50 protein-coding genes are annotated in these 57,671 nt (G+C 53.1%); 29 read left to right on the top strand and 21 right to left on the bottom strand.

All coding sequences use genetic code 11. The features are described 5' to 3' along the window. The first annotated feature begins 164 nt into the window (after positions 1–164). Both J1778_RS21985 and nfo read left to right on the top strand, forming a co-directional pair. Positions 165–1,277, top strand: a complete 1,113-nt coding sequence (locus J1778_RS21985) for a YeiH family protein (RefSeq protein WP_238484853.1) — start codon at positions 165–167, stop codon at positions 1,275–1,277. Positions 1,278–1,367: 90 nt separating this feature from the next. Beyond that, positions 1,368–2,234, top strand: a complete 867-nt coding sequence (nfo, locus tag J1778_RS21980; RefSeq protein WP_217174971.1) for a deoxyribonuclease IV — start codon at positions 1,368–1,370, stop codon at positions 2,232–2,234. A gap of 105 nt (positions 2,235–2,339) precedes the next feature. Here the strand turns inward: nfo and fruA are convergent, their stop codons facing one another. From fruA to fruB, 3 genes are read right to left on the bottom strand one after another with little or no spacing between them, the layout of a single operon-like run. After that, a complete protein-coding gene (gene fruA, locus J1778_RS21975; RefSeq protein ID WP_217174970.1) occupies positions 2,340–4,040 on the bottom strand; it encodes a PTS fructose transporter subunit IIBC in 1,701 nt (566 codons plus the stop codon). Between the two features lie 15 nt (positions 4,041–4,055). Then, positions 4,056–4,991, bottom strand: coding sequence for a 1-phosphofructokinase (gene fruK / locus J1778_RS21970; protein WP_056778537.1), 936 nt, complete (start codon positions 4,989–4,991; stop codon positions 4,056–4,058). Beyond that, complete coding sequence (gene fruB / locus J1778_RS21965; protein WP_217174969.1) at positions 4,988–6,118, bottom strand: fused PTS fructose transporter subunit IIA/HPr protein; 1,131 nt, start codon at positions 6,116–6,118, stop codon at positions 4,988–4,990. Before fruB ends, fruK begins: the two co-directional genes overlap by 4 nt. Positions 6,119–6,580: 462 nt before the next feature. Here fruB and J1778_RS21960 point away from each other — a divergent pair, with 462 nt between their 5' ends. Continuing rightward, a complete protein-coding gene (locus J1778_RS21960; protein WP_217174968.1) occupies positions 6,581–7,795 on the top strand; it encodes a sugar efflux transporter in 1,215 nt (404 codons plus the stop codon). Here J1778_RS21960 and J1778_RS21955 read toward each other — a convergent pair. Further along, on the bottom strand, positions 7,792–8,046 hold the full coding sequence (locus J1778_RS21955) for a YkgJ family cysteine cluster protein (protein ID WP_112287851.1): 255 nt from the start codon (positions 8,044–8,046) through the stop codon (positions 7,792–7,794). The genes J1778_RS21960 and J1778_RS21955 overlap by 4 nt on opposite strands. A 245-nt stretch (positions 8,047–8,291) precedes the next feature. Between J1778_RS21955 and yeiP the strand changes: the two genes are divergently transcribed. Then, the gene (gene yeiP / locus J1778_RS21950; protein ID WP_217174967.1) at positions 8,292–8,864 is read left to right on the top strand and encodes an elongation factor P-like protein YeiP; all 573 of its coding nucleotides are present in this window, start codon (positions 8,292–8,294) and stop codon (positions 8,862–8,864) included. A gap of 267 nt (positions 8,865–9,131) precedes the next feature. Continuing rightward, positions 9,132–10,601: a mannitol dehydrogenase family protein gene (locus J1778_RS21945; protein ID WP_217174966.1), complete on the top strand. Its 1,470-nt coding sequence runs from the start codon at positions 9,132–9,134 to the stop codon at positions 10,599–10,601. Between the two features lie 76 nt (positions 10,602–10,677). On the opposite strand, the gene J1778_RS21940 is transcribed toward J1778_RS21945, so the two are convergent. Together J1778_RS21940 and J1778_RS21935 are read right to left on the bottom strand one after the other, a co-directional pair. Next, positions 10,678–11,409 carry an FCD domain-containing protein gene (locus J1778_RS21940; protein ID WP_217174965.1) on the bottom strand — a complete coding sequence of 244 codons (732 nt, stop codon included), beginning with the start codon at positions 11,407–11,409 and terminating at the stop codon, positions 10,678–10,680. 249 nt (positions 11,410–11,658) lie between these two features. After that, on the bottom strand, positions 11,659–11,970 hold the full coding sequence (locus tag J1778_RS21935; protein WP_217174964.1) for a hypothetical protein: 312 nt from the start codon (positions 11,968–11,970) through the stop codon (positions 11,659–11,661). Positions 11,971–12,182: 212 nt separating this feature from the next. Here J1778_RS21935 and J1778_RS21930 point away from each other — a divergent pair, with 212 nt between their 5' ends. The 8 genes from J1778_RS21930 (at position 12,183) to yejF (ending at position 22,443) form a co-directional block, all read left to right on the top strand. Beyond that, positions 12,183–13,166 (top strand): CobW family GTP-binding protein, encoded by a 984-nt coding sequence (locus tag J1778_RS21930; RefSeq protein ID WP_217174963.1) that lies wholly within the window; start codon positions 12,183–12,185, stop codon positions 13,164–13,166. Between the two features lie 51 nt (positions 13,167–13,217). After that, positions 13,218–13,931 (top strand): phosphatase PAP2 family protein, encoded by a 714-nt coding sequence (locus J1778_RS21925; protein WP_217174962.1) that lies wholly within the window; start codon positions 13,218–13,220, stop codon positions 13,929–13,931. Positions 13,932–14,358: 427 nt separating this feature from the next. After that, a complete protein-coding gene (gene mepS / locus J1778_RS21920) occupies positions 14,359–14,934 on the top strand; it encodes a bifunctional murein DD-endopeptidase/murein LD-carboxypeptidase (protein WP_113877468.1) in 576 nt (191 codons plus the stop codon). Positions 14,935–15,178: 244 nt separating this feature from the next. Continuing rightward, complete coding sequence (locus J1778_RS21915) at positions 15,179–16,684, top strand: cyclic di-GMP phosphodiesterase (protein WP_238484852.1); 1,506 nt, start codon at positions 15,179–15,181, stop codon at positions 16,682–16,684. A 196-nt stretch (positions 16,685–16,880) separates the two neighbouring features. Continuing rightward, the gene (locus tag J1778_RS21910) at positions 16,881–18,686 is read left to right on the top strand and encodes an extracellular solute-binding protein (RefSeq protein WP_217174961.1); all 1,806 of its coding nucleotides are present in this window, start codon (positions 16,881–16,883) and stop codon (positions 18,684–18,686) included. A 10-nt stretch (positions 18,687–18,696) separates the two neighbouring features. Further along, entirely contained in the window at positions 18,697–19,791 is a 1,095-nt protein-coding gene (locus tag J1778_RS21905) for a microcin C ABC transporter permease YejB (protein ID WP_217174960.1), read from the top strand. After that, positions 19,791–20,834, top strand: a complete 1,044-nt coding sequence (locus tag J1778_RS21900; RefSeq protein WP_217174959.1) for an ABC transporter permease — start codon at positions 19,791–19,793, stop codon at positions 20,832–20,834. Before J1778_RS21905 ends, J1778_RS21900 begins: the two co-directional genes overlap by 1 nt. Before the next feature lies 1 nt (position 20,835). Continuing rightward, on the top strand, positions 20,836–22,443 hold the full coding sequence (gene yejF, locus J1778_RS21895) for a microcin C ABC transporter ATP-binding protein YejF (RefSeq protein ID WP_217174958.1): 1,608 nt from the start codon (positions 20,836–20,838) through the stop codon (positions 22,441–22,443). 57 nt (positions 22,444–22,500) lie between these two features. On the opposite strand, the gene J1778_RS21890 is transcribed toward yejF, so the two are convergent. After that, positions 22,501–22,845 (bottom strand): YejG family protein, encoded by a 345-nt coding sequence (locus J1778_RS21890; protein ID WP_217174957.1) that lies wholly within the window; start codon positions 22,843–22,845, stop codon positions 22,501–22,503. Positions 22,846–23,524: 679 nt separating this feature from the next. On the opposite strand from J1778_RS21890, the gene J1778_RS21885 reads away from it, so the two are divergent. Genes J1778_RS21885 through J1778_RS21875 form a run of 3 tightly spaced genes read left to right on the top strand, consistent with a single transcriptional unit; the run spans position 23,525 to position 27,206 of the window. Further along, entirely contained in the window at positions 23,525–24,142 is a 618-nt protein-coding gene (locus tag J1778_RS21885) for a sorbitol dehydrogenase family protein (RefSeq protein WP_217175354.1), read from the top strand. After that, positions 24,142–25,797, top strand: coding sequence for a GMC family oxidoreductase (locus tag J1778_RS21880; RefSeq protein WP_217174956.1), 1,656 nt, complete (start codon positions 24,142–24,144; stop codon positions 25,795–25,797). Before J1778_RS21885 ends, J1778_RS21880 begins: the two co-directional genes overlap by 1 nt. Next, positions 25,794–27,206, top strand: coding sequence for a cytochrome c (locus J1778_RS21875; RefSeq protein ID WP_217174955.1), 1,413 nt, complete (start codon positions 25,794–25,796; stop codon positions 27,204–27,206). Before J1778_RS21880 ends, J1778_RS21875 begins: the two co-directional genes overlap by 4 nt. Positions 27,207–27,267: 61 nt before the next feature. On the opposite strand, the gene J1778_RS21870 is transcribed toward J1778_RS21875, so the two are convergent. Together J1778_RS21870 and idnO are read right to left on the bottom strand one after the other, a co-directional pair. Further along, on the bottom strand, positions 27,268–28,011 hold the full coding sequence (locus tag J1778_RS21870) for an SDR family oxidoreductase (protein WP_217174954.1): 744 nt from the start codon (positions 28,009–28,011) through the stop codon (positions 27,268–27,270). An 8-nt stretch (positions 28,012–28,019) separates the two neighbouring features. After that, positions 28,020–28,784: a gluconate 5-dehydrogenase gene (gene idnO / locus J1778_RS21865; protein WP_113877461.1), complete on the bottom strand. Its 765-nt coding sequence runs from the start codon at positions 28,782–28,784 to the stop codon at positions 28,020–28,022. A gap of 205 nt (positions 28,785–28,989) precedes the next feature. Here idnO and J1778_RS21860 point away from each other — a divergent pair, with 205 nt between their 5' ends. After that, a complete protein-coding gene (locus J1778_RS21860; protein ID WP_217174953.1) occupies positions 28,990–29,973 on the top strand; it encodes a LacI family DNA-binding transcriptional regulator in 984 nt (327 codons plus the stop codon). Between the two features lie 326 nt (positions 29,974–30,299). Beyond that, complete coding sequence (locus J1778_RS21855; protein WP_153374955.1) at positions 30,300–31,652, top strand: MFS transporter; 1,353 nt, start codon at positions 30,300–30,302, stop codon at positions 31,650–31,652. A gap of 166 nt (positions 31,653–31,818) precedes the next feature. Here the strand turns inward: J1778_RS21855 and J1778_RS21850 are convergent, their stop codons facing one another. Continuing rightward, on the bottom strand, positions 31,819–33,018 hold the full coding sequence (locus J1778_RS21850) for a Bcr/CflA family multidrug efflux MFS transporter (RefSeq protein WP_217174952.1): 1,200 nt from the start codon (positions 33,016–33,018) through the stop codon (positions 31,819–31,821). 27 nt (positions 33,019–33,045) lie between these two features. After that, positions 33,046–33,753: a 16S rRNA pseudouridine(516) synthase RsuA gene (rsuA, locus tag J1778_RS21845; protein ID WP_112290097.1), complete on the bottom strand. Its 708-nt coding sequence runs from the start codon at positions 33,751–33,753 to the stop codon at positions 33,046–33,048. Between the two features lie 319 nt (positions 33,754–34,072). Between rsuA and radD the strand changes: the two genes are divergently transcribed. Both radD and rplY read left to right on the top strand, forming a co-directional pair. Next, a complete protein-coding gene (gene radD / locus J1778_RS21840) occupies positions 34,073–35,836 on the top strand; it encodes a DNA repair helicase RadD (RefSeq protein ID WP_217174951.1) in 1,764 nt (587 codons plus the stop codon). A 150-nt stretch (positions 35,837–35,986) separates the two neighbouring features. After that, positions 35,987–36,277, top strand: coding sequence for a 50S ribosomal protein L25 (rplY, locus tag J1778_RS21835; protein ID WP_013574635.1), 291 nt, complete (start codon positions 35,987–35,989; stop codon positions 36,275–36,277). A 216-nt stretch (positions 36,278–36,493) separates the two neighbouring features. Here the strand turns inward: rplY and yejK are convergent, their stop codons facing one another. Next, positions 36,494–37,498 (bottom strand): nucleoid-associated protein YejK, encoded by a 1,005-nt coding sequence (gene yejK / locus J1778_RS21830; RefSeq protein ID WP_119822553.1) that lies wholly within the window; start codon positions 37,496–37,498, stop codon positions 36,494–36,496. Positions 37,499–37,820: 322 nt separating this feature from the next. On the opposite strand from yejK, the gene J1778_RS21825 reads away from it, so the two are divergent. Together J1778_RS21825 and yejM are read left to right on the top strand one after the other, a co-directional pair. Next, positions 37,821–38,048, top strand: coding sequence for a YejL family protein (locus J1778_RS21825; protein ID WP_104921319.1), 228 nt, complete (start codon positions 37,821–37,823; stop codon positions 38,046–38,048). A 24-nt stretch (positions 38,049–38,072) separates the two neighbouring features. Continuing rightward, positions 38,073–39,854, top strand: a complete 1,782-nt coding sequence (yejM, locus tag J1778_RS21820) for an LPS biosynthesis-modulating metalloenzyme YejM (protein WP_217174950.1) — start codon at positions 38,073–38,075, stop codon at positions 39,852–39,854. A 75-nt stretch (positions 39,855–39,929) separates the two neighbouring features. Here yejM and J1778_RS21815 read toward each other — a convergent pair whose 3' ends face one another. The 4 genes from J1778_RS21815 to J1778_RS21800 form a co-directional block, all read right to left on the bottom strand. Next, a complete protein-coding gene (locus J1778_RS21815; RefSeq protein WP_217174949.1) occupies positions 39,930–40,436 on the bottom strand; it encodes a protein disulfide oxidoreductase in 507 nt (168 codons plus the stop codon). After that, complete coding sequence (locus tag J1778_RS21810) at positions 40,423–41,007, bottom strand: DsbA family protein (protein WP_217174948.1); 585 nt, start codon at positions 41,005–41,007, stop codon at positions 40,423–40,425. Before J1778_RS21810 ends, J1778_RS21815 begins: the two co-directional genes overlap by 14 nt. Beyond that, positions 41,007–43,052, bottom strand: coding sequence for a protein-disulfide reductase DsbD family protein (locus J1778_RS21805; protein WP_217174947.1), 2,046 nt, complete (start codon positions 43,050–43,052; stop codon positions 41,007–41,009). Before J1778_RS21805 ends, J1778_RS21810 begins: the two co-directional genes overlap by 1 nt. 68 nt (positions 43,053–43,120) lie before the next feature. Further along, a complete protein-coding gene (locus J1778_RS21800) occupies positions 43,121–43,486 on the bottom strand; it encodes a copper resistance protein (RefSeq protein WP_217174946.1) in 366 nt (121 codons plus the stop codon). A 194-nt stretch (positions 43,487–43,680) separates the two neighbouring features. On the opposite strand from J1778_RS21800, the gene J1778_RS21795 reads away from it, so the two are divergent. The 4 genes from J1778_RS21795 to J1778_RS21785 all read left to right on the top strand — a co-directional run bounded on the left by J1778_RS21795 (position 43,681) and on the right by J1778_RS21785 (position 46,823). After that, positions 43,681–43,923, top strand: coding sequence for a DinI family protein (locus J1778_RS21795; protein ID WP_112289970.1), 243 nt, complete (start codon positions 43,681–43,683; stop codon positions 43,921–43,923). Positions 43,924–44,145: 222 nt separating this feature from the next. After that, positions 44,146–45,918, top strand: a complete 1,773-nt coding sequence (locus J1778_RS21790) for a penicillin-binding transpeptidase domain-containing protein (RefSeq protein ID WP_217174945.1) — start codon at positions 44,146–44,148, stop codon at positions 45,916–45,918. 245 nt (positions 45,919–46,163) lie between these two features. After that, positions 46,164–46,289, top strand: coding sequence for a hypothetical protein (locus J1778_RS24760; RefSeq protein ID WP_255563977.1), 126 nt, complete (start codon positions 46,164–46,166; stop codon positions 46,287–46,289). Between the two features lie 147 nt (positions 46,290–46,436). Beyond that, on the top strand, positions 46,437–46,823 hold the full coding sequence (locus tag J1778_RS21785; RefSeq protein ID WP_112289967.1) for a helix-turn-helix domain-containing protein: 387 nt from the start codon (positions 46,437–46,439) through the stop codon (positions 46,821–46,823). Positions 46,824–46,828: 5 nt separating this feature from the next. Here J1778_RS21785 and J1778_RS21780 read toward each other — a convergent pair whose 3' ends face one another. Next, the gene (locus J1778_RS21780) at positions 46,829–47,296 is read right to left on the bottom strand and encodes a nuclear transport factor 2 family protein (protein WP_217174944.1); all 468 of its coding nucleotides are present in this window, start codon (positions 47,294–47,296) and stop codon (positions 46,829–46,831) included. A 170-nt stretch (positions 47,297–47,466) separates the two neighbouring features. After that, positions 47,467–48,594 carry a porin OmpC gene (gene ompC, locus J1778_RS21775; RefSeq protein WP_217174943.1) on the bottom strand — a complete coding sequence of 376 codons (1,128 nt, stop codon included), beginning with the start codon at positions 48,592–48,594 and terminating at the stop codon, positions 47,467–47,469. 776 nt (positions 48,595–49,370) lie between these two features. Here ompC and J1778_RS21770 point away from each other — a divergent pair. The 3 genes from J1778_RS21770 to J1778_RS21760 all read left to right on the top strand — a co-directional run bounded on the left by J1778_RS21770 (position 49,371) and on the right by J1778_RS21760 (position 52,219). Continuing rightward, positions 49,371–51,401, top strand: a complete 2,031-nt coding sequence (locus J1778_RS21770) for a DUF4034 domain-containing protein (RefSeq protein ID WP_217174942.1) — start codon at positions 49,371–49,373, stop codon at positions 51,399–51,401. Positions 51,402–51,498: 97 nt separating this feature from the next. Further along, positions 51,499–51,816 carry a type II toxin-antitoxin system HigB family toxin gene (locus J1778_RS21765; protein ID WP_217174941.1) on the top strand — a complete coding sequence of 106 codons (318 nt, stop codon included), beginning with the start codon at positions 51,499–51,501 and terminating at the stop codon, positions 51,814–51,816. Further along, complete coding sequence (locus J1778_RS21760; RefSeq protein ID WP_217174940.1) at positions 51,806–52,219, top strand: helix-turn-helix domain-containing protein; 414 nt, start codon at positions 51,806–51,808, stop codon at positions 52,217–52,219. Before J1778_RS21765 ends, J1778_RS21760 begins: the two co-directional genes overlap by 11 nt. A gap of 584 nt (positions 52,220–52,803) precedes the next feature. On the opposite strand, the gene J1778_RS21755 is transcribed toward J1778_RS21760, so the two are convergent. From J1778_RS21755 to J1778_RS21745, 3 genes are read right to left on the bottom strand one after another with little or no spacing between them, the layout of a single operon-like run. Next, positions 52,804–53,973 (bottom strand): beta-barrel domain-containing protein, encoded by a 1,170-nt coding sequence (locus tag J1778_RS21755; RefSeq protein WP_217174939.1) that lies wholly within the window; start codon positions 53,971–53,973, stop codon positions 52,804–52,806. Positions 53,974–53,990: 17 nt separating this feature from the next. Then, a complete protein-coding gene (locus J1778_RS21750; protein WP_217174938.1) occupies positions 53,991–56,168 on the bottom strand; it encodes a type I secretion system permease/ATPase in 2,178 nt (725 codons plus the stop codon). Between the two features lie 50 nt (positions 56,169–56,218). Then, complete coding sequence (locus J1778_RS21745) at positions 56,219–57,595, bottom strand: TolC family outer membrane protein (protein WP_217174937.1); 1,377 nt, start codon at positions 57,593–57,595, stop codon at positions 56,219–56,221. Positions 57,596–57,671: the final 76 nt, after the last annotated feature.

Genomic DNA, 57,671 nt, shown 5'->3' with positions numbered 1-57,671 from the left:
CCTTCCGGCACGTCGTACTTTAAGTATAGACCCTGACGTTACCGGCCTCTTTTGATGGGAATTGTATACCAGTTTTTCAGATAGGTTATAAAGTTATAATCAATTTCATTTTTATATAAGCGCGGCGTAGCCTTATGTCATCACTCCTGAACGAGGAACGGACGATGACCCAATTTTCACTCAATAAAAGCGATGCGCTTAAACATGATGTTGACCAGCCCGCGTTGCAAAAACGTGGCGGATATAGCCGCCTGCTTCCGGGCCTGGCCCTGACCGGCGCCATCACCGGGCTGGCGATCTGGCTGGGCAATTTTCCCTCCCTGAGCCATCTCGGCCTCAGCGCACTGACGCTGGCGATCGTCATCGGGATGGTCGTCGGCAACACGGTTTATCCGGCCGCCAGACTCTGGTGCGACAGCGGTGTCACACTGGCAAAACAGCGCCTGCTGCGTCTGGGGATTATTCTCTATGGCCTGCGTCTGACGTTCGCGCAAATCACCGATGTCGGCGCAACCGGGATCCTCATCGATGCCCTGGTGTTGTGCTCCACTTTCGCCCTTGCCTGCTGGCTGGGACAACGGGTATTTAAATTAGACCGTGATACGTCGATGCTGATCGGCGCGGGCAGCAGTATTTGTGGTGCCGCCGCCGTGATGGCAACCGAACCGGTGCTGGATGCCAAAGCAGAAAAAGTGACCGTCGCCGTCGCTACTGTCGTTATCTTCGGGACGGCAGCCATTTTCCTTTATCCGTGGTTGTGGCACCTGAATGAGCAATATCACTGGCTGAGTTTTACCGCGTCACAGTTTGGGATTTACACCGGTTCGACGGTGCATGAAGTCGCGCAGGTGGTGGCCGCCGGTCAGGGTGTCAGCCCGGACGCTGAAAATGCGGCAGTGATCGCCAAGATGATCCGCGTGATGATGCTGGCGCCGTTCCTGTTGCTGCTCTCTGGCTGGAAATCACGTAAAGAGGTTCAGCAATGCGGTCAGAACGGCGGTATGCGTAACATCACCATCCCGTGGTTCGCCCTGTTGTTTATTCTGGTCGCGGCCTTCAATTCGCTGGATATCCTGCCGCACAGCTGGATCCCGCCGCTGATTACGCTGGATACCGTGTTACTGGCGATGGCGATGGCGGCGCTGGGCCTGACAACGCACATGAGCGCCCTGCGTCAGGCGGGTCTGAAACCGATGCTGCTGGCGGCAATACTGTTTATCTGGCTGATTGTCGGCGGTGCGGGTATCAACCAACTTGTGCATCATCTTTTTGGCTGATGTTGCGGCTTTTGACACTCCGATGCTGCGCCTCCTGTCCGGAGGCGCTATCATTCGTCCATAAACGCGATGAATAACTGAGGAGCAAAAATGAAGTTTGTGGGAGCACACGTCAGTGCAGCCGGTGGTGTCGATCAGGCGGTATTGCGGGCACATGAGCTGGAAGCCACGGCTTTTGCGCTTTTCACCAAGAATCAGCGTCAGTGGAAAGCAGCACCTTTGCCGGAAGATGTGATTGAAAAATTCAAACTAGCCTGCGAAAAATACGGCTACAAGAGCAACCAGATTTTACCGCACGACAGCTATCTGATTAATCTCGGACATCCGGTGACGGAAGCGCTGGAAAAATCCCGCGAAGCTTTCCTTGATGAATTACAGCGCTGCGAGCAGTTAGGTCTGTCGCTGCTGAATTTCCATCCTGGCAGCCATCTGATGCAAATCGAGGAAGACAAATGCCTCGAGCGAATTTCTGAATCCCTTAACATTGCGCTGGATAAAACCAAAGGCGTCACTGCCGTTATCGAAAACACCGCTGGTCAGGGCAGTAACCTCGGTTTCCGCTTTGAACATCTGGCGAAAATTATCGACGGCGTGGAAGACAAAAGCCGCGTGGGCGTGTGCATCGATACCTGTCACGCGTTTGCAGCCGGTTACGACCTGCGTACGGCAGAAGAATGTGAGAAAACCTTTAAGCACTTTGAAGATGTCGTGGGCTTTAAATACCTGCGCGGTATGCACCTCAACGATGCGAAAAGCGAATTCAACAGCCGCGTTGACCGCCATCACAGCCTCGGTGAAGGGAATATCGGCAATACCGTGTTCAGCTGGATGATGAAAGATGCCCGTTTCGATGGCATCCCGATGATCCTCGAAACGGTCAACCCTGATATCTGGAAAGATGAAATCGCCTGGCTGAAAGCGCAGCAGAAGTCGGAGAATGACGAAGCCGCCGCGTAGTTTTTACAGTAAATTCCGGTCGGCTCCCTCCCCTGCGAAGGGTGGCGCAATAAAAAAGGCGCGACATTCACATGTCGCGCCTTTCTGTTATTTACAGCCTGCTGATTATGCAGCGGCTTTCGCAGCTAACGCGGCATCTGAACGTTTCAAAATCGCATAAGCACCACCGGCCAGGACGGTACCCGCGATAATCGCTACCAGATAACCCAGGATTGGAGTGATTGCACCCGGGATTAACAGCACGAACAGACCGCCGTGTGGCGCCATCAGTTGTGCATGGAAGGCCATCGACAGAGCACCGGTCAGTGCGCCACCCGCGATACAGCATGGCAGAACACGCATCGGGTCACGGGCCGCAAACGGAATGGCACCTTCAGTAATGAAGCACAGACCCAGTACCATGGCAGCTTTGCCACCTTCGCGCTCGCCCTGCTCGAACTTCTTACTCGCCAGAATCGTTGCCAGACCCATTGCCAGCGGCGGTACCATACCGGCAGCCATGATGGCAGCCATCGGGCCATACACTGAAGAACTCAGTAATGCCACGCCGAAGGCGTAAGAGGCTTTGTTGACCGGGCCGCCCATATCGGTACACATCATCGCACCGAGGATCGCGCCGAGCAGAACCGCGTTCGCCGTACCCAAAGATTGCAACCAGTTAGTCAGGCCAACCATGATTTTAGCGACCGGCGTACCGACGATATAAATCATCACCAGGCCGGTGATCAGGCTCGCGACCAGGGGAATGATCAGGATAGGTTTCAGGGCTTCCATACTTTGCGGTAATTTCAGCTTGCCGCTGATGGCTTTCGCCACATAACCTGCCAGGAAACCAGCGATGATACCCCCCAGGAACCCTGCACCCGTACTCACTGCCAGCATACCGCCGATAAGACCCGGCGTCAGACCCGGACGGTCAGCGATGGAGAAGGCAATGAAGCCCGCCAGTACAGGCACCATCAGAGCAAAGGCTGAACCACCACCGATTTGCATCAATGCCGCCGCCAGCGTGCCCTTCACTTCAAAGGCTTTGATACCGAACACGAACGAAAGCGCGATACACAAACCGCCCGCCACCACCATTGGCAGCATATAAGATACGCCGGTCAGCAGGTGACGGTATGGCCCAGTGCCGCCCGCTTCTTTTTTCTTCGCACCTGTTGCTGCACCCTGAGATTTCGGCTCATAGACTTCAGCTTCAACCAGTGCTTTATCCAGTTCCTGCTTGGTTTTTTTCAGCGCCAGACCCGTAGAAGTGCGATACATAGGCTTACCGGCAAATTTCGCCAGATCCACTTCGATATCTGCCGCGACTATGACCAGATCCGCTGCTGCCACTTCTTCAGGTGTGATGGCATTGCCAGCACCCACGGAACCGCGGGTTTCAACTTTTACCCACCAGCCACGTTTTTTCGCTTCACTTTCAATGGCTTCAGCAGCCATGAAGGTGTGCGCAACACCGGTCGGACACGCCGTTATCGCCACAATACGTTTTGGACCGCCAGCAGCCGGAGCAGTGACAGCCGTTGCCACCGGGGCAACATAAGGTTTGGCTTCGGTCAGCGCACGTTGCAGGAAGGCCTGCGGATCACGCACGGCATCGGCCACATCACCGGTATAAATATTTTTGCCCGCCAAGGCGGCGTCGTTTGGCACCGTTTCACCGGCAACAATAACGACTTCAGCGTCAGCAGCCTGTTCAACGACCTGATGCCCTGCTTTCACAGCAGCGGCAGCAAGCAAATTTTTCGCCAGATGGCTGCGAGCCTGTCCGAGCGAACTGTCTATCATCAGCAGCGTTTTCATTCTGCCTCCTGCGGATTAAAAGGGTTTCAGGTCAACACGGGCCATCATCGCCGCGAGCTGCGGACGATCGGTGACACCGACATTACTCTGGCTGACAGCCAGCGCGGCAACAGCCGTTGCCAGTCGTAGCGTATGTTCACTGGATTCGCGCATCAGCAAGCCGTAGATCAGGCCACCGACCATGGAATCACCAGCACCCACGGTGCTGACAACTTCACAGGCTGGCGGTTTGGCAATCCACGCACCAGATGCGTTAACCCACAATGCGCCTTCAGCGCCCAGTGAAATCACCACGTGGGCGATACCCTGATCACGCAAGGCATGTGCTGCTTCTACCACATCGCTCAGTTCCGGCAATTTACGGCCGGCCCAGATTTCCAGTTCGCGACGGTTTGGTTTCACCAGCCACGGGGCGGCTTTCAGACCAGCAACCAGCGCTTCACGGCTGCTGTCAAAAATGATGCACGGACACTGCGCACGCAGACGTTTCATCCAGTCGGTGAACGCGTCAGGATCAACGCCCGCGGGCAGGCTGCCACTGACGGCAACCATGTCGAACTGACCCAGCCACGACAGGGAATCCGTCACGAAGCGTTCCCAGTCGGCAGGGGTCACGTTAAAACCGGAGAAGTTGAAGTCGCTGACTTCGCCGTCTTTTTCGGTCAGTTTGACGTTGATGCGGGTGCGGCCATTCACCACCTGGAAGCGGTTCGCAATGCCCAGGTCGCTGAACAGCAACTGGAAGCCGTCCTGATTTTCTTTACCGAGGAAACCACCCACGGTGACGTCGATACCGAGATCTTTCAGCACTTTCGCAACGTTAATGCCTTTACCGGCGGCGTGCAGACCGGTGGTTTGCACCAGATTGACTTCACCGCGTTCGATTTCCGGCACATAGCCGACTAAATCGTACGCAGGGTTTAATGTAATTGTGGCGACTCTGCGGCTCATGCGCCCTCCCCAAGACCTTCAGAAATAGCTTCACCGATGGTTTTCAGTGCCAGTTCCGCATCTTCACCTTTGGCGGTAAAGCGCAGGTGATGACCTTTTTTCACGCCCAGCGCCACGACTTTCATCAGGCTGCGGCCGTTGGCAGGTTTACCGCTGCCATCAAGATTCGTCACGGTGATTTCGCTGCTGAACTGTTTGATAACGTTCACTAAAGCTGTACCCGGACGGGCATGCAAACCGTGCTCGTTACGGACAACATATTCTGCAGTCAGCACGTTGGCTTGTTCTTCGACTTCGCTGGTCAGCAATGCCAGCACACCCACAGGATCAGCCGTCAGCAAGCGTTCAGCTTTATTCGCTATCAGCAAATCACTGAGGTAATTCAGCACATTGAGCGGCTGGTCATCTGCGACTGAAATCGTCAGCAGCATGGAGACTTTTTCCCCATCGAGGTCAAAGGCCTGCTGCGCACGGCTTACCGTTGCTGCACTTTTCAGGTTGCCTTCGGTGCTGTCACTCAGCCAGATGCCCTGCCCGAGGTTCAGCGGTTTACGGCTGATAACGTCGCTGACAAAAGCGGTATCCACTGCGCCAATCTCTTTCAGACGACCCGCGTTCAGCGCCTGTAAGGTGATCAGGTTTTCGGCAGCCACATCAACGGCGATCAGCTGAGTATCAAACAGGAATTCAGCGGCATTTTTTTCGCCCATCAGCAAACTGCGTAATTCTTCTGCTGAATCTGTTTTTGCCAGACGCTCTGCGACGCTGTCGTCACTTAAGACGTGCGTGAGCTGACGCAGCAAACCGAGATGTTCGTCAGAACGCGCTGCGATACCGATAACCACATACGCGGTCTGGCCTTCGCCCCACGCAATCCCCTGCGGGAACTGGAAAACTTGCACGCCGGTATCGAGCACCAGATCACGGGTATCGGTAGTGCCGTGAGGAATCGCGATGCCGTTACCCAAATAAGTGGAGGTTTGTAGTTCACGCGCTAGCATGCCGTCTACATAGCCTTCGCTGACGCGACCGGCCTGTGTCAGTGCTGCTGCAACCTGGCGAATTGCTTCCTGCTTATCGCTGGCAGCCGCACCGAGATGAATATCTTGCTGTGACAGTTGGAACATAATTCTCCTCTCCTGCTGAAATTGAATCGTTTCAGCTTTACTGAGAAAAAAGGAGCGCCGTCAGATTTCAGGAGAAAAGCTGACAACGCTGAAACGTTTCAGGAAGTCTCAATCGGGGCTGTTTTTAAATCAAGCTTTCCCTGATTTTGCGTGACAATTTTTTGATGCTACGCACAGTTTCCTTTCTAAACACGTTCCGAAACGAATGATTTAACTCAAATGCTGAAGTCAGGCTGACGCGAAAAGCTGACGTAAGCTGAACCTGGTTTGTGATGACTGTTTGGGTGGATCTCAGAAACCTCGTCTGGTTGTTTTTGACACAAAGTGCGGTTTTATTATTCAGTATGGCAAATTCACTCCGGTTTACATTTTTGATGATCAAAACCTGTTTTTGTTTTTTTTAAACTGACGTAACATTCGCGCAAATTTCGTCCCCTTCCCTACTTCTGGTCCACATAGCTAATGCGAATTTCTACAACGTCAGCCCGCCGTTTACCCGACATGACGTCGACTGCTTTTCTGATCATCGCTTTTCTGACCGGCATCGCCGGCGCTTTGCAGACGCCAACGCTGAGTCTGTTCCTGACATCTCAGGTTCACGTCAGTCCGTTCATGGTCGGGATTTTCTTCACCGGCAGTGCGGTGATCGGTATTTTCGTCAGCCAGTTGCTGGCGACGTGGTCCGATAAACGTGGTGACCGCAAAACGCTGATCCTGTATTGCTGCATTCTGGGCGCGCTGGCGTGTGTGCTGTTCGCCTTTAACCGCAATTACTTCATCCTGCTGTTTATCGGCGTGCTGCTGTCGAGTTTCGGTTCCACCGCCAACCCGCAGATGTTCGCTCTGGCGCGTGAGCATTCTGAAAAGACCGGCCGTGAAGCCGTCATGTTCAGTTCTATTCTGCGTGCACAGGTTTCGCTGGCCTGGGTCGTCGGCCCGCCGCTGGCCTTCGCCCTGTCGATGGGCTTTGGTTTTACCTTCATGTATTGCGCCGCCACGCTGGCGTTCCTGCTTTGCGGGGTGATGGTGTATATATTCCTGCCCTCCATGCCTAAAGCGCACATCAAAACCACGGCTACGCTGGAGGCGCCCCGCCGCAACCGTCGCGATACGCTGATGCTTTTCATCGCCTGTTCACTGATGTGGGCAGCCAACAGTATTTATCTCATCAATATGCCGCTGTATGTGGTGCGTGAATTAGGTCTGCCGGAAAAACTGGCGGGCGTACTGATGGGCAGTGCGGCATGTCTGGAAATTCCGACCATGCTGATTGCCGGATATCTGGCTAAACAGCTGGGGAAACGCTTTCTGATGCGGTTTGCGGTAGTCGCAGGGGTGATTTTTTATGGCTGCATTCTGTTTACCACCGGCGCAGCCATGCTGATTGCTTTACAGCTGCTGAACGCGATTTTCATCGGCATTCTGGCCGGGATCGGCATGCTGTATTTTCAGGATCTGATGCCGGGACAAGCCGGTGCGGCAACCACGCTGTTCACCAACTCCACGCGTGCGGGCTGGATCCTGGCTGGCTCTCTGGCGGGGGTGATTGCGCAGTTCTGGACCTACCATGCCGTGTTTTATGCCGCGCTGGCGATGGTGGTGGGTTCAGTGTTGTGTATCTGGAATGTGAAAAACGTCGATAAACCGGCGGAAGAAACAGCGGAAGCCGTCGTTTAAGGCGCAGTATCCGCTTCAAGTTTAATCAGATAAGTCAGCGCCTGGTCGCGATGGGTAAAACACATTTCGCGGCTGGCCTGCAGGCTGGCGCAAACTTTCGGACGCAGCGGCGAGGTGAAAATCTTGCACATGAAATTATCGGCTAGTTGCACGCAACGGGTATTCGCCGGTTTTCCGTCAGGCATTCCGGGTATCGGGCTGGAAATCGAAGGCGCTATGCAACAGGCTCCGCAATCGGTACGACAGTCCATTAACAGCCTCCTCAGGCCTCATTTTGAGGCGCGACAATAGCAGGCGGCGTTATGCGCCACCAGCGAAATATTTACTATCCTTTAACAGGCTATACCGAACATTTTTCACGCAGGCAGAACACATGCAAAAAATGCGTCATAAAGCGGCGTTTTCACGACTCTTTTTACGCTATCTGCTTGCCTGAAATCAGCGGCGCGGGTAACGTGTCGCAAATTATTTATCTCTCTGCTGACAGGTTATTTATATGGCACGTGCTAACGAAATTAAACGCGGCTTCGTTGTGAACTACGACGGCAAATTGCTGCTGGTTAAAGATATTGATGTTCAGAGCCCAAGCGCCCGTGGTGCCAGCACCTTGTACAAAATGCGTTTCGCTGATGTACGTACTGGCGGCAAAGTAGAAGAACGCTTCAAAGGCGACGATATCCTCGATACTGTCAGCCTGACGCGTCGTAAAGTGAACTTCTCTTACGTCGATGGCGACGAATACGTCTTTATGGATGATGAAGACTTTACGCCATACACCTTCAATAAGGCGCAGATCGAAGAAGAACTGCTGTTCATTCCTGAAGAGGGTTTACAGGGCATGCAGGTTCTGACGCTCGACAGCCAGTTGCTGGCGCTGGAAATGCCACAGACGGTGGATCTGGAAATCATTGAAACGGCACCGGGAATTAAAGGTGCGTCTGCCAGCTCCCGTACCAAACCTGCGGTCATGGCGACCGGTCTGAGCATTCAGGTGCCTGAATATCTGAGCTCCGGCGATAAAATTCGTATTCATATCGCAGAACGCCGTTATATGGGCCGCGCGGATTAATCAGCGCCCCTTTGTGCTGAAAGGAACGCTCCGGCGTTCCTTTTTTATTGTCCTGATTTTGTCTTTAATGCGCAGACTCTCGATCTGCATCACAAAATCAGTGGTCATCCGGACTTACCAATTCCCCTTTCTATCATATGACTTTACACTCTAAGCCCTGATTTCGGCTTAAATCGTCGCTTTATCCAGCATAAAATTGAACTGACGGGTAAACAGCCCCAATTTGGCCTGACCAATTATTTATTTCTGACTTGCCTGGAGTATTGCATGAAAACTATTGCTACAGCGTCTCTGCCCGCAGCAGTGTCATTGCCTGCTTATGATCGCGATGCACTGAAAAGCCGTATCGTTCATCTCGGCTTTGGTGCTTTCCACCGTGCCCACCAGGCGCTGCTCACTAACCGCGTCTTAAACCTTCAGGGCGGAGACTGGGGCATTTGCGAAATCAGCCTCTTCGGTAATGAAGCGTTGATACAAAGCCTGCGTCAGCAAGATCATCTGTTTACCGTGCTGGAGAAAGGGGCGGAAGGCAATCAGGCGATTATCATTGGCTCTGCTCATGAATCCGTCCACGGCGGTATCGACGGGCTTGATGCCGTGCTGGAAAAACTGACCGAGCCTCAGGTGGCGGTTGTTTCCCTGACCATCACTGAAAAAGGTTACTGCATCGAGCCGGGTACGGGTGAGCTGGATCTGCAAAACCCGAAAATTCAGCAGGATCTGGCCGGTGGTCAGGCGCCATCTACCGCGCCTGGCGTGTTAGTTGAAGCGCTGCGTCTGCGTCATGAACGCGGTCTGCCGGGTTTCACCGTTCTATGCTGTGATAACATTCCTGAAAATGGTCTGGTGGTTAAAAACGCTGTGCTGGGTATGGCGAAAGCTCGCTCCGCGGAACTGGCGAAATGGATCACTGAAAACGTCTCTTTCCCAAGCACCATGGTTGACCGCATTGTGCCTGCCGCAACGGAAAACACGCTGGCAGAAATTACCGAAGCGCTGGGTGGCGTGACGGATCCTTGTGGTATCGCCTGTGAACCGTTCATCCAGTGGGTGGTGGAAGACCACTTCGTCGCAGGCCGTCCGGACTGGGAAAAAGCCGGTGCGCAGATGGTGTCAGACGTTCTGCCGTTTGAGCAGATGAAACTGCGTATGCTGAACGGCAGTCACTCTTTCCTCGCCTATCTGGGTTATCTGGCCGGTTATCAGCACATCAACGATTGTATGGAAGACGATAACTATAAAGCCGCTGCGCATCACCTGATGCTGCATGAACAGGCGCCGACGCTGAGCGTTGAAGGTGTGGATCTTACCGCCTATGCCGACAGTCTTATTGCGCGTTACAGCAATCCGGCACTGAAACATCGCACCTGGCAAATCGCGATGGACGGTACGATGAAGCTTCCGCAACGTATGCTCGATTCAATCCGCTGGCATGTGAAAAACGGCGGTTCTTATGAATTGCTGGCGCTGGGCGTGGCGGGCTGGATGCGTTATGTCGGTGGTACCGATGATGCCGGTCAGCCGATTGAGATTAAAGACCCGATGGCGGAAACGCTGGCAGAAATCATCGCGTCTACTGCGGATGGCGAAGAACGCGTGAAAGCGCTGCTGGCGCTGAACGGCGTCTTCGGTGATCAATTGCCGCAGGAAGAGAAAGTGGTGCAGGCTATTCAGGCCGCATATGCCGATTTGCAAAGGATCGGCGCGAAGAAAACCGTTGCTAAATACGTTGGTTAAGTCGATTTAGTTGGCCGACTTTACGCTAAATGATAAACGGCTGCTCAGGCAGCCGTTTTTATTGGTGCGCTGTCTCTCAGTCATTCAGCTCTGAAGGCACGGACGAAAATAAGAAGCCATCAAAAGACGGATCGTCAGCGTCAGAAACCTGCAACAGCATATCTTTTACGTTCTCCAGATGCTGCCACATCGCCTGTTTCGCGGCCTTAGGATCACGGCGTAAAACTGCCTGCAGAATGGTCTGATGATCCTGTAACCAGATCTGATGGTAACTTTTATCGACCACATGCTGATGGATCCCTTCCCACATTGAACTGCGCTGGCGGATTTGCCAGAGGTCGTCGACCAGTTTTACCAGCACACTGTTTTGCGATGCCTGTGCCAGCAGAGCATGAAAGCGCTGATCTTCCGCTTCATCCGTCACGCCGCGGGCAATGCAATCCCGCTGGGCGTCAATCGCATCGCGCATCTGCAAAATATCCGTTTTTGTCGCCTGCATAGCGGCAAAGGCAGCCACCTCGCTTTCCAGTAACTGACGCGCCTGAAGCAATTCGAACGGACCGTAGCCGCTGTCAGCCAGTTCCGGCGGCGTGCTTTCAGGTTGATTCAGCACATACACACCTGAGCCTTTACGCACTTCAACGATTTTCTCGAGCTCAAGCATGATCAGCGCTTCACGCACCACGCTGCGGCTGACGGAATAAGATTCTGCAATATCACGTTCAGGAGGAAGACGATCGCCGGGCGAATATTTTCCGGCATGGATATCACGGCGCAAATAGCCGCCAATTTCCTGATAAAGTCGCATATTCTCGCCCCTGTCTGTGACATGCACTCAATTGGTCTGACAACTGATGACATGCTCTGATGCCTGAAATAAGAGAGAAAATTATAACATGTCGGCACAAAGGGAAAGGACGGGAGAAGAAAACTGACGGGCCGATCAAAACAGGGCCAGCCAGTTTGAGAAGTTGTCCGGCCACATCAGGATACAGGACGTTATCGCGTTCTATGACCGCAGGGAAAAGGATTAACAATGTTAACTATTTTCGGATACTTAGTTATAACTCACAGTGACCACGGCAAGATGAGGATCATTGTTAATATGCTTTGTGGTGACCTGTCCGAGGGACAAGGGTAACGCATAAGAAGAAGGTGTTTGCACATTCAGCGTGTGAGCTTGTGTCACCTGTTTTCCACCGCGATCACAGTCGCTGATCACCTTATTACTTGCGGCCCTGAAGTTACATCCCCCTTCAACAATTGATCCGGTGAAATGTATGATGCCGCCTGTTGCAGACGCATTGGCAAACTGAATCGTCCCTGAGGCCATGATTCCCAAAAACAGTAAACAGGTCATTCTGTTCATGGTGACACCTCATTGTAATTATAGAAATTTAAAATTTACGCAACCACCATTTAACATTAATACATCTAATGGAATTTACATGGCGAACAGCAAAATAATTTGTTGCTCTTGCGGGCAGAATTAAGCAATCCATGTTATTCATCGGCACAAAACTGGATTTTCTTAACGGGTCGCTGCACATTGTTGGGTGAATTTTTAAAAGGATGTGACCCATGACCAAAACCAACCTGATCACCGGCTTTCTGGGAAGCGGTAAAACCACCACGCTGCGCCACCTGCTGGCTCAGAAGCCTGAAGGTGAAAAATGGGCCGTGCTGGTCAATGAGTTCGGAGAGATTGGAATCGATGGCGCACTGCTGGCGGACAGCGGTGCGGTATTGAAGGAAATCCCCGGCGGATGCATGTGCTGCGTTAACGGCTTACCGATGCAGGTCGGGTTAAACATGTTATTGCAGCAGGCAAAACCTGACCGGTTGCTGATCGAACCTACCGGGCTGGGCCATCCGAAGCAGATCCTTTCTTTATTAACCTCTGACGTTTACAGCAACTGGCTGACGCTGAATGCCACATTGTGTTTGCTTGATCCGCGCCAGCTGAGTGAACAGCGCGTCATTGAAAATGAAAACTTCCGCGATCAGCTTGCTGCAGCGGATGTGATTGTTGCCAATAAAGCGGATGTGGCGCAGGAAAATGACCGGAAAGCGCTGGAAAGATGGTTCAGCGAAAATGGCCGTGAGCGCCGCCTGGTGGTGGCTTCTCAGGGGGAGATTTCCCCTGCTCTGCTGGATTTACCACGTCTCAATCATACCGAATTACCCGAAGGCCAGCATCATCATGCTCACGCATCAAAGCGCGGACTGGCGGCACTGAGTCTGCCAGAAAAGCAGCGCTGGAGACGTGCACTCAACGAAGCCGGCGGTTATACCAGTTGCGGCTGGATATTTGATGGCGAAACGGTGTTTGACACCGCGGGCATGCTTGACTGGGCTCGTGCCGCGCCGGTTGACCGCGTGAAGGGTATCATTCGTATCAAAGAAGGCGCACTGATGATTAACCGCCAGGGCAGTGATCTGAAAATCGAAACCAGACCGGTGGCGCCTTTAGACAGCAGAATTGAGCTTATTACGCAGAATCAAACCCAGTGGAATGTTCTGCAATCATCTTTGTTGAAGATTCGTTTAAGTTGTAGAGATTAAGTTAACGTCCATTACGTTAATCGTTACCCTGCTAAGAATAGGTCTTCATATATGTGGCGCCGAAATATTCCTGCAATCCTGATACTCAATGTATTAGGTATTGCCCTTTTTCTGTCTTTCTATTTACCTGCAAACCACGGTTTCTGGTTCCCGATTGATAAGTCGATCTTCTTCTTCTTTAACCAGCATCTGGCGACTGACGCGTGGTTCCTGCATCTGGTCGCAGTGACCAATAACCGCGCCTTTGATCTGATCTCATTGCTGGCCATGGGTTTGCTCTACCTGAGCTATTTCCTGAAGCAGGATACCGCCGGACGCCGCCGTTACATCATCATTGGCATCGTGATGCTGCTGACCGCTGTCGTGCTAAACCAGCTCGGTCATTTACTGCCGGTCAGTCACAAGAGCCCTTCTCTGAGCTTCCCTGGCGTAAACCGGGTCAGCCAGCTGACCGGTATCCAGACCAAAGATGCGTCCGCTGACAGCTTCCCGGGCGACCACGGCATGATGCTGATTATTTTTTCCTGCTTTATGCTGCGCTATCTGAGTAAATCAGCCTTCTTTATCGCCTTGCTGATCACCATTATCTTCTCGCTGCCGCGTGTGATGATTGGCGCACACTGGTTTACGGATATTGCCGTCGGTTCCATGTCAGTCGTTCTGGTTGGCGCCAGCTGGTGGCTGATGACACCGGCCAGCGATATGCTGATTAACTGGCTTGAGAGAAAATTGCCCGGTAACAAAATTCCTAAAACTACGACGTAATTTTGCATTCATACAAATAAATTATGGTCAGGCAGATGTTGATGATCTACCTGACCTTTTTTTCATCCAATTTCCGGATATACTTTGCTGAAATTTGCACGCAGAAGCCGCTTGTGACGTGGTTTTAACCCAAATTAGTATATAAATCACCCATCGTTTTTAACATCTTTACTAACATCAGCTTACATCACAATTTCTTATAAAAAATCCCACAAAACCTCTCGCAATCCCTTATTCATTACGGTACTCTCCAAATCGCCCTCATAGAAATGTGACAAAAACACCCGTATTGAAGGAAAAAACGTGCTCTAACGCACATTTTACCCGTCTGGTATTTGTCCCGACTAATTGCGGCAGGTAGTCTCGCTTCGTTTGGCAATTTTAATAACGATTTCATCGTTAAGGACAGCAAGGGATAACAACAATAATGGTCAAGTCTCAACCGTTTATGAGATATATCACGCGGATGATTCCCGCAATTGGCGCAGCAATTCTTCTCTCTGCGTGTAGTGGTATGCATTCTTCGAACACAGAAAGCGCACAAACTGATATGCGTGCAGTAAATGACAAAGACGGTCTTCTACTGCAAGCCTCTCAGGATGAATTCGAAGCAATGGTTCGTAGCGTCAACGTTAAATCCAAAATTATGGATCAGTACGCTGACTGGAAAGGCGTTCGTTATCGGTTAGGCGGCGACAGCAAGCGTGGTATCGATTGCTCAGCGTTCGTTCAGGTAACATTCCGCGAACAATTTGGTATGGATCTCCCTCGTTCTACTTATGAACAGGAAGAAAAGGGCAAGAAAGTTCAGCGCACGAAATTGCGTCCGGGTGATCTGGTTCTGTTCCGTGCAGGTTCTACAGGCCGTCACGTTGGTATTTATTTAGGTAACGATCAGTTTGTTCATGCATCCACCAGCAACGGTGTGATGATTTCAAATCTGAAAGAGTCCTACTGGAATGCCCGTTATCGTGAAGCAAGACGAGTTTTAGCTAACGGTTAATCCCGTTACCTTATGATTTAGTTCTTGTTGTCCTATGCCAAGCGAATAAAAAAACGTCATCTCCTGATGGCGTTTTTTTATGCCTGTAATAAAGTGTATTTAATGTCTGCTGTTTTTTTGACTACGTTATACTTTTATTTCCTCGGCGAGAAAAAGGGCAAAACATATGGGTTTAAAAACGGCGTTAACACACACCGTGTTACCCAAGCGCCGGTATTTAAAAAGAAGTATTCTTTTTTCAGCTTTGTTTTTTATTTTCTTTACTGCCGTCACCCTGACCGTCATTAAAACCAATACCCTTCGCGAACAACATCAAATCGCTCAGCAAACCGCCCGTTTTGCGGCTGACTATTTCCACCAACTCTCCGACACAATGAGCAAAATTGCATTGCTCACTGATGAGCCCTGCAACTCCATTGCCGGTGAATTAAATCGGGATGCTGCATTCAGCGTTGGTGTGCGTGATTTTCAGCTGGTGCGCAACGGAATGGTTTTTTGTTCTTCTGCCTCGGGTAACCAAAATATTCCCGCCAACAGCTCGCTGCATAATATCGACTTCGATAAAACAATGAGTATCAACCTGCAAATGGGGACGCCTGCGGTGCCTAACCGCGCGGTGATCATCGTCTGGCAGCGCAATCCTGGTACGTATAATGATGGCGTCATCGCCACGCTTGAGCTGACACTCTCGCCTTATATGCTGTTTGCCCAACAGGGCTCGGGTTATCGGGGATTTGCTTTGCTGGTAGGAGAATCAGCACTTATTTCAGCGCAGGATCAGCTGATTCCGGTCAGTGAATTACCGCGCAGCCAGTTTACGGAGACCGAAATTGAGGGCTATCCGCTTACTGTGCGTCTTTACTCCCCTACCCTCACCGGTGACAGCATTCTTTTTACGCTGTCCGGTGGATTGTTGCTGAGCCTGATGGTGTGCGCCCTGATTTATCACAGCCTGCTTAACCGCCATAATGTTGAACGTGTGATCCTGCGTGGCCTGAAAAATAAAGAGTTCTTTGTTGAATACCAGCCGGTTATCGATTCAAAAAGCCTGAAAGTAACCGGGGTGGAGGCCCTGCTGCGCTGGCAGCACCCGATTGAGGGCCGCATCCCACCGGATGTTTTTATCGGCTACGCCGAAAATCAGGGGCTAATCGTTGAACTGACCCAACACATGATGGCGCTGGTGGCGGTGGACGCCCATACCTTGCAGCATGCTTTTCCTGAACCCGCAAAACTGAGCATCAACATTTCCCCTCATCATATGAATAAAATCAGTTTTCATGACGATGTGATGAATTTTATCGAAGCTTTACCGGAGAATGCTTTTCAGGTGGTGTTTGAAATCACAGAACGCGGCATGATTGATACCGAAGGTGCGTTACGGGAATTTAACTGGCTGCGCCGTCATAAGATTGAAATCGCCATCGATGACTTCGGCACCGGCCACAGCGCCCTGATTTATCTTGAGAAGTTTACCCTGGACTATCTGAAAATTGACCGCGGTTTTGTGATGTCGATTGATCAGAAAACCCTGATTGCGCCGGTGCTGGATACCGTCCTCAGGCTCACGGAAGAACTGAGGATCAAAACCGTTGCTGAAGGCGTGGAAACTCAGATGCAGGCAGAATATCTGCGTAATCATGGCGTGACCTATCTGCAGGGATATCTGTATAGCAAGTCGTTAAGTGTACCTGAGCTTCTGGACTTTATTCGGGATTTCAATGAGAAAGATGCCACATGGCAGATTTGACCTGCATCAGCCCCGCATCTTTTGTGCCATTTTTCTTTTAGGCGTCTGCATCTGGTTGTGATAAAAAGTCCGGGATCAGGGATGAAATCTAAGGCTGATGCGTTACAAGGTCTTAGCTATCAATTGATTAAGCCCGAACAATAATCTGCGGCATCGCCGTACACTGCTCTCACCTTCACAGGAGTGCTGATTCAGGATGTTTTCTCGCGTGTTTGCCGTTGTGCTGTGCCTGTTGAGCTTCAGCGCACAAGCCGAAGTCATACAAGACAGCTATGCGTTTGCCATTTTAGGTGAACCTAAATACGTCTCTAACTTCAGCAGTTTTGACTACGTCAATCCCGCCGCGCCGAAGGGAGGACAGATTACGCTGGCCGCTATCGGCACGTATGACAACTTTAACCGCTTCGCCTCACGGGGCAATCCGGCAGCTCGCAGCGGCTCGCTTTACGACAGCCTGTTCACCACTTCGAGCGACGAAATCGGCAGCTATTATCCGCTGATTGCCGATTCAGCCCGCTATGACAGCCAGTACCGCTGGGTCGAAGTGGATATCAATCCGCGAGCCCGTTTTAACGACAACACGCCAATCACCGCCAGCGACGTAGCATTCAGCTTCAAAAAGTTCATGACCGAAGGCGTACCGCAATTTCGGGTGGTTTATAAAGGTGTAGAGGTCAAAGCCATATCGCGTCTGGCGGTGCGTATAGTCTTGCCGAAACCGGATAAAGACATGATGCTCGGTTTGCTGGGCCTGCCGGTTCTGCCACAGGCGTTTTGGGAAAAACACAAATTCAACGAACCGCTGAGCACACCGCCGCCAGGCAGCGGCCCTTACCGTATCAGCGACTATAAGCTCGGCCAGTACATCACCTATTCGCGCGTTCCTGACTACTGGGCCGCCAATTTGCCGGTTAACCGCGGGCGTTATAATTTCGATACCATCCGCTACGATTATTACCTGGATGATAATGTCGCCCTGGAAGCCTTTAAATCTGGTGCCTTTGATTTCCGCATGGAATCCTCGCCAAAGAACTGGGCAACGCAATATCAGGGGGGCAATTTCAGCAAAAACTTCATTGTGAAAGCGGATGAAGTAAATCAGGCCGCGCAGGATACACGCTGGCTGGCTTTCAATCTTCACAGGCCGCAATTTGCCGACCGGAAGGTGCGCGAGGCCATTACTCTGGCGTTCGATTTTGACTGGATGAATAAAGCGCTCTATTTCGGTGCCTACCAGCGGGTGAACAGCTATTTCCAGAATACCGAGTATGCGGCGAAAGATTATCCGAACTCTGCCGAACTGGCCTGGCTCGGGCCGCTGAAAGGTCAGGTTCCGCCGGAAGTCTTCACTTCGCTGTATCAGCCGCCCCGTTCCGATGGCAGCGGCAACGACCGCGCCAATCTGCTGAAGGCCACCGCACTGCTGAAAGAAGCGGGCTGGGAAGTGAAAGATCAGGTGCTGGTGAACAGTAAAACCGGCAAGCCATTTACCTTTGAACTGCTGCTGCCGGGCGGTGGAAACTCGCAGTACGTGCTGCCGTTCCAGCATAATCTGCAACGTCTCGGTATTAAAATGTCGATCCGCGAAGTGGATAACTCCCAGTTCGTGCGCCGTATGCGTCAGCGTGATTACGATATGATCCCGACGGTTTATCCTGCCACGACTTATCCGAGCAGCGATTTACGGATTTACTGGAACACCCAATATCTGGATTCCACGTATAACAAATCGGGTATCAGCGACCCGGCCATTGATAAACTGACCGATGAAATTGCCGCGAACCAGGGCAAACCGGACGCGCTGTTAGCACTTGGACATGCGCTGGATCGGGTTCTGACCTGGAACAGGGTGATGATCCCGATGTGGTACACCAACCATGAACGCTATGCGTACTGGGATAAATTCTCGATGCCGGCTGTCGCCCCGTCCAACGGAATGGAACTCGACACCTGGTGGTACGACGTGAACCGCGCAGCACGTTTACCTGCGCAACGCCGCTGAGGAGGAGAGTGTGGCCGCCTATCTGTTAAGACGACTACTGCTGGTGATCCCGACGCTGTGGGCGATCATCACGATTAACTTTTTCATTGTGCAAATTGCGCCCGGCGGACCGGTCGATCAGGCCATTGCCGCGATAGAAATGGGGCAATCCACTGGTTTACCTGGCGCCAGTTCCGGCAGCGGAAATGGTAAAGCGTCACCGGGTCTGGCGCAGTTTGGCGAAGGTCAGTATCGCGGTGCCCGCGGCCTTGATCCCGAAGTGATCGCCGAGATCACCCACCGTTTCGGTTTCGATAAGCCCCTGCATGAACGGTATTTTGAGATGTTATCGAACTACGTTCGCTTCGATTTTGGTGACAGCCTGTTCCGCGGTTCTTCCGTGATGGGTCTGGTGAAAAGCGCGCTGCCGGTTTCCGTCACTATCGGCCTGTGGAGCACGCTGATTATCTATCTGGTGTCAATTCCGCTTGGCATTCGCAAAGCCGTACGCAACGGCTCCCGGTTTGATACCTGGAGCAGTTCGGTGATTATCGTCGGCTATGCCGTTCCTTCCTTTTTGTTCGCTATCTTATTGATTGTGCTGTTTACCGGCGGCAGTTACCTCGACTGGTTCCCGTTGCGCGGCCTGACGTCGCCGAATTTCGATACATTACCCTGGTACGGCAAAGTGACCGATTATCTCTGGCACATCACATTGCCGGTGCTGGCGACGGTGATTGGTGGATTTGCCACCTTGACCATGCTGACCAAAAACTCCTTTATGGATGAAGTGGGTAAGCAATATGTGGTGACTGCCCGCGCTAAAGGGCTGAACGAGAAGCAAATTTTGTACAGGCATGTCTTTCGCAACGCGATGTTGCTGGTGATCGCCGGTTTTCCTGCCACTTTTATCAGCATGTTTTTTACCGGCTCTTTGCTGATAGAAGTGATGTTCTCCTTACAGGGGCTGGGATTGCTGGGCTACGACGCCATCGTACAGCGCGATTTTCCGGTCATTTTCGGCACGCTGTATGTTTTCACGCTGATTGGATTGCTGCTTAATATCGTCAGCGATATCACTTACACGCTGGTTGACCCGCGTATCGATTTTGAGGGCCGCCAGTAATGCGCCTTTTTAAACTGAACTCCGTCAGTCAGGCACGCTGGGCACGCTTCTGCCAGAATCGCCGTGGTTACTGGTCGCTGTGGATTTTCATGATGATGCTGATCCTGGTGCTGTTATCCAACGTCCTCGCCAACGACAAACCGCTGCTGGCACGTTATCAGGGACATCTCTACGTGCCGTTTCTGGTGAATTACAGCGAAACGACATTTGGTGGTGAACTGGAAACGCCTGCTGATTATCAGGATCCGTTTGTTGTCCGTCAGATTGAAGACCACGGCTGGGCAATCTGGGCGCCCATCCGCAGCAGTTATAATTCCATTAACTTTTCCACCGCGCAGCCCTTCCCTTCGCCGCCTTCTTCGCAAAACTGGCTGGGCACCGACAGCAACGGTCACGATGTGCTGGCGCAAATCCTCTACGGGCTGCGGATTTCCCTGTTCTTTGGCATTATGCTGACCGTGCTGACTTCCATGATTGGCATTATGGCCGGTGCCACACAGGGCTATTATGGCGGGCTGATTGACCTGCTCGGGCAACGTTTTATCGAAGTGTGGTCCAGTATTCCGACGCTGTTCCTGATTATCATTCTGGCAAGCGTTGTGCAGCCGAATTTCTGGTGGCTGCTGCTGATCACGGTGCTTTCTGGCTGGATGACGCTGGTGAGCGTAGTACGCGCCGAATTCCTGCGTACCCGCAACTTTGATTACATCCGTGCCGCGCAGGCCATGGGCGTCAGTGACAGCGCGATTATGCGCCGCCATATGCTGCCCAATGCGATGGTCGCGACGCTGACGTATCTGCCGTTTATCCTGTGTGGTTCAATTACCACCCTGACGTCGCTGGATTTCCTTGGTTTTGGTCTGCCGCTGGGTTCACCGTCGCTCGGGACGTTGCTGATGGAAGGTAAAAACAATTTGCAGGCGCCGTGGCTGGGCATCAGCGCATTCGTGGTGCTGGCCGCCTTACTGTCATTACTGATTTTCATTGGTGAAGCCGTTCGCGACGCCTTTAATCCGTCCGCACATCATCATGAGGCGCTCTGAAATGACAGACTCTCCTCTCTTACAAATCAAAAATCTCAGCGTCGCCTTTCGTCAGGGTGGCCAGCAGCGTGAAGTGGTCAGTGATGTGTCCCTCGATATTCATGCCGGTGAAACCTTAGCGCTGGTCGGTGAATCCGGTTCCGGAAAAAGCGTCACCGCGCTGTCGGTATTACGCCTGCTGCCCTCTTCGGTTATTTACCCGCAAGGCGATATTGTGTTTGCCGGACAATCGCTGCTCCACGCAGACAGCACTGCCCTGCGCCGGATCCGCGGTAACGAGATTTCGATGATCTTTCAGGAGCCGATGGTTTCGCTCAATCCGCTGCATACGCTCGAAAAACAGCTCGCCGAAGTGCTGATGCTGCACCGAAATCTGCGCGGTGACGTGGCGCGCAGCGAAATCCTGCGCTGTCTGGATCGCGTGGGTATCCGCGAGGCCGCCTCGCGCCTGAAAGATTTTCCGCATCAGCTTTCCGGTGGTGAACGCCAGCGCGTGATGATTGCCATGGCGGTACTGACCCGCCCGAAACTGTTGATCGCTGACGAGCCAACCACTGCGCTGGATGTTTCCGTGCAGGCACAAATTTTATCGCTGCTCGATGAACTCAAACAGGAAATGGGCATGGCGATGCTGTTTATCACCCATAACCTGCGCATTGTGCGCCGTCTGGCGGACACCGTGGCGGTGATGCAAAACGGGCGCGTGGTGGAACAGCAACCCCGCGCCACGCTGTTCAGCCAGCCTCAGCATCCCTATACACGCCAGTTATTGCAGGCGGAACCTCAGGGTCGTCCGCAACCGCTGAACAGCGAATCTTCCATTCTGCTCGACGTCAAAAATCTGGATGTCGGTTTCCCGGTGAAACGCGGTCTGCTGCGCCGGACCGTCGGTATCAAACATGCGGTGAATCAGGTGAGTTTTCAGCTGCGTCGCGGCGAAAGCCTGGGCGTGGTCGGTGAATCCGGTTCAGGAAAAAGCACCACCGGTCTGGCTTTGCTGCGACTGATGAAGTCGCAGGGCGAAATCTGGTTCGATGGCCAGCCGCTGCACACCTTTTCGCGCAAAAAAATGCTGCCGTTCCGCAGCCGGATACAGGTGGTATTTCAGGATCCGTTCTCGGCACTGAATCCGCGATTTACGGTCGGGCAGATTATTGCCGAAGGTTTGCTGGTTCACCGGAAAATCAGCGAACAGGAACGGGAAAAAGAAGTGATCCGCGCCATGCAGGAAGTGGGATTAGATCCGGAGTCACGCCATCGCTATCCAACGGAGTTTTCCGGCGGTCAGCGCCAGCGTATTGCCATTGCCCGTGCGCTGATTTTACAGCCGGAAATGCTGATCCTTGATGAACCGACGTCGTCTCTGGATAAATCGGTACAGGCGCAAATTCTGACTATCCTCAGTGAGCTGCAACAGCGCCACGGCCTGACCTATCTGTTTATCAGCCATGATTTGCACGTGGTGCGGTCTTTATGTCATCAGCTGATAGTGTTGCGAAACGGGGAAGTGGTCGAACAGGGAGATTGTGAGCAGATTTTTACCGCGCCAAAGCAGACTTATACCCGGGAGTTGCTGGCAGCGTCTGACGCATTCGACACAATCCAATAGGTATCGGCGAACAAGGTGCTGAAGGAAATCGCCTGAAAGCGTGAGATTTCAGGCGGTTCAGAACGGATAAAGTGCGCTAACGGATTCTGCGATCGCGGCGCCAATATTCTTCAGGCAGCAAAGCGTGGCGCTTTCATCTTCACGATGAACAAACAGGCAGGGTTCACCGTCAATTTCAACGATCGCGGCTTTAACCTGAATATCTTCTAACGCATTCGTCAGCTGGTGCATGACCTGCCAGGCGAGTTCGCCCTCATGGCTGAGCAGTTTCAGGCCGATCAGATTGTTATCTTCATCGTTACCAGGCAACGGAATCGGTTCAACTTTGATACCGGCAAAACCTGACAACCAGCGATAACTTTGCGGCAAACGATGTACTACCGAAAGTTGGATATTATTCACGTGGCTCCCCAGACAGTGATTCATACATCTTATACAAGATGTTTTTACAAAATCGCTACAACCATACAGCTTAAGTTATAGCCGACAGTCTTCGCTTTGCCCAACTTACGCTCAAATAATTAACATTAAATTAACGTTGCCGGATACAAAAACGCAGATTGAGGTCATTTTTATGTCTGCTCCCGGATAATTTGAGAGGCAGATCTCATTTTGGCTTATTTGTAACCTTTTCCAACTTGATCTACAACCATTTTAATCAATTGACGTTACTTTTAATTGCTTATTCATTTACATTTTATATACAAATAACAATCAATGAAAACGCCAAAATCTCTGTTTATCCCTTAACTGTCAGGTAAATAGACAGTAGTCACTTCGTGTAACAGTCAAAGTCCGGTGTTAATTTCATCCTGAAATGAACCAGTTGGTTACAATTTTTTCCGCGCCGCATCATACGTTAAAATCTGGATCTAATGTTAATAAATCCGCACAATTTGTTTGCACAAATCCCTCATTCCTGGCTTATCATCCGCACCGTTATAAGTGGTATACCCTATCGGGACAGATATCGGCTGGAACTAACCCGCTGATAAATCTCGCATTACGCAAATTATAATAAGAATCAGACAAGCGAATTCACTGCCGTTTGGCAAAACAACCCATTCCCAGCGAGAAAGAGATGGAAAACGATCCTTCAATTATTGGAAGAAATTCACCAGAAAATGGAACCGGTTTCAGTCGTCGTGAACTGCTGAAAGGTCTCACCTCCGCGATGGTAGCTACCACGCTGCTCGGTTTCCCGTTCCTGAGCCAGGCGGAGAAAGAAACCGCCACACAGGATCCGGTCATCTTCGGTCAGTTCTATCTGGTTTCACAGGCCATCACTGAGCATAAAAATATCAGCGAAGGCTCATCTGCACAGATTTTTAACGCCTTTTATCGTTCACAGCCCGACTTCCCGGCGCAAGTCAGCAAGTTGCATGCGCTGGTGAAACCGGGTCAGGCGGCTAAAGATTTGCAGGAAGTGGCAAAGCAAAACGGTCTGGGTGAACTGGTCACCAGTATCGTCACTGCGTGGTATACCGGCACGGTCGGACATGGAACCGATTCCATATTGATTTCATATAAAGATGCACTGATGTATCGCCCGGTGAGTGACGGCCTGATTGTGCCGACTTACTGCGGTAATGGCCCGCTGTACTTCACTGCTGCGCCTCCTGCTGCCGCGATGCCGGAATCCATGAACGCCGATCGTTTTACCAACCCTTCTGAAACAAATGTTGTGAGCAAAGCCTGATGAAAAAACCAGAATTTACTGCAGACGGCGATGCGTCTGCTGATGTGATTGTTGTCGGTTCCGGCATCGTGGGCGGCATGATTGCCGATCAGCTGGTCAGCCAGGGATATTCCGTTCTGGTGCTGGAAGCAGGCTTACGTATCGAACGCGCGCAGGCCGTGGAAAACTGGCGCAATATGCCTTTCGAAAACCGTGCAGGCTCTGACTTCCAGGGTTTGTATCCGCAGTCAGAAAAAGCCCCTGCTCCGTTGTACTTCCCGGAAAATAACTACGTCCACCTGACCGGGCCGAGCGCCAGCAGTTTCAAACAGGGTTATCTGCGCACCGTTGGCGGCACCACCTGGCACTGGGCGGCTTCCTGCTGGCGTCATGTTCCTAACGATTTCAAAATGAAAACGCTGTACGGCGTGGGCCGCGACTGGCCGATTTCCTATGATGAACTCGAACCGTATTACTGCCGCGCGGAAGAAGAGATTGGTGTAGCAGGCCCGAATGATCCTGAACTGCAATCACCTTCCGAGCGCAGCAAACCCTATCCGATGGAACAGGTGCCTTACGGTTACGGCGACACACGTTTTGCTGAGATCGTGAATCCGCACGGTTACCGTTCAGTGCCGATCCCCCAGGGCCGCAGCACGCGTCCGTGGAACGGTCGCCCGACCTGCTGCGGTAACAACAACTGCCAGCCGATCTGCCCGATTGGTGCAATGTATAACGGTATTGCCCACGTGGAGCGCGCAGAAAACAAAGGCGCCGTGGTGCTGGCCGAAGCGGTTGTCTATAAAATCGACACCGATGAAAACAACAATGTGACCGCCGTTCACTGGCTGGACAGCGATAAAAAATCGCACAAAGCCACCGGTAAAGTCTTCGCACTGGCTTGCAACGGTATCGAAACTCCGCGTCTGCTGCTGATGGCAGCTAACGAAAAGAACCCGAACGGTATCGCTAACTCGTCTGATCACGTTGGCCGTAACATGATGGACCACTCCGGTTTCCACTGTACGTTTATTGCCAAAGAGCCACTGTGGATTGGCCGCGGTCCGGCGCAGAGCAGCTGTCTGGTGGGCCCGCGCGACGGTGATTTCCGCAAAGAATATTCTGCCAACAAAATGATCCTCAACAATATCAGCCGTGTGATCCCCGCAACGTCAAAAGCGTTGCAGATGGGTCTGGTCGGCAAAGAGCTGGATGAGGAAATTCGCCGCCGTTCTATCTTTGGTGTGGACTTGTCTATCAGCCTGGAACCGCTGCCGGATCCAAATAACCGCCTGACACTCAGCACCACCCGTAAAGATCCGCACGGTCTGCCGTGCCCGGACATTCATTACGATGTCGGCGATTACGTGCGTAAAGGCGCGGAAGCCGCGCATAAACAGCTGGAACACATCGGTTCCCTGTTTATGGCCGAAGAATTCAACATCACCACCAGCCTGAACGCCAATAACCACATCATGGGCGGCACTATCATGGGCAGTGATCCGAAAGATTCTGTGGTTAACGGTGAATGCCGTGCGCACGACCACGCTAACCTGTGGTTGCCGGGCGGCGGTGCGATTCCGTCATCAAGCGTGGTGAACAGTACGCTGACGATGGCCGCACTCGGCCTGAAAGCAGCAGACGACATGGCGAAAAAACTGGCAGGTGCAGCATGAAAAAACTTCTCACCGCCTGCCTGCTGAGCGCCGCGTTCGGGGGCTTTGCCGCCAGCGCGATGGCAGATGACACTCAGGAAGCCCTTATTCATCAGGGTCAGGAAGTCGCGACAGCGGCTGACTGTCAGGCCTGTCATACCGCGCCGGAAGGCGGTAAGCCGTTTGCCGGTGGCTATGAAATCCACTCGCCGATGGGCACGATTTACACGACGAACATCACGCCATCGAAGCAGTTTGGTATCGGTAGTTACACCGAAGAACAGTTTACCCGCGCGGTGCGTGAAGGCGTTCGCCCTGACGGTGCCAATCTGTACCCGGCCATGCCTTACACCTCTTACAGCCATATGAGCGATGCCGACATGCACGCGCTGTATGTCTATTTCCAGCAAGGTGTTAAGCCGGTCGAGCAGCCGAATGTTGAAACTGCCCTGCCGTTCCCGTTCAACATGCGTATTGCCATGGCGGGCTGGAACATGATGTATCTCGACAGCACCCCGTTTAAGCCGGATCCGTCGAAAAGTGAGCAATGGAACCGCGGCGCGTATCTGGTCAACGGTGCCGGTCACTGTGATACCTGCCACACGCCACGTAACCTGATGATGGGGTCGGTGACGGATCAACCGCTGGCCGGCGGCATGGTCGGCCCGTGGTATGCGCCCAATATCAGTTCTGATCCGGTCAGCGGTATCGGTAACTGGTCGCAGGCTCAGCTGGTGGAATACCTGAAAACAGGTCGTACTGCCGGTAAAAACCAGGCAGCAGGCGGCATGGCTGAAGCGGTGCAAAACAGCCTGCAATATATGTCTGACACTGACCTGAATGCGATTGCGTTCTACCTGAAAAACAGCACACCGGTACGTGACCCGCGTGATACGCAGGCGGCGGATACTTTCGGTAAGCCGGTGAATGTTGAAGAAGGTCTGCGCGGTGCGCATCCGTTTAACGCCAATAAAACCATCGATAACGGGGCGGCATTGTTCAGCGGCTACTGCGCCAGTTGCCACCAGCCCGACGGATCAGGCAGCAAGAATCAGGCGTATCCGTCGTTATTCAACAACACGGCGACCGGCATGGGCAATGCGTCAAACCTGATTTCCGCGATTCTGTACGGCGTAGATCGTCAGGTTGGCGACCATCACGTGCTGATGCCTAAATTTGGCGTGGGTTCGTATGTCGGTCAGCTGGATGACCAGCAAATCGCTGACATCTCTAATTACGTGCTGAAGAACTACGGCAACGCGGCTATTCAGGTCAGCGCGCACGATGTCGCAGTGTTACGCGCAGGCGGGCCGGTCACATTGCTGGCGAAATTGCAGCCGTTTATGGCTCCGGCAATGGTGGCTGGCGTGATTATTCTGCTGGTACTGATTTTCTGGCTTGGCCGGAAACGCAAAATCAAAGCAGCGTAATCCGTATACCGACATGCAAAACGGCCCGTAACGGGCCGTTTTTTTATGCCTGAAACTCAGTTTATCCGCGACCGACCAGCGGCATGGCACTCGCCATGACGGTCATGGTCAGCACGTTGGTGTCGAGCGGTAAACCGGCCATAAATGCCACCGCCTCGCCGACGCGTTCCACCGGGATCACCGGTTCTTCAGCAATATGCCCGTCGGCCTGCATTCTGCCCGCCAGCGCCTTATTGCCCATATCCGTCGCCGCATTGCCGACGTCAATTTGTCCGCAGGCGATATTGAATGCGCGCCCGTCCAGCGCCGTGGATTTGGTCAGCCCGGTAATCGCGTGTTTGCTGGCGGTGTATGGCGCGGAATTCGGACGCGGTGACTGCGCTGAAATCGATCCGTTATTGATGATGCGTCCGCCCTGCGGCGATTGCTGTTTCATCAGTTTCACCGCCGCCTGCGTACACAAAAACGCACCGGTCAGATTGGTATTGATCACCGACAGCCAGTCTTCCACCGGCAGTTCTTCAATCGGCACATCTTTCACGTTATTACCGGCGTTATTGAACAGCAAATCCAGACGTCCGAAGGTTTCGTGAATATCCTGAAACAGCGCGGCGACTGACTGCGGGCGGGTCACATCCAGCTGGCGCGCCACCGCCTGTCCCGGCGCAAACAGCGCAACGGCCTGCTCCAGCTTTTCTTTGTTTCGTCCGGCCAGAATCACGGTAAATCCAGTCGCTTCCAGCGCTTTCGCGGCACTCAGACCGATACCGCTGCCCCCGCCAGTGATTAATGCAATTTTGTTCATTGGGCCTCCTATACTGCAGCCAGCATGCCGCCATCAATAAAGAGTAAATGACCATTCACGAAATCTGAGGCCTTAGAAGACAGATAAACCGCGCCGCCGACCAGCTCCTCCGGATTACCCCAGCGTGCAGCAGGGGTGCGTTTGCACAGCCATTCGGAGAACTCTTTGTTATCCACCAGCGCCTGCGTCATGTCAGTTTTGAAATAGCCCGGTGCGATACCGTTCACCTGAATATTGTAGCGTGCCAGCTCAACGCACATGCCGCGGGTCAGCATTTTTACCGCACCCTTTGACGCGGCGTATGGCGTGATGGTGTCGCGGCCCAGCTCACTTTGCATCGAACCGATATTGATGATTTTGCCACGCTCGCGCTGGATCATGTAACGCGCCACCGCCTGCGATACCAGGAACACAGATTTCTGATTCACCGCAATCACGTCGTCCCAGTCTTTTTCCGGAAACTCAGTGAATTTATGGCGACGCTGAATACCGGCGTTATTTACCAGCACATCAATCGGGCCGATAGTGCTTTCGATATGATCAATCGCCTGATTCACCGCCTGGCTGCTGGTGACATCGAAAGAGACGGCATGGGCGATAAAGCCTTCTGCACGCAAGGCTTCAGCCGCTTTTTGCGTCGACTCCGGTTGCGTGCCGTTAACGATAATTTCTGCGCCATGCTGCGCCAGCCCTTTAGCCAGCAGGAAACCCAGACCGCGCGTCGAGCCGGTGATCAGAATCTTTTTATTATCCAGTGAGAACAGATTTGTCATGACGTTGGCCTTATTGAATGCTGATTTAAAAAGTTAGCTTCACTACACCGGTTTACCCTGCGCTAAACTGTGATACAGATCACCTGACGGAATGTTAAAAAACCCTGTTACTCCCGGTGTGATCCTCATCATTTTGATAACAATTTCCGGCGCTTTCTGTTTCAATAACAAGGTATCTTTGCAGGCCCAATCAGGAAAATTCCGCATGAGAAATCAGCGCGTGACACTACAGGACATCGCCCAACTGGCGGACGTCACAAAGATGACGGTGAGCCGTTTTCTGCGCACGCCGGAAAAGGTGTCTCCTGAAACCCGCGAACGCATCACAAAGGTGATGGAAGAAGTGGGATATCCGCTGGAAGAAGCCCGCGGACCGGCGAAAGCGCCGCGTATCGGCATCTTAGTGCCCTCGTTCAACAACCAGATTTTCTCCGACTTGCTGGCCGGTATTGAGTCAGTCACTTCCGCACAGGGTTTTCAGACGCTGGTGGTCAATTACGATTACAGCAAAGAGCGCGAAGAAGAACATATCGTCAATCTGCTGGGTTATCAGCTTGCAGGGCTTATCCTCACTGATTCCGTGCATACGCTGAAAGCCGATAAGTACCTGAATGCCGCCGAAATTCCTGTCGCACAGGTGATGGATCTCGATGACACGCACGGGCGCATCGCGGTCGGTTTTGATAATCAGCAGGCCGGTTACGATATGGCGAATACCCTCCTCGCCAGCGGCAAAGAGCATGTGGTGTATTTCGGTTCGATGTCGGATGCCCGTGACCAGAAACGTTATCAGGGTTACAGCCGCGCCATGACTGAACGGGGTCTGACGCCGGTACATATCACGCCCAATAAAGTTTCATCCGTATCTATTGGTGCCGGAATGTTAGCCATGGCGCGCCAGTTATATCCGCAGACCAACGCTATTTTATGTACCAATGACGATATTGCCGTTGGTGTGTTACAGGAATGTATCAAATTGGGCATCCGCGTTCCGCAGGACATGGCGATTTCCGGCTTCCACGGATTAGATATCGGGCTGGCCACCACACCATTACTGGCCAGCGTCATCACGCCGCGCTTTGAAATGGGGAAAGTCGTTGCGGAGATTTTACTCAAAAAAATCAGAAACCTGCCTACGATTGAACGTGTAGATCTGCACTACCGGATTTCCCTTGGTGGCACGATTTAACTCTCCTTTCTGCCTCAGTTTCCCCCTTCCATCCTGCACGCGAACTCCGGTGCAGGATCACGTATGTGGTAACACCTTTTCTTAACATAATTCAACGTGACTCCTGTCACGAAATACTTTCCTCAAAATGCTTTTATTAAGTCATCGCCGAAAGACGAAATATTTAATTAAACGTCGCATTGAACATGCTCTAAATAATTCGGGTTGCGGGAAGGCGGCAAGGCCGTTAATCCCCGTGAGCTTACACAAGTAAGTGACCGGGGTTGGCGGGCGCAGCCAACGCCTCTGCAACCTGAAGTATGACGAGCTTCACCGAGGATCATAGAATGGATAATAAGATTCCTAAGGCCCGCTGGTTACGTGTCATTACACCAATACTTATCGCCTGCATTATTTCCTTCATGGACAGGGTTAATATTAGTTTCGCCATGCCCGGCGGTATGGACGCGGAATTAGGGATTACCGCTTCAATGGCCGGACTGGCCGCCGGTATATTCTTTATCGGTTATTTATTCCTGCAGGTTCCGGGAGGCAGTCTGGCGGTTCACGGCAGCGGACGGAAATTTATCGCCTGCTCGCTGATTGCCTGGGCGGTGATCTCCATCCTGACCGGCTTTATCACCAATCAGTATCAGTTGCTGTTCCTGCGCTTTGCGCTGGGTGTGGCAGAAGGCGGGATGTTGCCGGTAGTGCTGACCATGGTCAGCAACTGGTTTCCGGATAAGGAACGCGGTCGCGCCAATGCTTACGTGCTGATGTTCGCACCGCTCGGCGGGATGATCACCGCGCCGCTTTCGGGTCTGATTCTGGATACGCTCGACTGGCGCTGGTTGTTCATCATCGAAGGGGCATTGTCTTTCGTGGTGATGATTTTCTGGTGGTTCACCATCAGCGACCGTCCGGAAGAGGCCAAATGGCTTTCTGAGCGTGAACGCGACTATCTGGTGACAGAACTGAACCGCGAACGCGAAGCACTTAAAGCACTGGCACCGGTAAATAACGCGCCGCTGAAAGAGGTGTTCCGTAACAAGTCTATCGTCAAGCTGATCATCATTAACTTCTTCTATCAGACCGGGATTTACGGCTACACCTTATGGCTGCCGACCATTCTGAAAAACCTGACCGGCGGCGACATGAGTTCGGTCGGTATGCTGGCGATTATCCCTTACGTCGGTACCATGCTGGGTATCCTGGCGATGTCGGTACTGTCGGATAAAACCGGTAAACGTCGTATGTTCATCGCCCTGCCGTTGTGTGGTTTTGCAGCCTGTCTGGCAGCGTCCGTGGCTTTCGGCCACAACATAATGGCGGCCTACGGATTCCTGGTCGGTGCGGGGTTCTTCCTGCAAGCCGCAACCAGCGCCTTCTGGACTATTCCGGGCAAAGTTACCACGCCGGAAGTCGCAGGCAGCGCACGCGGTGTTATCAATGGATTGGGTAATCTGGGGGGGTTCTGCGGACCCTATCTGGTCGGCGTGCTGGTCAGCCTGTACGGTCAGAGCACCGCGATTTATGCGCTGGTCGCCTCATTGCTGATTGCCGCAGCGGTCACGACATTACTGCCTAAAGAGTGTGATATGGCGCTGGTGCCGGGCGCAAAAGCCAAAGCCATGGCCGACGAATATGCCCGGGCCAAAGCAGCGCGCCGGGTTCAGGGAGTGAAAGCAGAAGTGGTTTAATGCTCAAGCACGAAGCAGAGAAAACGGTGCTGGTTTTGCTCCTCCCCATGCGAAGGGGGACGTTGGGAGGGGGTTTTAAGAGCTAACATCTTGTCAAAGCACACTTTGCCTTTTTGATTTTGACCTTAATACCCCACCCCAGCCCTCCCCTTCGCAGGGGAGGGAGTTATGCAGATACTGCTTTCACCGGACGACTGGCATAGAGATACAGCAGCGTCGCAGCCAGAATACAGAACGCCATTGAACCGACCATTGGCCAGGCGCTTTTTGCAGTAAACAGTGACAGTACGGAACCAATCGCCGCACCGGTGCCGAAACGAATCGTTCCCGCCAGAGAAGCCGCAGTCCCCGCCATATGCGGGAAGTCGTCCATAATCACCGCCATGGCGTTTGACGTGACCATCGCAATCACACCGACATATCCCGCCACACCAATGACCATTGCCCAGAACGGCAATCCGAAGGTGCAGACAATCACCAGCCACATGCCCATCGTCAGCTGCACAAACAGCCCGAAGCGGAACATCTTCACCGCCCCCGCACGACGCACATTACGGCTGTTAATGAGGGTGAGGATCACCAGCGCCACAATGTTCAGCGCAAAGTAAAAACCAAAGTGCTGCGGCGAAACACCATTCAGTTCGATATAGACAAACGGACCGGCGCTGAGGAAGGAGAACATACCGGCGAACGAGAAACCACTCGCCAGCATATAGCTCAGCACGCGTTTATGGCGGAACAGGGACGCAAAGTTACCGACGCTGGTACGCAAATGAAATTTCTGCCGTCGTTCTTTGGGCAGCGTCTCTTTGATATACACACCCACCAGCGTGGCGGCGATCAGCGCGGCAATTGCCATCGCCCAGAAAATTGCGTGCCAGCTGAAAACCGCCATCAGCAGCCCCCCAAGCATCGGCGCCAGCAGAGGTGCAACGGTCATAACCAGCACCACAAAAGACATCATCCGGGAGAATTCATCTTTGGTGAACATGTCACGCATCAGGGCATTGATCACCACACTGGCGGCGGCGGCGGCGAGACCGTGCAGGAATCGCATCCAGACCAGCTGTTCGACCGATTGCGCCAGCGCACAGGCACCGGCGGCGACGGCAAAAATCAGCACGCCCCAGAAAATAACCGGCTTACGCCCGAGGCTGTCCGCCATCGGTCCGTAAAACAACTGCCCTATCGCAAAACCCAGCACATAGGCGCTGAGCGTCATTTGCACACTGCCCGCCGGAACACCATATTCCTGCGCGATCACGGGCATACTTGGCAGATACATATCGATGGCCAGAGGCATCAGCATCGATATCAATCCCAGGATGAAAATCAGTCCGATGTGGGATACCGGTTTTTCTTGCACTTTCAGCTGCTCCAGTTATAGGAAAAACTAGCGCGAGGGAACGCCAACGCTGGCAATTTCCTGCGCGGTTAAAGGCCGGTACTGACCCGGTTCTAAATCTTCATCCATCACGATCTCGCCGATACGTTCGCGATGCAGGCCCACCACGCGGTTACCCACGGCGGCAAACATGCGTTTCACCTGATGATAACGGCCTTCGCTGATGGTAAGGCGCACCAGGCAATCTTCGATTTTCTCGAGTTGTGCCGGTTTGGTCAGGGAATCTTCGTTATGCAGCTGAACGCCCGCTTCAAACTGCGCAGCGGTATCGTCAGCCAGCGGATGTTCGAGGTTGACCAGATAGGTTTTTTCGCAGTGATGGCGCGGTGACGTGATGCGGTGTGACCACTGGCCGTCGTCAGTCATCAGCACCAGACCCGTGGTGTCGATATCCAGACGCCCTGCCGCATGCAGTTTGTAGGCCACCGGTTCTTCGAGGAAATACAGCACAGTCGGGTGATCCGGATCATCGGTAGAACACACATAGCCCTGCGGTTTATTGAGCATGAAATAACGCGGGCCGGTGATTTGATCCAGTACGTTGCCGTCGAATTCGACACGCTGCTCAGGGCTGATTTTCATCGCACCCGTTTTAACGATTTCGCCGTCAACGGTGACACGTTTGTTGCGAAGCTCACGCAAAACCAGCGCGCGACTTACACCTAATTGCTGAGATAGAAACTTGTCCAGACGCATTGAGTAGACTTGCCTTCATGGCGATCTGAGTGATCGCGTTACTGATAAAACACAAGACCCCGCCGTCGCTTTAGGCAACTGACAGGGTTCAGGGTTGTTCGGTTCGTAATAATTGCAACGAGTTATTATTACTTAGAGGAGGCAGACAGGCTGCCGCATTGAGACCAACAGTATAGCCGCGCAACCGGTCAGGAAGAAGGAAAATAAGCAGGCTAAACATTCACGCCAGGTGATTTTTTTGCTCATCGCTATAGGCCTGATTTCTTGGCATACTTCACTACTGTCTTTATTAACAGTAATACTACAGGTGAATGTTGCCGTGACCGCTTTTACGCTCCGCCCCTATCAGCAGGACGCCGTGGATGCCACCCTGCGTCATTTCCGCCAGCATCATGAACCGGCCGTGATCGTCTTGCCGACCGGCGCGGGGAAAAGTCTGGTGATTGCCGAACTGGCAAGAGTGGCGCGCGGGCGCGTTCTGGTGCTCGCTCACGTCAAAGAGCTGGTGGCGCAAAACCACAGCAAATACCTTTCTTACGGGCTGGAAGCGGATATTTTCGCCGCCGGACTGAATCTGAAACAAAGCAGCGGCAAAGTGGTGTTTGGCAGCGTGCAGTCCGTTGCACCTAATCTCGCAGAATTCAGTGGCGAATTTTCCCTGCTGATTGTCGATGAATGCCACCGGATTTCCGACGATGATAAGAGTCAGTATCAGCAGATCATCGGCCATCTTAAGGCACAAAATCCCCGTCTGCGCCTGCTCGGACTGACCGCCACGCCTTACCGGTTAGGCAAGGGCTGGATTTATCAGTATCACCATCAGGGCATTGTGCGCGGTGATGCCAACAGTCTGTTTCGCGACTGTATTTATGAACTGCCGCTGCGTTACATGATCAAAAACGGCTTCCTGGTCCCGCCAGAGCGGCTTGATATGCCGGTGGTCAGCTACGATTTCAGCCGGTTGCAGGCCAACAGCAACGGGCTGTTCAGTGAAGCGGATCTGAATAACGAACTGCGTCAGCAAAAACGCATTACGCCGCATATCATCAGCCAAATCATTGAATTTGCGCAGGATCGTAAAGGCGTGATGATTTTCGCTTCGACGGTGGAACATGCCGGCGAAATTTTCGGCCTGCTGCCCGCAGGCGAAGCGGCGCTGATCAGCGCACAAACGCACGCCGTCGAGCGTGACCGGCTGATTAATGCATTTAAAGCGCAGCAATTACGCTATCTGGTGAATGTGTCGGTGCTGACTACCGGCTTCGATGCGCCGCATGTGGATCTGATCGCCATCCTGCGCCCGACCGAATCCGTCAGCCTGTATCAGCAGATTGTCGGACGCGGGCTGCGGCTGGCGCCGGGCAAAACTGACTGCCTTATCCTCGATTACGCCGGTAATCCGCACGACCTGTTTACGCCGGAAGTCGGCAGCCATAAGCCTGCGGGCGATAACAAACCGGTGCAGGTGTTCTGTCCTGCCTGCGGTTTTGCCAATATCTTCTGGGGGAAAACCACGGAAGACGGCACCATCATCGAGCATTTTGGCCGCCGTTGTCAGGGCGTGCTGGAGGATGACGAGGGCAATCGAGAGCAGTGCGATTTCCGTTTCCGCTTTAAAAGCTGCCCGCACTGCGGCGCGGAGAATGATATCGCCGCGCGACGCTGCCATCAGTGTCAGGAAATTCTGGTTGATCCCGACGATATGCTCAAAGCTGCGCTGCGTCTGAAAGACGCACTGGTACTGCGCTGCGGTGGCATGAACCTGGAAAACGGGCGCGATGACAAAGGCGAATGGCTGAAAATTACCTATTACGATGAAGACGGTGCGGACGTTTCTGAGCGTTTTCGCCTGACGACGCCTGCCCAGCGCATGGCGTTTTTGCATAACTTCCTGCGTCCGCACCAGCGTGCGCCCGGCGTACCGCTGGAATGGAGTAGCGCTGCGGATATCGTCGCGCAACAGGTTTTATTACGTCATCCGGATTTTGTGGTGGCGCGCATGAAAGGCCAGTTCTGGCAGGTACGCGAAAAAATGTTCGATTATGAAGGCCGGTACCGGCGTGCTAATGAGCTGCGCGGGTGAGAAAGCCGGCGATTTATATTGCTGCCGCTACCCTGCTCCGGTATCATACCGCCCGCTTTCGCCTTGTGTGAAAGCCGCAGTACTCAACTCGTCACTCGGTCGCAGGTGGCGGGGCACATTTTAGAAGTAGTTCTAATCGAGAAATATACAATGATCACTATCAATGTAGAAGTACGTCCACAGGACGAGCAGGGCAAAGGTGCGAGCCGCCGCCTGCGTACAGCAAACAAATTCCCAGCTATCGTTTACGGTGGCTCAGCTGCTCCGGTTTCTATCAAACTGGACCACGATTCTGTAAAGAATCTGGAAGTTAAAGCGGAGTTCTACTCTGAAGCAATTACTCTGGTTATCGACGGTAAAGAAACCAAAGTTAAAGTTCAGGCTGTACAGCGTCACCCGTTCAAGCCAAAACTGGCTCACATCGACTTCGTTCGCGTTTAATCGCTGACCGAGTTGTTGCGCATCGGGACGCCGTGCGAGAACAAATAAAAAACACCGCCCAGGCGGTGTTTTTTATTGCCTGAAATCTGCCGATACCCTAAATAATTCAGGTTGCAGGAAGGCGGCAAGTTCGTGAATCCCCGGGAGCTTAGATAACTAAGTGACCGGGGTGAGCGAACGCAGCCAACGCATCTGCAGCCTGAAGTATGACGGGTATTATTTATTACCGGCTTTACGCTGTAACTGATCCCGCAGATTGGGCGGTGTGCCTTTGATGGTCAGGGTATCGGTCGCCGGATCCCAGAAAATGCGTTCGCCCATCAGCATGGCATCGAAGTTAATACTCAGCCCGCCGCCGCTGCCGGCGAATTTGGTCAGCTGACGCAAGGTGCTGCGATCGGCCGGGAAGGTTTCTTCCAGCTGATAGCCCTGTTCCTGGGTAAATTCTTTGAATTTCTTATCGTTCCACGGTGGCAGCTCTTCGGACAAATCATCCAGCGCGATCTCTTCCCCCGCCTGTAACTGCTCGTTGCAGTAGGTATAAACCTGCTGACGGTAATTCTGACGCTCGTTCTTATCGAGCTGCGCTTCGGTACAGAAATCATCAACCGCCTGCAACAGCCCGCGGTTCTGCGCTTTGGTATCCAGACCTTCAGACGCGCCCAGGAAATCCATGAAGAAATCAGAGACTTTGCGCCCTACCCGACCCTTGAGGAATGTCAGATAACGGGTGGATTCCGGGTTAGTTTCCCATTCGGTCAGGTCAATGCGCGCCACGATATCGGCATGATTGATATCGAGGTAATGAATGCTGCTGACATCCAGTTGCTCGTTGACGCGCATACTGCTGCGGCTGTTGAGCACTGCCACCAGTAAATATTCCACCGCCAGGAAGCGGTAATGACAAAACAGCACCACGCCGCCTTCGGCAAACGGGTATTTCGCCAGTTCATCACGCAGACGGCCGGTCGCAGCGCGGCTGAATGACAGGAAATCGTCGTCCCCTTTGCGGCAACTGCGCAACGCCACAGCCAGTTCGCTGTCTTCATTGAACAGACCGTAAGCTTTGCTTTTGGCGCTGTAGACGCGGTGCAGCTCGGCCATCATTTCATCAACGGCCGCATTCGGCGTCAGAAGCGTATCGCGCAGCACAACATCCAGCGTTTGCTCGTCACGTTTGTTCAACTGGTGCAGAGCAATCTGCTCAATATCCAGACTCATGGGGACTTTCTCCTGTGTGAATTGCAGCCGTGTAAGAAGGGTTTGCCTGCGGGGCGTATTCAAACACCGAAGTTCTAAAGCCGCAACCGCTCATACCTTAGAAATGGGGATTTAATGAGATAAAAACCCCAAAATAATTCGTGTTTCAGGAAGGCGGCAAACGAAGAAATCCCGATGAGCTTACTCCGGTAAGTGATTCGGGGGACTGAGCGCAGCCAACGCATCTGTAACCCGAAGTATGAAGGGGTTATAAAAATGCGGAAAGTAGGTCTGTGATCGGCTAAGATATTGGACTTTGTCAGATCAAGAAGCACAATACTCTATGGCACAATCATCCCGTTACAGTGACGAACACGTTGAACAGATCCTTTCCGAGCTGGCGACTGTTCTCGAAAAGCACCGCGCCCCGACAGACCTTTCTTTGATGGTTCTGGGCAATATGGTGACTAACCTTATTAATACCAGCGTCGCTCCTGCACAACGCAAAGCCTTGTCTCAGTCTTTTGCTAAAGCGTTGCAAGCGTCGATAAGAGAAGATAAAGCCCATTAATCCACAAACTGCCCAATACCTCTCATGGTGACAAATCGTCAGCGCTATCGCGAAAAAGTATCCCAGATGATCAGCTGGGGGCACTGGTTCGCCCTGTTTAATATCCTGCTCATTCTTGGGCTCGGCAGCCGCTACCTGTTTGTTTCAGACTGGCCTTCTTCTTTGCAAGGACGCATTTACGCGCTGGTTAGCTGGCTTGGGCATTTCAGCTTTATCGGATTCTCTGCTTATTTGCTGATTATCTTCCCGCTGACCTTTGTGGTGATGTCGCAACGGCTGCTGCGGTTCTTGTCTGCCATTCTGGCGACCGCCGGACTTACGCTGCTGCTGGTCGATACCGAGGTCTTTACCCGTTTCCATCTGCATATTAATCCGGTGGTGTGGGAACTGGTGGTTAACCCCGGCCAGGGCGAAATGGCGCGTGACTGGCAGCTGATGTTCATTGCTGTGCCGGTCATTTTCCTGCTCGAAATGCTGTTTGGCACCTGGGCATGGCAGAAACTGCGCAGCCTGAACCGCCGTAATTTCGCCAAGCCGATCGTCGTGCTGTTCATTGCCAGTTTCTTTGCGTCACACCTGATGTATATCTGGGCAGATGCCAATTTCTACCGTCCGATCACCATGCAGCGCGCGAATCTTCCGCTCTCGTACCCGATGACGGCACGTAAATTCCTTGAGAAACATGGCCTGCTGAATGCCGAGGAATACCAGAAGCGGCTTATCGAACAAGGAAATCCTGAAGCGCTGGCAGTGGAATACCCGCTGAATTCCATCAGCTTTGCGAAAACCGGTTCGAAGTATAATTTGCTGATGGTGGTGGTAGATGGCGTTCACACCGCTACGCTGGATAAAGAGATGCCAGCGCTGAGCGATTTCGCCAATCATAACATCCGTTTTGACCAGCATTTCAGCTCCGGCAACCGTAACGACACCGGCCAGTTCGGCCTGTTCTACGGGATTTCGCCGAGCTATATGCAGGGCATTCTGGCGGCACGCAAACCTTCTGCACTGGTGACGTCGCTGGAACAACAGGGTTATGAATTTGGTCTGTTTGCCTCTGACGGCTTTAACAGCCCGCTGTATCGTCAGGCCTTGCTGACCGATTTCACCTTGCCGCCGCCGGTTAAACAGTCCGATGAGCAAACCGTAAATCAGTGGCAGCAGTGGCTGAATGTGCGTGGTAATGGTCCATGGTTCTCCTACGTCAGTCTGAACGGTATCAGCACGGCGTTACGTCAGGATAATGAAAGTGTGCCGACAGGTAACACCTTCATTCACCGTTATCAGGCCGGTGCTCATGGCGTGGATGACCAGATCAAGTCCATCCTGCAATCGCTGAAAGACCGCGGTGAGCTGGATAAAACCGTCGTGGTGATCACGGCGTCTCATGGCATTGAGTTCAATGAGAACGGCACCTGGGGATCAGGCAATTCGATGAACCGCCGCCAGTTGCAGGTTCCGCTGATTATTCACTGGCCGGGCACGCCAGCGCAAAGTATCAATAAGCTGACTGACCATGCGGATGTGATGACTACGCTGATGCAGCGTCTGTTGCATGTCACGACGTCACCGGCGGATTATTCGCAGGGTGAAGATTTGTTTGCTGCCAAGCGCCGCCATAACTGGGTAACCACCAGCGATGACGGGACGCTTATCATCACGACGCCGGATCAGACGCTGGAGCTGGAAAGCGACGGCGATTACCGCGCCTTTGATACCAATGGCAAACGGATTAAAGATCAGAAACCAGAGCTGGGTTTACTGCTTCAGGTGCTGACCGACGAGAAACGGTTCCTCGCGAACTGATTTCCCTGCCATGAAAACAATATGAAGAAAGGCCTTCACCAGGGTGAAGGCCTTTTGCTTTATGAACGCAGCAAATCACCCGCGGATTTGCGCCCACCACATCCGCGCTTTCATCCCCCGGTAAGATGTCCAGCCCGTTGTCGTGGCGATAACCTTCCCCTTATCAATGATGACAAACGTCGGGGTAACGCCGATATCCCATTGCGCCGACAAATCGCCACGTGAATCATTAACCACCGGCATCTGAATGCCCTTTCCTTGCAGATAACGCGCCAGCGCAGCGTTGTCACCCGAACGCAACGCCACGGTCAGAACGTTCTCTCCTTCTTCTGACAGCCGGGCAACGGAAGGTGTGGTCATTTTGCATACGCCGCACCACGTTGCCCAGAAGTAGACCAGCAGCGGGCGCTGCTGGCTTTGCTCGTCGAGCGTCAGGGACTGATTGCTGAGGGTCTGCAACGGCTGGCTGCCGAAACTGGCCGGTGCCTGCGGCGCACGCAGAAAATCCATTCCCAGCATCACCACCATAATCAGCACAACGAGAATCGCTCCTTCGCGCGCCCAGCGTTTAAGTCTGGTCATGTTTTGCCTTCGTCAGTTGCTCCTGCACGACTTTCTGCAAATCCTCATATGAGATGGCGCCGGCGATCAGCTGATCGCCAATAATGGTCGCTGGCGTCCCCTGAATCCCCAAAACTTCGGCAATCTCCACATTGGTTTTCAGTTCAAGGTAACTGGCTGGCGTCACGCGTATAGGTTCCAGCCCGGCATATTTCACTGCCTCAAGCGCGCTGGCCTCATCATGCTGCCCTTTTTTAGACATCAGACGCTGATGCACGATCAGAAACTTTTCCGGATGTTGTTCCCACACGGTCATCGCCGCACGACCGGCAATAATGGAACTCGCACCGCGGAAAGGCAGCAGCTTAATCACCACCTTTACGTCAGGATTTTCTTTCGCGACCTTTTCCAGCATCGGATCAAATTGCTTGCAGTAAGGACAGTTGTAGTCAGTGAAAGACACAATCGTCAGCCGCGGATTTTTCGCGCCAAACCACGGCGAGGCGGGGTTATTAAACAATGTGTCTTCCGGCGTCATCGCCAGAACAGCCGGAGAAATTACCATCATCATAATCAGCATTAACGTTTTCATTATCGGGCTCCACGGGCATCTTCCAGCCCCTGTAATACGGCATCGCGGGTAAGCAACGGCGATAAAATTTCACCGGCAGGATTTTGCGGACCATAAATTTGATTAAACGGCACGGCGACGCTGCCGCGTTTTTGCAGGAAGTCATTGATCGGTTTTGATGGCAATGTCCAGTCACCGCGCAGTGCCACGACGTCGTTTTCCGTCAGGGCTTTCTGCACGTTTTCACTCATCAGTACGTTGTATTTGTTGGCTTTACAGGTCACACACCAGTCGGCGGTAACATCCACAAAGACCACTTTTTTATCTGCCAGCGCACTCTGAATCGCCTCTTCGGACAAGGGTTGCCAGGCAATATCATCGCGCAGCGCTTTGCCGCCAGCGCCTGAAAACTGCATGACAATCGCCATCACGGCGCCTGCCAGAAGTGCGCCCGCACCGGCGGTTAACGCACAATTTCGCCAGCCATAGCGCCGCAGGGATAAGGCAAACAACACCACCAGCAATACACCCGCCAGCACGGCGACAAACAGCGCTGAGAAATGGTTTTGCATCAGGCTCAGCAACCAGAGACAGGATGACAGCATCAGCACGCCAAGGAAAAGCCGCAGCCGTAACATCCAGCGGCCGGGACGCGGCAGACACATCGCCAGCCCCGGCCATAAGGCAATCATCAGCCACGGCAGACTCATGCCGATGCCCAGCATCAGGAAAAGCCCCCACAGCACCGGCAGCGGTGCAGCCAGCGCAAACGCCACCGCGGTGCCGAGAAACGGTGCCGAACAGGGCGTCGCCAGCAGCGTGGCAAACGCACCTTCAGCAAAGTGTCCTCTGAGCCCGGCGCGCTGATGCGTCGCCAGACGTGTCGTCATCTTTGAGGAGAGATTGATTTCAAATAACCCCAGCAGATTGGCGGTAAACACTGCCGTGACCAGCACCATCAGCCCAATAAACCACGGATTCTGAAACTGAATGCCCCACCCCAGCGTCTGACTGGTGTAACGAAGCAACGTCATCAGCAATGCCAGCGCCAGAAACGAGGTGATGATCCCGCCCGACGACGCCAGAAACTGCACGCGAATGTTTTTACGGTTGCGCTGTTCCACCTGCAAAATACTGCCGAGTTTCATGCCCAGAACCGGCAGAACACAAGGCATCAGATTGAGGATGAAGCCCCCGGCGAGCGCCATTAATGCCACTTGCCAGAGTGCGATACTGTCCGGCGCGGCGGCAGGAAGTGCGCTCACGCGCAGGCTCATCTGCTGCGCCAGACCTTTGTCCGACAACACGATGCTCAGCGTTTTACCACTGATATCCTGGGCTTTATCGCCCCACTCGTCCGTCACCGGCAGCGTGAAAAGCGCCTGGGGGCCGTCTACTTTCACCACCGGTTTGCCCAGCGAACTGCCTTCCAGCGTATCGGTAAAGACCTGCGGATTTTGCCAGCCCTGCTCGCGGTGAGCGGAAATCTGCAATACACCCGCGTAATAGCCCGCCGTCACGCGGTCCGCCAGACCTTCAGCAATCGGCACCTTGCCCATCGCTGCGGCGAACTGGCGCTCAAAATCCGCGTTATCCCCGGACGAAGTGAGATCGAGACTAAAAGGATAGTCGGTGAGAATGCACACGTTGCTGCACACCGGCAGCGTCAGCGTTCCGGCAATGGTGGCAGGCGCGCTGCCGCTAAGGGTGACGGGCAGCGTGACTTCATCGTGATAGCCCTGGGTAGTAATGCCAGCGACATCAAAGCGCGCGGGCGTTGGCCAGAACCATTTGGCCTGCGCCGCCGTGACCGGTTTTAGCCATTCTACCGACGGCGCAATACCGCCCTCTCCCGGCGATCGCCAGTAGGTTTTCCAGCCCTTTTCGAGGCTGACAGACAACAGCAGGCGGGTTTCCTGCTCAGAAGAATGAGCAGACTGTGCCTGTAAGCGCACTTTCGCATGGGTATTTTGCGGACTTTGCAGCCAGCCGGTGTCGGCAGCATATCCGGTATGCAGCCAGAGCATCAGCAGGCAGCCAGCGGCCGCTCTGAACAAACTTCGCATAAATTTTCTCCAAAAATAAAATGTCACATCCTGATGAAAAACAGGCGTGTTTTTTATTCCCGGAGTTTTTATTCCCGAAATACGCAGAGCCGCAAATGCACCCGCAGGCGCGGCACAGGGACGGCTTCCGGCACAAGCAGGCGGATTGCCGCCATATTGCCGCGTGACAAAAATGCCAGCAGCAGACTCAGCGCCAGAAACGCGAATTCTAAAAGAAGAGGAGGAACAGAAAGCAGCGATTTACTGCTGAGCTCGCAGGGAGCCGGGATTTTCGCGATGTCAGTGAGGGTGGCAGACGCCTGAGCCGTCGTTGTTTCCTGATGCAGGATAGCGGACAACGCATTCAGCCCGGCGATGCGCTGTGTCATACAAGTCAGTATGACCAGACAGGCCAGGCAAAAAAATACCAGTGCTGAACGCCGTTGTTTATCCACATTTCCCTCACAGACTGGCCGCCATTCTAACGGTCGGCCAGACATTCACAAGATGCATGGATCATGAATTACATGAATTTACGCTCACAAATCTGAACTGCGTTCCAAAGTTCAGGCGAAAAATCACTAGAGCGGCCGCCTCGCATACTGTATATTTAGCCAGTGAATAGAATTTTATAATAATGAGGAAAACCATGCGGGTTGAACTGATTTTTGACAAACGGAATGTCTCCGGCATCCCCAATGCCAGTGAAAAAATTGAAGCAGAACTGGTAAAACGCGTACACCGGATGTTCCCGGATGCAGAAGTTAAGGTAAAACCGATGCAGGCCAACGGGCTGAATACACAAGGTGCAAGCAAGCAGGAACGTTCGCAATTAAACCAAATGCTGGAAGAAATGTTTGAAGAAGCGGACGAATGGCTGTCCGTCGAGTAAAAAACGGCTTCGCCGTTGCACTTGCTTACAAAGAGCAATTGAAATAAACAATCCATCGCTATGGCTTAATATAAGATGTGCATGTATACGAAATTCATTATCTTTCAGAGCGATGAGCTGTATTTTTATCGGGCACTTACCGGCATCATTTGATGCGGTTAAAGGATTCCCCGGTGCCATCGCTTTTCGCTTCAAACGCGTCAATGACTTTGCGAAACTGCCATGCCACCGAGCTCAAAAAAATCCAGCGCCCAACCCCATTTTTACACCAAGCGCTTTGCGCTGATTTGTCTCGGCATCGTCTTTTGTCTGGCGCTCTTGCTTGGCCGTGTAGGTTATTTGCAGCTTTTGAATCAGCCGATGCTGGAAAAAGAGGCCGATTCCCGCTCCCTGCGTTCCAGCGTGATCCCTGCCGGACGCGGTACCATTGTTGACCGCAACGGACACCCGCTGGCACTGAGCGTGGCATCCAAAGACATTATCGCTGACCCGTTCCGCGTGCTTGAGTTGCACAGCGATCTGAACAGTCCGAAATGGCAATATCTGGCCTCTGCGCTGAATATGCCGCTTTCCCAGTTACAGCAAACCATCACCAGCGATCCGCAGCGCCGCTTTGTGTATCTTGGCCGCAAAATAGAAGAAGGCATCGCTGCCGATATCAGCCAGCTACATCTGGGTGGCATCAGCACTCAGCTTGATGACAGCCGCTATTATCCGATGAGTGAAGCCGCAGCGAACCTGGTCGGCGTGGTCGGGACCGATAACGAAGGTCTGACAGGCGTGGAAAAAGGCTTTAACGCCCTGCTTCAGGGTAAACCTGGCATGCGCGAATACCGTCAGGATCGCCACGGTAATGTGATCGGTATTCTCAAAGAAGTCGCGCCACAACAGCCGCCGACCATTAATCTCAGTATCGACAGCTTTATGCAGTACGTGTTGTATTCGCGGCTGCGCGATGGCGTGACGCTCAACCAGGCCGAGTCCGGCGCAGCGGTTCTGGTGGATGTGAACACGGGCGAAATTCTGGGAATGGCGTCCTACCCTTCCTACAACCCGAATAACTACGCCGGTGTTCAGCCAAAAAACATGCGCAATGTGGCCATCAGCGACAGCTTTGAACCAGGTTCTACAGTGAAACCGCTGGTGGTAATGGCGGGTCTGAACCGCCATATGATCCGCCCTGATTCCGTTCTTGATACGCATCCCTACACCGTTAACGGACACCTGATCCGCGACGTTGGCCACTGGCCGGCACTGACCATCACCGGTATTTTGCAGAAATCCAGTGACATCGCGGTATCACATATCGCACTGGCGATGCCTGCAAACGTACTGGTCCAGCTTTATCAGTCATTCGGCCTGGGTAAACCCACTGATTTAGGTATCGGCGGCGAAAGCAGCGGATATTTCCCGGCGCACCGTGACCGCTGGGCAGATATCGAGCGCGCAACCTTCTCATTCGGTTATGGCCTGCGCGTCACTCCGCTGCAAATTGCCCGCGAATACGCCACGATTGGCGCGGAAGGTATATATCGTCCGCTGTCGATTACCAAAGTCACACCGCCGGTGTTAGGCACCCGCGTGATGTCAGCTGACGTGGTCAGAACGGTTATTCATATGATGGAAAGTGACGCCCTGCCCGGAGGTTCCGGCCTCAGTGCGGCGGTGCCGGGTTATCGTCTGGCGATTAAAACCGGTACAGCGGAAAAAATGGGGGCCAGCGGTAAATACGATGGCGGTTACATCAACTACACCGCCGGTGTGGCTCCTGCCAGTAATCCGCGCGTGGCGCTGGTGGTGATGGTCAACAATCCTCAGGCAGGTAAACACTTTGGTGGTTCAGTTGCAGGGCCAATCTTCGGGCAAATCATGGGGGAAATTCTCAACCATATGAACATTGCTCCGGATGCGCTGGTACCGGAAACACCGCCAACCACGGTCATAAATGGCGGTCAGAAAACCGATCTGGTGCGACGCCCGGCAACCGATGGCTAAACGAAACCTATAAAAATCGTTTTAAATTCCTGACAGGCTGGATCTCAGCGGAAGAAGCGGTTAACGTTCGCAAGAATTAATCGTTGGCTAATGATCCACGCTGGAGGAAGAGCGCAAGCTCTGTAAAAAGAATGAAACGGCTTCTTATCGTTTTTCTGATATTTGTTGTGGTGTGTCTGGCTGTAATTGCATTGAATATGCAGGGCAGCGGCCCGTGGTAACTGAATTTTATACCCTGAACGGGGATGAAGGGAGAAACCACGTTGCCCACCGGTAAGAACTTTTACATCATCATTGTTCTTATCCTCGTCGGGATCGTTCTGGTTGACGACGGTATCGCCCGCCTGATTCACTGGATCCTGTTACGCTAAATGATGGCCCGTCAGAGTGCCTGAGCACTCCTTTTCAGCGGGCCATTTATGTCACTTCTGTTGTCATACACCTCAGAGCAACACCTGCCACGCCATCACGGCGAAGTCGTGTATAATAGCGATATTCAACCTTAAAACAGACTGGTTATGGCTCAAGATATTCATATCGCTATCGTCTGCGCACTCAGCAAATGGATTGAAGGCCATCTTGGTCGTGTGATCCACCTTGAAGAACTGGCTGAGTACTCAGGCTATTCGCTCTGGCACATGCAAAAACTGTTCAAAGAATCGACAGGCATTTCTCTGGGGAAGTACATCAGGGAACGTCGTCTGGCGAGTGCTGTCTATCAGCTGAGCAGCAGTGATACCCCGATTTTCGATATCGCGATGGATTTCGGCTTCGGCTCGCAGTCACACTTTACCTACATGTTCCGCAAGCGTTTCAATATCACGCCGCATGAATTCCGCCAGAATCCGGAAATCGAACTCGATGTTTCTCCCCCGCTGCATCTGATCCACCAGAAATCAGCCTGAAACCGTCAGAATCCAAACTCACTCAGGCCTGGATGATCGTCCGGCCTGCGTCCCAGAGGCCAGTGGAATTTCCGCTCGCTTTCCCGGATTGGTAAATCATTAATGCAGGCATGACGTGCAAACATCAGCCCCTGTTCATTAAATTCCCAGTTCTCATTACCGAAGCTGCGGAACCAGTTGCCTGAATCATCATGCCATTCGTAGGCAAAACGCACGGCAATCCTGGCGCCATCAAATGCCCAAATCTCTTTGATCAGGCGATAATCCAGTTCCTTCGCCCATTTACGCTGCAAAAAAGCCACCACAGCTTCCTGACCATGAACAAATTCACTGCGGTTGCGCCAGACCGTATCGGCAGAATAAACCTGGCTGACCCGCTGCGGATCGCGGCTATTCCAGGCATCTTCGGCCAGTCTGACTTTTTCGATGGCACTTTCACGGGTAAAGGGCGGTAACGGCGGTTTAACGGACATAAACACCTCATCAATGGAAGAAATCCTGCCAACACAATAGCGACGTTTGGCGGGGTTCTCACGTCAAATTGTGCCCATAAAAAAACGCGGCCATCAGCGACCGCGTTCTTTTTACTGCTTGTTCTTTTGACTCAAATCTAAACGCTATTCTGTGTCTGAGAAAGGCACGCTTAGAACTGATACACCAGACCTACAGCGGTAACGTCATCGGTATTGATACCGGCGTTATCGGTGAAGGTGCTGCTGTCGATCAGGTTGATTTTGTAGTCAACATAGGCCGACATGTTTTTGTTGAAGTAGTAAGTCGCACCCAGGTCGACGAATTTCACCAGATCCTGATCCTGGTAGTTGTTGCCCAGACGGTCGGAACCTAAATCTTTACCGCGAGTTTGGTTATACGCCACGAACGGACGCAGGCCGAAATCGAACTGATAGCTCGCGTAAGCTTCGAATGCCTGTGACTCGTTGGCATAACCGTAAGCTTCTGAATCGGTAGAACCGAAGCGGGAAGCGTTGTAAGCCTGAGTAAACATGGCAGCCAGGTAAACGTTGTTAGCGTCATATTTCAGACCGCCGGTATAACCTTCGGCTTTTTTACCGTCGCCCATGATGCCCGGTGCGGAATTCTGCTCATCAGTACGGTCAGAGTTAAAGAACGCACCTGCCACGCTGACGCCCGCGCCAATGTCGTAGCTCAGGGACATACCGTAACCGTCGCCGTTCTGAGTCAGCACATCACGTGTACCCGGTTCGCCGCCGCCGCTGTCATTTTTGCCCTGATATTGCAGAGCGAAGTGCAGGCCATCAACCAGCCCGAAGAAGTTGTCGTTACGATACGTTGCAACGCCATTGGTACGCTGATACAGGAACTGGTCAGCGCCGTAGGTAGAACCATCGAACTCTGGCTGCAAGTCGGTCCAGGCGGCCACGTCATACATGACGCCGTTGTTACGACCGTAGTCGAAGGAACCCATGTCGCCGAATTTCAGACCGGCGAAACCATAACGGGTAAATGCGCGGTCGCCGTCATCAGAGCTTTCAGCCTGGTTAGCCTGAACCTGATATTCCCACTGGCCGTAACCGGTCAGCTGGTCGGTGATCTGAGTTTCGCCTTTGAAACCAAGACGGATGTAGCTCTGATCGCCGTCAGAACCTTTGTCGTTAGAGAAGTAGTGTAAGCCATCAACCAGACCGTACAGGTCGAGTTTATTACCATCTTTATTATAAACTTCTGCCGCGCTTGCTGATCCTGCGACCACTAATGCAGGGATCATGAGTGAAAGAACACGGAGTTTCATTTTTTTGTCCTCGATAGGTGTCGGACCGTGCCACTGAATGTAAAGTACAGGTTTTTACTGATTTAAATCTGCTTAACGCTTGTTGGTATCTGTATAAAAGTTGGCCCGACATGGCAAATCCATTCTCTTGATATAAATACTTTTAATCCAGAAAGAAAATGATACGAAATTAGTTAATATATTTCATAAGCATTTAAAGGTGTAACATTTTATTAATGCCGGGTAAAATTAAACCTCTGTTTAGATGTTAAAATAAAGCACGCAAAGCTAAATTAATCAAAAGCACTTTGAAATCAATTAATTATACAAAATGATTACCGCACTAACTGATAAAGCATCTATTCACCGATAATATATAATCATTCTCGCTATCATCATTATTTGTTATTTATTACCCTCATTCCCCGTTTTGTGGAAACAACAGCCGGCCCTTAGTGGTCGGTTTTTTTTTGTTTTGCAAAGAGATGATTACCACCCGTGACATTCATCACTCATTATATTTCCCTGCTGAAATGTATTTCTCCATAATTACTTCACACTTTCTCCATCTTTGAGATTCTGATTTTCTTAATAGTTGATATCTAATCTTCTCAATTAATAAGGTATTTCAGGACAATTATTAATCTTTATTATGCAGAGGCTTTGTTGGTCAGTGGCGGTTCGGATCCGTTACTATAGCCAAAGTCAGACCAATCCCGCTGATCGCGCAGGGGAAGAAAGTTAGACTTCGGGTGCCGCGCAAAACACCGTTTTTACTCACTAGCTCAGGGAACCTCATGCCACATCAGGACCAGCACGACAACATTTCCAAAGCCAGAATGCTTCTGGCGACCCGCCGTTTTCTTAAACTCGACGAGTGGCTGTTGTCACAGATGCGTGGCTGGCAGAATCAGGGCGAAGGCCACAGCGATTACGGGCTGCTGATGCATCCGGCAACGCTGTTTACCGGCACAGAATCTCCCCCGCTCAACCCGCTGGAAATCCTCAGTGACTGGGCGCAGCAATGCCCGCAGAGTTATCACGCTCACGCCTTATTGGGTATGGTCTGGCATGAAAATGCGTGGATTATTCGTCAGCCGCTAGAAGGTGAAGATGTCGCCGATCACCAGTGGCTGGGCGCACAGTTATGCTGTGATTACGCGGTACTGTCATTTTTACGTGCTATTGAACTGCACCCGCGCCCGACGCATGCCCTGCGCCACATGATGAACCTGAGTGGTGGTTTCGGTGAGCCCTACTGGCTGAAAGCGTTGTTTGCCGGTGAAATCCCAAAACCTTTGCATGAAAAGTTTTCGATTCAGGGCAGTGAAATCTGGCGGGATGGCGTGGCCCACATCCACGCACTGGGATTTGAGCCCGCGACACACTGGCCGCAAATGCTTCCCGCCGCATTGCAACAAACCCGCAAAAATGATGAAGAGGCGCTGGATTACTGGCTTCGCATGGCGATGTCAGTCCGCCACGCCGATGTCGGCACCATGGAATCCTACCTTTTATTCCATTCCGCTTTCTGGGGCGGCAGCGACGCGCAACAGATGCAAATTATTGACAGTCCGCTGTGCGCAGAATTTAGTGAAGAAGAGCGTAATCAGTTCCGCGCTAACGCGCTGTGTGATGCGCTTTCCGGCGATATCGCCGACAGAGAATCTCCGCAGGCGCTGGAACTCCAGTCGCGCTTAGCCGCACTACTGACTCAGCCTCTGGCGGCGGAAACGCGGGTCCGCCTGCTGGATCTTGCCGGGATCTGCATCGCCTACTGGCAGGACGACGATCAGGCCGGACTGGCCGTTTATAACGATTTGTTTGCTGTCTCACCGCAGGCAATGCCCGGTCACGCCGCGCGGATGTTCATCTCCCGTGCCGTGCTGGCCAATGGCCATCAGGAAGGTTTGCCGGTACTGACCTTGCTGCTGACGCGGGGCCTGAGTCAGGCAAATGATCCGGTGCTGGTGGCATTTGCCGCGACGGCTTTGCAATCAGGCCTGTACGGATTACCGGCGCGCCCTGAATTGTGTGAAGGCCTGATGGACCATGCGTGGTCGCTTATCCTGCAAGCAGGCGACGAGCAACCGGTAAAAGATCTGGTCACACTGGCGCACGACATGGCGATCAATGACGATCTGGACGCCGCACATTTTCTGATGACCGAAATGGCCCGCCACGGCAGCGCGATCCACTGTTACGAGTTGTACTTTTTCTACCGTAACGGCTGGCATCAGGATGTGCCGGAGCAGTATCACAACGACAGTAATGCGATGGACTGCGTGCTGAGTGCCGCCCGTTCAGGCATGGTACCTGCCATGTTTACCTGCGCTAATGCGCTGCGTGAAGGGCTCGGCGGCGAACCCGATTATGAACAGGCCATGCACTGGTATCAGCGGGCAATGGAAGCCGGACATTTATCCGCCGCCTATTTCCGTGCAAGTTGCGCGCTGGATAACGGTTCGGACGCCGAGAAGCGCCAGGCCGCCGAAGTCTGGCTGCCGGAAATTCTGCATAACGAACAACACCCCGATCGCGCCGAAGCCGCTTATACCCTTGGCATGGCGTGGCTGACCGGTACCGGCGTGAAGAAAAACCGTTATACCGCTGATAAATTCATGGAATTCGTACTCGAACTCAGTCCTGAATCCGAAGCCGCGAAGCAGGTGCATGAAGAACTCAGCGGCTCGCTGCGGGCGCGGATGAATTTGTGGCAGGACAAGCGGAAAGCGGAGGTGGAGGATCCGGTGGCCATTTACCAAACTGTACATCCTGCTGACCCGGAAACTTCTCTGGAAGATGTGCCGCAATCTGACAACAAATAAAGCCAGTCCCCTCCTGCAAAAGGTTATTGTGGTTTACAGCTTGTAAACCACAACATTAACCTTTATATTGTTCACAGGATGTGAACTCAGGAGTGCTATGCATGTTATAGCCAAAGAAGCATTCCACCGGGCGATGCGGCAGTATCCCAATGATAAAACCGCCTTGCTGGCAACCTATCGCGGGCTCAAAGAAGGCGACTATCCAACGCCAGATTCCCTGAAATCCGTCTTTTCCAGCCTCGACAATTTCCGCTACCGGCCAAAATGGTGGGTTATTAACGTCGGCGGCAATAATCTTCGCCTCATTGCTTATATCAATTTCGTCAACAAGCGGGTGTATGTAAAACATATCTTCACTCATGCGCTTTACGACCAGTTGAACAAACATTACAGGATTTACAACAATGATTGCTGAAGCTATCGAAGCCAGTAAAGCGCTGGTTAAAGCAGTTCCTCTGCTGGGAGGAAGTACCAGCACAGCCGATTATAAAAGTGCCCTTGAGCTGATTGATTATCTGATTGAGCATGATGACGAAAACCCGCTAATCGAGTTTCTGAGTGCAAAGATTGAAAGCTATGAGCGCCAGCATACCGATTTCGTCACCTTTAATCAGGCGGTGGGAAATCTGCCACGCGGTGTGGAAGCACTTCGTCAGCTGATGAAGGATTACGGATTAAAGCAGAACGATCTGCGAGAGGAAATCGGTGGGAAATCACTGGTCAGTCAGATCCTGAGCGGTAAGCGTTCGCTGACAGTCGAGCATATCCGCGCACTGGCGGTGAGGTTTAATGTACCGACGAGTTTGTTTATTGACTGACGGTTTGCAGGAGCCGCTGCATTAGCGGGTGATATCCTCGGGCTCGCCGCCCAAACTGACCTAAGGTCGTGGGCGTCGGCCCACACCGACCAGAGGACGCGTAAGCGCGCGCCCTCTGGACTCCCCCGCTTTTTCACTACGCGCTCCGCTAGACACTATGTTTCAGTTACCACGGAGACAGGCTGGAAATCTTGCCGCTGCGCGGTGCCTTCTCTCGGTCCTGAAGCCTTGGGTCTCCAGGCCGCTCCGTTCAGCAAGATTTCTGAATCGCCCGCACGATCTTAAATTCAAAAACGGAATGGATTTATCTTTTAGATAAGTTTATTGGCGTGCTCAAAAATGGCACCGAATGAATGGTTCGAGACCAGAGGCTCGACACCTGAAATTCGGGAATCGCGCAGCGATGACATTTTGCGCCACCCACAATTGCGTCAGAACATGTCCGTCGTGCCCGCGAAGCGCGCAGTGAAAGAGCCCGGGGGGTCTTGGGGGGCGGCGGCGATAAGCCGTCCCCCAAGTCGGTGTGGGCCGACGCCCACGACCTTGAAGTTGAAGTTGAAGCCGCACAAGCAGCGGCCTCCTGCTTACCTCTCCCTCAACGACTCCTTCACCTTATTCAGCGGCTTGATCAGATAATCCAGCACACTTTTCTGGCCGGTTTTAATATCAACGTTCGCCACCATCCCCGGCACAATCGGGAACTGGCGGCCAGCTTTGTTGGTCAGGAAGGCTTTGTCGGTTCGCACGTACACACGGTAATAATATTGGTCGCGCTTCACTTCATCCTGCAAAGTGTCCGGCGAAACGCCCTCGACTTTGCCCTCGAGGTCACCGTAAATGGATGAATCGTACGCCGAAATTTTCACGGTGGCGGGCAGTCCGGGACGGATATAAGCGATATCACGCGGGTTGATGCGTGTTTCGATCAGCAACTGATCTTCTATCGGCACGATTTCCATCAGCTTGCCGCCTGGCTGCAATACGCCACCCACGGTGGAGACCTGAATGTCTTTCACGATCCCGTGAACGGGCGAGTAGAGTTCGGAACGTGTTACCTGATCCTCTTTCCCTGCCATGACCTGCAATTCGGCATCAAGATCGGCGTTATTCTTCACCTGCTCTTCGCGGGCGCGCACCGCGTACTGATTAATGGCATCGTCGATTTTTCCGCGCAGTTCGCTGGCCTGACGTTTAAGGCGGATCACTTCCACCTGCCCCGCCGCGCCTTTCGCCACCAGCGGCTGGGTCATATTGATTTCGTCATTCACCAGTTTGAGCGACTGCTGCAGGTTGCTGACGGTTTCATCACGGTTCTGTTTACGCGATAAATACAGCTGGCGTTCACGCGCCACCAGCTCCGGAGACTTCATGGTTTCCGGGCTAAATTTCAGCGGCGCACCGGTCAGTTCGGCACTCAGACGTTCAGAAGATGCACGCAAAGTACGCACGCGGGAAGCGGCTTCGCCGTAGTTCGACTGCGAACGTGTCGGGTCCAGCTGCGCCAGCAACTGGCCGCGATTGACCACCGAGCCTTCCTGCACCATCAGTTTTAAAATAACGCCGCCGTCGAGTGAGTCGATTTGCTGCGCTTTACTCGATGGCGTGACCTTGCCGGTGCCGACAGTGACTTCATCAAGCAGGGCAAACCGCGCCCAGACGAAGAAAATCAGCAGGCAGGCCAGCGAAACCCAGATGATCCACGACACTTTGCGGCCTTCTGCTTCCAGTTCATCATGCAAAGTAAGATGTGCCATGCGATGTCCTTAGCAGCTCAGGCTGCGCCTTGTTTGTTGTCCGCCACCACGGCCGCAGCCGGAGCGGGCGTATTGCTGGCCGCTTTCGCGAGGATCTGATCCCGCGGTCCGTCGGCGACCACCCGTCCGTTGTCCATCACCACAATCCGGTCTACCAGCCTGAGCAGTGCCGGGCGGTGCGTGACCACAATCAGCGTGCGTCCGACCAGCCAGGCATGAAGCTGGCGGATCACGTATTCTTCAAGCTGTTCATCCATCGACGCCGTCGGTTCGTCCATCAGCACCACCTGCGGATTACGCAGGATCATGCGGCTCAGCATCACCATCTGACGCTGCCCGCCAGACAACCCGCGCCCGCCTTCGTTGATGATTTTATCCAGACTCGAGGCATCGGCCTGCACCATACTCAGCGCGCCGCTGATGCGCAGCGCCTGGAGCATTTCCTGGTCGGACGCATGGGGATAACCGAGCATCAGGTTCTGGCGCAGCGTGCCGAAGAACAGCCGTGAATCTTGCGACAAATACCCCAGCTGACGGCGGATATCGGCCGGTTCGACTTTGGTCATGTCCACGCCGTCGATCAGAATTTTGCCTTGAGACGGGCTGGCCTGACCGGAAAGCAATTTCAGCAGCGTGGATTTCCCCGCGCCGACTTTGCCGAGGATCGCCACGCGTTCACCGGGTTTGATTTCGAGCTGGCCGATGCCGAGCACATTCGGCGCATTTTCTTTATCGTAGGTGTATTGCAGGTTACGCACGTTGAAATGGCCGCTGAGCGACGGGCAATGTGACAGCTCCGCATCCGCTGGCCGGTCGATCGGTTTTTTCAGCAACTCATCCAGCCCGTGCATGGCACTTTTGGCGTGCTGCCAGCGGGAGAACACCATCGTCAGCTGCATCAGGGGCGCAATGGTGCGTGACGACAACATGCTGGCGGCGACCAGTGTACCGGTGGTGATATCGCCGTTAAGCACCAGATACACCCCGAACACCAGCATGCCGCCATAGGTCAGCTGCTGGACGGTGGATGCCCAGCCGGTCAGGCGTGCGCCCCACAGACGTTGTTTCATGCCGACCGCCGCGCTGACTTCGTGCGTCTGTTCCCACTGACGCTGGAAATAGGCTTCAGCCTGCAAGGCTTTGATGTCTTCGATACCTTCGATGGTTTCCACCAGCACCGCGTTTCGCAGCGCACTTTCACGCATCCCTTCTTTTGCCAGTTTGGCCATCGGCCACTGGATCAGAATGCCGGGAATAACAATCAGCGGGATCGCCAGCAGCGGGATGATCACCAGCGGGCCGCCGATGAAGAACATGATGCCAAGGAACAGCAGCACGAACGGCATGTCGGCGGCAGCGCTGACGGTGGTTGACGTCAGCAGTTCGCGCACCTGATCGATTTCGCGTAACTGAGAGATAAACGAACCGGTGGATTTTGGCCGGTCGTCATTTTTGATGTTCATCGCCCGCACGAAGAACAACGAAGAGACTTTGAGGTCGATTTTCTTCCCCATGAGATCTGATACCAGCGTGCGCATCAGGCGGATGACATATTCCATGCCGGCCGCCAGCACCACGCCGAAGAACAGCACCCACAGAGTCGGGAAAGATTGTGCCGGAATAACGCGGTCATAAACCTGCATTGAGAATAAAATCCCGGCCAGCGCCAGTACGTTACCGAGAACGGATGCCAGCGAGATTTCAGCGATTTTTCGCCCGCTGCCGCGAAAGTTTTCCCAGAACCAGTGCTTTTTATGCGGCTGAACAAACTGGTCGATACGCTCATCACGACCGCGCGGAGCCACACCGACCAGAAACACCGGTCCGGCGCTTTGTTCCAGCAGCGTGACCAGTTCCGCCGAGCGCAGCAGGTCACCGCCGTCGCTCAGCCAGTAATCCACTTTGCCGTCATCGTGTAACTGTTCAAGCACCGCAATGCCACCCTGCTCCAGGGTTATCACCGCCGGTAACACTTCCTGCCGCCAGCGCACCTGATTCCAGCTGACCATGCCGACCTGTAACCCCATCAGCCCGCTCAGACGGTCGAGCTGACGGCGCAGCGGCTGATGTTCAAACCAGCGCATTTGCTGGCGAAGATATAGCGGATCTGCTGGCTTACCGAATATTTCGGCCACGCGCCCCATGGCGCTTATCCAGACGTCGATCGACAAAGGTGTTGTTGCTTCGTTGCTCATTTCAACCTCGGTATCGAATGCTTCTGGGTTTTCCCACGGCCTGTTTCGCCTTACAGCGCCGGGATGGTGTCACCTGTTTGTTTCTGCCGGTCGATGCCTAACATGTCGACCAGATTGTCCACGGCGGCGGCATAGCGCACGGTGGCATCCCACCCGTCGTAGAGCGCGCCAATGCGCGACGTGTCAGCCTGAAAAACGTCCTGCTCTACGCTGAGCAAATCGTTCAGACTGCGTTTGCTGAGTTTGTATTCGTCCTGATAAACGCTGCGGGTATGAGTGGCGCTGGAATACTGCTCTTCGCCCGCGACCTGCCGCTGCTGGCCGCCGATCATGTCGGCGTAAGCGGTTGACGCTTTCTGATTGATATCCAGCTTGGCTTTTTCGACATCCGCCTGCGCAGCCTGACGTTGCCCTTCTGCCGCCCGGACTTTGGCACTGACCGCGCCGCCCTGATACACCGGGGCATCTACCGCCAGCTGGAGCTGATCATCCCAGTAAGAACCGGTGTTGCCGTTGTTGTCATAACGGGTGCGACCGGCCTGAATTTTGACCGTCGGCCAGTGTTGCGCTTCCGCCTGATTGACCTGCTCAATTGCCGCCTGTTGCTTGGCCTGAGCGGCGCGCACCAGCGTGCTGTTTTCGTAGGGGATTTTGTCGAGAGTGACTTTCTGATTGAGAAGACTTTCCGGCAGATCCGGCAAATTGTTCGAGACAACGCCGGTCAGCACGGTCAGTTGCGCCTGTGCGGAGCGTTCCTGAGCGCGATATTGTTCAACCGTGGCTCGCATACCGGCAATGCGGGTTTCGGCCTGTAATACGTCAGACTGAGAACTCAGCCCGGCGTCAGAGCGCAGTTTCGCGGTGTCTTTCACGCGGGTCAGGGACGCAATATTGTCCTGCGCCGCCACGCTTAACGCCTGAAAGCGTTTCACCGACAGGTACGCCTGCATGGTGCTCAGCGCAACATCGGTCATGGTGCTGTAAAGAGAAAAACGATAGGAATCCGACAGGTATTCCTGCTCACCGATACTGCCGTTGGTTTTGCCAAAGTCCCACAACAGCTGACTGAGCTGAATACCCGCCGAACCGTTGCTGCTCTGATCCCCTGATGAATAGGTCTGCCGCGATTGTCCCGCTGACCCTTGTAATGAAACTTGCGGATACCACGCACTTTTCGCCGCATCCAGATTCCCGCCACCCACGCGGATTTGCGCTGCCGCTTCCGCAATTTGCGGGTTTCGCGCAAACGCCCGCAAAATGGCATCCCGTAACGTCAGGCTGGCACGCATTTCCTCCGTCGGTGCCGCCTGCCAGTTAAATTCCGGCTGTTTTTCCGCCGCCATCACACCCGTATTCCCTGTTAATCCCGTCAGACACAAGGTGCCCAACACAACGGCGATTTGCCGTATTACTCTCTTTTTTTTCATTACCGACACCACTTAATTACGCCGATTTTTTTTGTTTTTTTACTGCTCCCTCACCTGCAAAGGGGAGGGTTGGGGT

The organism is Rahnella bonaserana, from assembly GCF_019049675.1.
Lineage (GTDB): Bacteria > Pseudomonadota > Gammaproteobacteria > Enterobacterales > Enterobacteriaceae > Rahnella > Rahnella bonaserana.
This window is presented reverse-complemented; position numbering and strand designations above follow the sequence as displayed.

What these genes read in the sequence shown, in the direction of transcription:
- rsuA (WP_112290097.1), bottom strand. Translation starts at nt 33,753, where the DNA reads ATGCGTCTGGACAAGTTTCTATCTCAGCAATTAGGTGTAAGTCGCGCG.
- J1778_RS21790 (WP_217174945.1), top strand. Translation starts at nt 44,146, where the DNA reads ATGCCACCGAGCTCAAAAAAATCCAGCGCCCAACCCCATTTTTACACC.
- fruA (WP_217174970.1), bottom strand. Translation starts at nt 4,040, where the DNA reads ATGAAAACGCTGCTGATGATAGACAGTTCGCTCGGACAGGCTCGCAGC.
- J1778_RS21760 (WP_217174940.1), top strand. Translation starts at nt 51,806, where the DNA reads ATGATTGCTGAAGCTATCGAAGCCAGTAAAGCGCTGGTTAAAGCAGTT.
- J1778_RS21810 (WP_217174948.1), bottom strand. Translation starts at nt 41,007, where the DNA reads ATGAAAACGTTAATGCTGATTATGATGATGGTAATTTCTCCGGCTGTT.
- J1778_RS21780 (WP_217174944.1), bottom strand. Translation starts at nt 47,296, where the DNA reads ATGTCCGTTAAACCGCCGTTACCGCCCTTTACCCGTGAAAGTGCCATC.
- J1778_RS24760 (WP_255563977.1), top strand. Translation starts at nt 46,164, where the DNA reads ATGAAGGGAGAAACCACGTTGCCCACCGGTAAGAACTTTTACATCATC.
- mepS (WP_113877468.1), top strand. Translation starts at nt 14,359, where the DNA reads ATGGTCAAGTCTCAACCGTTTATGAGATATATCACGCGGATGATTCCC.
- J1778_RS21875 (WP_217174955.1), top strand. Translation starts at nt 25,794, where the DNA reads ATGAAAAAACTTCTCACCGCCTGCCTGCTGAGCGCCGCGTTCGGGGGC.
- J1778_RS21940 (WP_217174965.1), bottom strand. Translation starts at nt 11,409, where the DNA reads ATGCGACTTTATCAGGAAATTGGCGGCTATTTGCGCCGTGATATCCAT.
- J1778_RS21960 (WP_217174968.1), top strand. Translation starts at nt 6,581, where the DNA reads ATGCGAATTTCTACAACGTCAGCCCGCCGTTTACCCGACATGACGTCG.
- J1778_RS21770 (WP_217174942.1), top strand. Translation starts at nt 49,371, where the DNA reads ATGCCACATCAGGACCAGCACGACAACATTTCCAAAGCCAGAATGCTT.
- ompC (WP_217174943.1), bottom strand. Translation starts at nt 48,594, where the DNA reads ATGAAACTCCGTGTTCTTTCACTCATGATCCCTGCATTAGTGGTCGCA.
- J1778_RS21745 (WP_217174937.1), bottom strand. Translation starts at nt 57,595, where the DNA reads ATGAAAAAAAAGAGAGTAATACGGCAAATCGCCGTTGTGTTGGGCACC.
- yejF (WP_217174958.1), top strand. Translation starts at nt 20,836, where the DNA reads ATGACAGACTCTCCTCTCTTACAAATCAAAAATCTCAGCGTCGCCTTT.
- J1778_RS21755 (WP_217174939.1), bottom strand. Translation starts at nt 53,973, where the DNA reads ATGGCACATCTTACTTTGCATGATGAACTGGAAGCAGAAGGCCGCAAA.
- J1778_RS21855 (WP_153374955.1), top strand. Translation starts at nt 30,300, where the DNA reads ATGGATAATAAGATTCCTAAGGCCCGCTGGTTACGTGTCATTACACCA.
- J1778_RS21795 (WP_112289970.1), top strand. Translation starts at nt 43,681, where the DNA reads ATGCGGGTTGAACTGATTTTTGACAAACGGAATGTCTCCGGCATCCCC.
- J1778_RS21825 (WP_104921319.1), top strand. Translation starts at nt 37,821, where the DNA reads ATGGCACAATCATCCCGTTACAGTGACGAACACGTTGAACAGATCCTT.
- yejM (WP_217174950.1), top strand. Translation starts at nt 38,073, where the DNA reads ATGGTGACAAATCGTCAGCGCTATCGCGAAAAAGTATCCCAGATGATC.
- J1778_RS21910 (WP_217174961.1), top strand. Translation starts at nt 16,881, where the DNA reads ATGTTTTCTCGCGTGTTTGCCGTTGTGCTGTGCCTGTTGAGCTTCAGC.
- J1778_RS21765 (WP_217174941.1), top strand. Translation starts at nt 51,499, where the DNA reads ATGCATGTTATAGCCAAAGAAGCATTCCACCGGGCGATGCGGCAGTAT.
- J1778_RS21925 (WP_217174962.1), top strand. Translation starts at nt 13,218, where the DNA reads ATGTGGCGCCGAAATATTCCTGCAATCCTGATACTCAATGTATTAGGT.
- rplY (WP_013574635.1), top strand. Translation starts at nt 35,987, where the DNA reads ATGATCACTATCAATGTAGAAGTACGTCCACAGGACGAGCAGGGCAAA.
- J1778_RS21815 (WP_217174949.1), bottom strand. Translation starts at nt 40,436, where the DNA reads ATGACCAGACTTAAACGCTGGGCGCGCGAAGGAGCGATTCTCGTTGTG.
- J1778_RS21860 (WP_217174953.1), top strand. Translation starts at nt 28,990, where the DNA reads ATGAGAAATCAGCGCGTGACACTACAGGACATCGCCCAACTGGCGGAC.
- J1778_RS21930 (WP_217174963.1), top strand. Translation starts at nt 12,183, where the DNA reads ATGACCAAAACCAACCTGATCACCGGCTTTCTGGGAAGCGGTAAAACC.
- J1778_RS21935 (WP_217174964.1), bottom strand. Translation starts at nt 11,970, where the DNA reads ATGAACAGAATGACCTGTTTACTGTTTTTGGGAATCATGGCCTCAGGG.
- fruK (WP_056778537.1), bottom strand. Translation starts at nt 4,991, where the DNA reads ATGAGCCGCAGAGTCGCCACAATTACATTAAACCCTGCGTACGATTTA.
- J1778_RS21785 (WP_112289967.1), top strand. Translation starts at nt 46,437, where the DNA reads ATGGCTCAAGATATTCATATCGCTATCGTCTGCGCACTCAGCAAATGG.
- J1778_RS21805 (WP_217174947.1), bottom strand. Translation starts at nt 43,052, where the DNA reads ATGCGAAGTTTGTTCAGAGCGGCCGCTGGCTGCCTGCTGATGCTCTGG.
- J1778_RS21945 (WP_217174966.1), top strand. Translation starts at nt 9,132, where the DNA reads ATGAAAACTATTGCTACAGCGTCTCTGCCCGCAGCAGTGTCATTGCCT.
- fruB (WP_217174969.1), bottom strand. Translation starts at nt 6,118, where the DNA reads ATGTTCCAACTGTCACAGCAAGATATTCATCTCGGTGCGGCTGCCAGC.
- nfo (WP_217174971.1), top strand. Translation starts at nt 1,368, where the DNA reads ATGAAGTTTGTGGGAGCACACGTCAGTGCAGCCGGTGGTGTCGATCAG.
- yejK (WP_119822553.1), bottom strand. Translation starts at nt 37,498, where the DNA reads ATGAGTCTGGATATTGAGCAGATTGCTCTGCACCAGTTGAACAAACGT.
- J1778_RS21880 (WP_217174956.1), top strand. Translation starts at nt 24,142, where the DNA reads ATGAAAAAACCAGAATTTACTGCAGACGGCGATGCGTCTGCTGATGTG.
- J1778_RS21885 (WP_217175354.1), top strand. Translation starts at nt 23,525, where the DNA reads ATGGAAAACGATCCTTCAATTATTGGAAGAAATTCACCAGAAAATGGA.
- yeiP (WP_217174967.1), top strand. Translation starts at nt 8,292, where the DNA reads ATGGCACGTGCTAACGAAATTAAACGCGGCTTCGTTGTGAACTACGAC.
- J1778_RS21870 (WP_217174954.1), bottom strand. Translation starts at nt 28,011, where the DNA reads ATGAACAAAATTGCATTAATCACTGGCGGGGGCAGCGGTATCGGTCTG.
- idnO (WP_113877461.1), bottom strand. Translation starts at nt 28,784, where the DNA reads ATGACAAATCTGTTCTCACTGGATAATAAAAAGATTCTGATCACCGGC.
- J1778_RS21985 (WP_238484853.1), top strand. Translation starts at nt 165, where the DNA reads ATGACCCAATTTTCACTCAATAAAAGCGATGCGCTTAAACATGATGTT.
- J1778_RS21750 (WP_217174938.1), bottom strand. Translation starts at nt 56,168, where the DNA reads ATGAGCAACGAAGCAACAACACCTTTGTCGATCGACGTCTGGATAAGC.
- J1778_RS21900 (WP_217174959.1), top strand. Translation starts at nt 19,791, where the DNA reads ATGCGCCTTTTTAAACTGAACTCCGTCAGTCAGGCACGCTGGGCACGC.
- J1778_RS21955 (WP_112287851.1), bottom strand. Translation starts at nt 8,046, where the DNA reads ATGGACTGTCGTACCGATTGCGGAGCCTGTTGCATAGCGCCTTCGATT.